Annotated in this window: 50 protein-coding genes (2 of these 50 cut by a window edge); 20 read left to right on the forward strand and 30 right to left on the reverse strand. The window is 68.6% G+C overall.

Features of this window, described 5'->3' with window-relative positions; translation table 11 throughout:
* The 5 genes from AC3A6R_RS13815 to AC3A6R_RS13835 form a co-directional block, all read right to left on the reverse strand.
* Nucleotides 1-669 carry the beginning of an AMP-binding protein gene (locus tag AC3A6R_RS13815; RefSeq protein WP_487860972.1) on the reverse strand. The gene continues 957 nt to the left of window position 1, outside the view, so the window shows 669 of its 1,626 coding nt (coding positions 1-669); its start codon is at nucleotides 667-669; the stop codon falls past the left edge of the window.
* Nucleotides 670-673: 4 nt separating this feature from the next.
* On the reverse strand, nucleotides 674-1,867 hold the full coding sequence (locus AC3A6R_RS13820) for an acyl-CoA dehydrogenase family protein (RefSeq protein WP_487860973.1): 1,194 nt from the start codon (nucleotides 1,865-1,867) through the stop codon (nucleotides 674-676).
* A 4-nt stretch (nucleotides 1,868-1,871) separates the two neighbouring features.
* Complete coding sequence (locus AC3A6R_RS13825) at nucleotides 1,872-2,726, reverse strand: enoyl-CoA hydratase family protein (protein ID WP_487860974.1); 855 nt, start codon at nucleotides 2,724-2,726, stop codon at nucleotides 1,872-1,874.
* Nucleotides 2,723-3,199, reverse strand: a complete 477-nt coding sequence (locus AC3A6R_RS13830; RefSeq protein WP_487860975.1) for a MarR family winged helix-turn-helix transcriptional regulator — start codon at nucleotides 3,197-3,199, stop codon at nucleotides 2,723-2,725. Before AC3A6R_RS13830 ends, AC3A6R_RS13825 begins: the two co-directional genes overlap by 4 nt.
* A gap of 86 nt (nucleotides 3,200-3,285) precedes the next feature.
* Complete coding sequence (locus tag AC3A6R_RS13835) at nucleotides 3,286-5,673, reverse strand: bifunctional salicylyl-CoA 5-hydroxylase/oxidoreductase (RefSeq protein WP_487864607.1); 2,388 nt, start codon at nucleotides 5,671-5,673, stop codon at nucleotides 3,286-3,288.
* Nucleotides 5,674-5,784: 111 nt separating this feature from the next.
* Between AC3A6R_RS13835 and AC3A6R_RS13840 the strand changes: the two genes are divergently transcribed.
* Nucleotides 5,785-7,053, forward strand: a complete 1,269-nt coding sequence (locus AC3A6R_RS13840) for a class I SAM-dependent methyltransferase (RefSeq protein WP_487864608.1) — start codon at nucleotides 5,785-5,787, stop codon at nucleotides 7,051-7,053.
* A 16-nt stretch (nucleotides 7,054-7,069) separates the two neighbouring features.
* A complete protein-coding gene (locus AC3A6R_RS13845) occupies nucleotides 7,070-7,393 on the forward strand; it encodes a DUF1840 domain-containing protein (RefSeq protein ID WP_487860978.1) in 324 nt (107 codons plus the stop codon).
* 136 nt (nucleotides 7,394-7,529) lie between these two features.
* Here AC3A6R_RS13845 and AC3A6R_RS13850 read toward each other — a convergent pair whose 3' ends face one another.
* Nucleotides 7,530-8,546, reverse strand: coding sequence for a Bug family tripartite tricarboxylate transporter substrate binding protein (locus AC3A6R_RS13850; protein ID WP_487860979.1), 1,017 nt, complete (start codon nucleotides 8,544-8,546; stop codon nucleotides 7,530-7,532).
* A gap of 72 nt (nucleotides 8,547-8,618) precedes the next feature.
* Nucleotides 8,619-9,548, reverse strand: a complete 930-nt coding sequence (locus AC3A6R_RS13855; RefSeq protein ID WP_487860980.1) for a LysR family transcriptional regulator — start codon at nucleotides 9,546-9,548, stop codon at nucleotides 8,619-8,621.
* Nucleotides 9,549-9,658: 110 nt separating this feature from the next.
* Here AC3A6R_RS13855 and AC3A6R_RS13860 point away from each other — a divergent pair, with 110 nt between their 5' ends.
* Complete coding sequence (locus AC3A6R_RS13860; RefSeq protein ID WP_487864609.1) at nucleotides 9,659-10,420, forward strand: SDR family oxidoreductase; 762 nt, start codon at nucleotides 9,659-9,661, stop codon at nucleotides 10,418-10,420.
* On the opposite strand, the gene AC3A6R_RS13865 is transcribed toward AC3A6R_RS13860, so the two are convergent.
* The 6 genes from AC3A6R_RS13865 to AC3A6R_RS13890 all read right to left on the reverse strand — a co-directional run bounded on the left by AC3A6R_RS13865 (nucleotide 10,421) and on the right by AC3A6R_RS13890 (nucleotide 16,009).
* Nucleotides 10,421-10,843 (reverse strand): MarR family winged helix-turn-helix transcriptional regulator, encoded by a 423-nt coding sequence (locus AC3A6R_RS13865; RefSeq protein ID WP_487864610.1) that lies wholly within the window; start codon nucleotides 10,841-10,843, stop codon nucleotides 10,421-10,423. It abuts the gene before it with no gap.
* A gap of 16 nt (nucleotides 10,844-10,859) precedes the next feature.
* Complete coding sequence (locus AC3A6R_RS13870) at nucleotides 10,860-11,843, reverse strand: alpha-ketoacid dehydrogenase subunit beta (RefSeq protein ID WP_487860983.1); 984 nt, start codon at nucleotides 11,841-11,843, stop codon at nucleotides 10,860-10,862.
* Entirely contained in the window at nucleotides 11,834-12,859 is a 1,026-nt protein-coding gene (locus tag AC3A6R_RS13875) for a thiamine pyrophosphate-dependent dehydrogenase E1 component subunit alpha (protein WP_487864611.1), read from the reverse strand. The genes AC3A6R_RS13870 and AC3A6R_RS13875 overlap by 10 nt, the downstream gene beginning before the upstream one ends.
* A 116-nt stretch (nucleotides 12,860-12,975) precedes the next feature.
* On the reverse strand, nucleotides 12,976-14,580 hold the full coding sequence (locus AC3A6R_RS13880; protein WP_487864612.1) for a GGDEF domain-containing protein: 1,605 nt from the start codon (nucleotides 14,578-14,580) through the stop codon (nucleotides 12,976-12,978).
* Nucleotides 14,581-14,666: 86 nt separating this feature from the next.
* On the reverse strand, nucleotides 14,667-15,557 hold the full coding sequence (locus tag AC3A6R_RS13885) for a LysR family transcriptional regulator (RefSeq protein ID WP_487864613.1): 891 nt from the start codon (nucleotides 15,555-15,557) through the stop codon (nucleotides 14,667-14,669).
* A 65-nt stretch (nucleotides 15,558-15,622) separates the two neighbouring features.
* Nucleotides 15,623-16,009: a VOC family protein gene (locus AC3A6R_RS13890; protein ID WP_487864686.1), complete on the reverse strand. Its 387-nt coding sequence runs from the start codon at nucleotides 16,007-16,009 to the stop codon at nucleotides 15,623-15,625.
* Nucleotides 16,010-16,303: 294 nt separating this feature from the next.
* Between AC3A6R_RS13890 and xylF the strand changes: the two genes are divergently transcribed.
* The 5 genes from xylF to AC3A6R_RS13915 all read left to right on the forward strand — a co-directional run bounded on the left by xylF (nucleotide 16,304) and on the right by AC3A6R_RS13915 (nucleotide 23,131).
* Nucleotides 16,304-17,326 carry a D-xylose ABC transporter substrate-binding protein gene (xylF, locus tag AC3A6R_RS13895; protein ID WP_487860987.1) on the forward strand — a complete coding sequence of 341 codons (1,023 nt, stop codon included), beginning with the start codon at nucleotides 16,304-16,306 and terminating at the stop codon, nucleotides 17,324-17,326.
* Between the two features lie 8 nt (nucleotides 17,327-17,334).
* Entirely contained in the window at nucleotides 17,335-18,528 is a 1,194-nt protein-coding gene (locus AC3A6R_RS13900; protein ID WP_487860988.1) for a sugar ABC transporter permease, read from the forward strand.
* Between the two features lies 1 nt (nucleotide 18,529).
* Nucleotides 18,530-19,306 (forward strand): ATP-binding cassette domain-containing protein, encoded by a 777-nt coding sequence (locus tag AC3A6R_RS13905; protein WP_487860989.1) that lies wholly within the window; start codon nucleotides 18,530-18,532, stop codon nucleotides 19,304-19,306.
* Nucleotides 19,307-19,334: 28 nt separating this feature from the next.
* Nucleotides 19,335-20,501 (forward strand): ROK family transcriptional regulator, encoded by a 1,167-nt coding sequence (locus AC3A6R_RS13910; RefSeq protein ID WP_487864614.1) that lies wholly within the window; start codon nucleotides 19,335-19,337, stop codon nucleotides 20,499-20,501.
* A gap of 167 nt (nucleotides 20,502-20,668) precedes the next feature.
* Nucleotides 20,669-23,131 (forward strand): membrane-bound PQQ-dependent dehydrogenase, glucose/quinate/shikimate family, encoded by a 2,463-nt coding sequence (locus tag AC3A6R_RS13915; protein WP_487864615.1) that lies wholly within the window; start codon nucleotides 20,669-20,671, stop codon nucleotides 23,129-23,131.
* A 98-nt stretch (nucleotides 23,132-23,229) separates the two neighbouring features.
* Here AC3A6R_RS13915 and AC3A6R_RS13920 read toward each other — a convergent pair whose 3' ends face one another.
* Complete coding sequence (locus tag AC3A6R_RS13920; protein WP_487864616.1) at nucleotides 23,230-24,474, reverse strand: helix-turn-helix domain-containing protein; 1,245 nt, start codon at nucleotides 24,472-24,474, stop codon at nucleotides 23,230-23,232.
* Between the two features lie 142 nt (nucleotides 24,475-24,616).
* Between AC3A6R_RS13920 and AC3A6R_RS13925 the strand changes: the two genes are divergently transcribed.
* Nucleotides 24,617-26,761: a PQQ-dependent dehydrogenase, methanol/ethanol family gene (locus tag AC3A6R_RS13925; protein ID WP_487864617.1), complete on the forward strand. Its 2,145-nt coding sequence runs from the start codon at nucleotides 24,617-24,619 to the stop codon at nucleotides 26,759-26,761.
* Between the two features lie 79 nt (nucleotides 26,762-26,840).
* On the opposite strand, the gene AC3A6R_RS13930 is transcribed toward AC3A6R_RS13925, so the two are convergent.
* Nucleotides 26,841-27,815, reverse strand: coding sequence for a tripartite tricarboxylate transporter substrate-binding protein (locus AC3A6R_RS13930; RefSeq protein WP_487860994.1), 975 nt, complete (start codon nucleotides 27,813-27,815; stop codon nucleotides 26,841-26,843).
* 163 nt (nucleotides 27,816-27,978) lie between these two features.
* Between AC3A6R_RS13930 and AC3A6R_RS13935 the strand changes: the two genes are divergently transcribed.
* Both AC3A6R_RS13935 and AC3A6R_RS13940 read left to right on the forward strand, forming a co-directional pair.
* Nucleotides 27,979-29,442: an NAD-dependent succinate-semialdehyde dehydrogenase gene (locus AC3A6R_RS13935; RefSeq protein ID WP_487860995.1), complete on the forward strand. Its 1,464-nt coding sequence runs from the start codon at nucleotides 27,979-27,981 to the stop codon at nucleotides 29,440-29,442.
* Between the two features lie 168 nt (nucleotides 29,443-29,610).
* On the forward strand, nucleotides 29,611-30,180 hold the full coding sequence (locus tag AC3A6R_RS13940) for a type 1 glutamine amidotransferase domain-containing protein (protein ID WP_487864618.1): 570 nt from the start codon (nucleotides 29,611-29,613) through the stop codon (nucleotides 30,178-30,180).
* Here AC3A6R_RS13940 and AC3A6R_RS13945 read toward each other — a convergent pair.
* Nucleotides 30,125-31,381 carry a citrate synthase gene (locus AC3A6R_RS13945; protein ID WP_487864619.1) on the reverse strand — a complete coding sequence of 419 codons (1,257 nt, stop codon included), beginning with the start codon at nucleotides 31,379-31,381 and terminating at the stop codon, nucleotides 30,125-30,127. The two genes, AC3A6R_RS13940 and AC3A6R_RS13945, sit on opposite strands and share 56 nt — an antisense overlap.
* Before the next feature lie 81 nt (nucleotides 31,382-31,462).
* Here AC3A6R_RS13945 and AC3A6R_RS13950 point away from each other — a divergent pair, with 81 nt between their 5' ends.
* A complete protein-coding gene (locus AC3A6R_RS13950) occupies nucleotides 31,463-32,584 on the forward strand; it encodes a citrate synthase/methylcitrate synthase (protein WP_487864620.1) in 1,122 nt (373 codons plus the stop codon).
* Between the two features lie 91 nt (nucleotides 32,585-32,675).
* The gene (locus tag AC3A6R_RS13955) at nucleotides 32,676-33,722 is read left to right on the forward strand and encodes a hypothetical protein (RefSeq protein ID WP_487864621.1); all 1,047 of its coding nucleotides are present in this window, start codon (nucleotides 32,676-32,678) and stop codon (nucleotides 33,720-33,722) included.
* Here the strand turns inward: AC3A6R_RS13955 and AC3A6R_RS13960 are convergent.
* The 7 genes from AC3A6R_RS13960 to AC3A6R_RS13990 form a co-directional block, all read right to left on the reverse strand.
* Nucleotides 33,713-34,960, reverse strand: coding sequence for a phenylacetate--CoA ligase family protein (locus AC3A6R_RS13960; protein WP_487864622.1), 1,248 nt, complete (start codon nucleotides 34,958-34,960; stop codon nucleotides 33,713-33,715). The genes AC3A6R_RS13955 and AC3A6R_RS13960 overlap by 10 nt on opposite strands.
* A 17-nt stretch (nucleotides 34,961-34,977) precedes the next feature.
* Nucleotides 34,978-35,790, reverse strand: a complete 813-nt coding sequence (locus tag AC3A6R_RS13965) for an ABC transporter ATP-binding protein (RefSeq protein ID WP_487861001.1) — start codon at nucleotides 35,788-35,790, stop codon at nucleotides 34,978-34,980.
* 124 nt (nucleotides 35,791-35,914) lie between these two features.
* Entirely contained in the window at nucleotides 35,915-37,231 is a 1,317-nt protein-coding gene (locus tag AC3A6R_RS13970; RefSeq protein ID WP_487861002.1) for an ABC transporter substrate-binding protein, read from the reverse strand.
* Nucleotides 37,232-37,281: 50 nt separating this feature from the next.
* The gene (locus AC3A6R_RS13975) at nucleotides 37,282-38,346 is read right to left on the reverse strand and encodes a branched-chain amino acid ABC transporter permease (protein WP_487861003.1); all 1,065 of its coding nucleotides are present in this window, start codon (nucleotides 38,344-38,346) and stop codon (nucleotides 37,282-37,284) included.
* A gap of 10 nt (nucleotides 38,347-38,356) precedes the next feature.
* The gene (locus AC3A6R_RS13980) at nucleotides 38,357-39,286 is read right to left on the reverse strand and encodes a branched-chain amino acid ABC transporter permease (protein ID WP_487861004.1); all 930 of its coding nucleotides are present in this window, start codon (nucleotides 39,284-39,286) and stop codon (nucleotides 38,357-38,359) included.
* Between the two features lie 14 nt (nucleotides 39,287-39,300).
* Entirely contained in the window at nucleotides 39,301-40,083 is a 783-nt protein-coding gene (locus AC3A6R_RS13985; RefSeq protein ID WP_487864623.1) for an ABC transporter ATP-binding protein, read from the reverse strand.
* Nucleotides 40,084-40,103: 20 nt separating this feature from the next.
* Complete coding sequence (locus AC3A6R_RS13990; protein ID WP_487864624.1) at nucleotides 40,104-42,071, reverse strand: AMP-binding protein; 1,968 nt, start codon at nucleotides 42,069-42,071, stop codon at nucleotides 40,104-40,106.
* Between the two features lie 85 nt (nucleotides 42,072-42,156).
* Between AC3A6R_RS13990 and AC3A6R_RS13995 the strand changes: the two genes are divergently transcribed.
* The 4 genes from AC3A6R_RS13995 (at nucleotide 42,157) to AC3A6R_RS14010 (ending at nucleotide 46,077) form a co-directional block, all read left to right on the forward strand.
* A complete protein-coding gene (locus tag AC3A6R_RS13995) occupies nucleotides 42,157-42,960 on the forward strand; it encodes a Crp/Fnr family transcriptional regulator (RefSeq protein ID WP_487864625.1) in 804 nt (267 codons plus the stop codon).
* Nucleotides 42,957-43,439 (forward strand): hypothetical protein, encoded by a 483-nt coding sequence (locus AC3A6R_RS14000; RefSeq protein ID WP_487864626.1) that lies wholly within the window; start codon nucleotides 42,957-42,959, stop codon nucleotides 43,437-43,439. Before AC3A6R_RS13995 ends, AC3A6R_RS14000 begins: the two co-directional genes overlap by 4 nt.
* A gap of 69 nt (nucleotides 43,440-43,508) precedes the next feature.
* Nucleotides 43,509-45,575, forward strand: coding sequence for a BCCT family transporter (locus AC3A6R_RS14005; protein WP_487864627.1), 2,067 nt, complete (start codon nucleotides 43,509-43,511; stop codon nucleotides 45,573-45,575).
* A gap of 100 nt (nucleotides 45,576-45,675) precedes the next feature.
* Nucleotides 45,676-46,077 (forward strand): GFA family protein, encoded by a 402-nt coding sequence (locus AC3A6R_RS14010; protein ID WP_487864628.1) that lies wholly within the window; start codon nucleotides 45,676-45,678, stop codon nucleotides 46,075-46,077.
* 175 nt (nucleotides 46,078-46,252) lie between these two features.
* Here AC3A6R_RS14010 and AC3A6R_RS14015 read toward each other — a convergent pair whose 3' ends face one another.
* Nucleotides 46,253-47,119 carry a restriction endonuclease gene (locus AC3A6R_RS14015; RefSeq protein ID WP_487864629.1) on the reverse strand — a complete coding sequence of 289 codons (867 nt, stop codon included), beginning with the start codon at nucleotides 47,117-47,119 and terminating at the stop codon, nucleotides 46,253-46,255.
* Between the two features lie 217 nt (nucleotides 47,120-47,336).
* On the opposite strand from AC3A6R_RS14015, the gene AC3A6R_RS14020 reads away from it, so the two are divergent.
* Nucleotides 47,337-48,128 carry an SDR family NAD(P)-dependent oxidoreductase gene (locus AC3A6R_RS14020; protein ID WP_487864630.1) on the forward strand — a complete coding sequence of 264 codons (792 nt, stop codon included), beginning with the start codon at nucleotides 47,337-47,339 and terminating at the stop codon, nucleotides 48,126-48,128.
* A gap of 10 nt (nucleotides 48,129-48,138) precedes the next feature.
* A complete protein-coding gene (locus tag AC3A6R_RS14025; protein WP_487861016.1) occupies nucleotides 48,139-48,396 on the forward strand; it encodes a hypothetical protein in 258 nt (85 codons plus the stop codon).
* A gap of 87 nt (nucleotides 48,397-48,483) precedes the next feature.
* Here AC3A6R_RS14025 and AC3A6R_RS14030 read toward each other — a convergent pair whose 3' ends face one another.
* Nucleotides 48,484-49,542: an MBL fold metallo-hydrolase gene (locus tag AC3A6R_RS14030; RefSeq protein WP_487864631.1), complete on the reverse strand. Its 1,059-nt coding sequence runs from the start codon at nucleotides 49,540-49,542 to the stop codon at nucleotides 48,484-48,486.
* Between the two features lie 64 nt (nucleotides 49,543-49,606).
* On the reverse strand, nucleotides 49,607-50,593 hold the full coding sequence (locus AC3A6R_RS14035; protein WP_487864632.1) for a Bug family tripartite tricarboxylate transporter substrate binding protein: 987 nt from the start codon (nucleotides 50,591-50,593) through the stop codon (nucleotides 49,607-49,609).
* Between the two features lie 184 nt (nucleotides 50,594-50,777).
* Here AC3A6R_RS14035 and AC3A6R_RS14040 point away from each other — a divergent pair, with 184 nt between their 5' ends.
* Nucleotides 50,778-51,158, forward strand: a complete 381-nt coding sequence (locus tag AC3A6R_RS14040; RefSeq protein WP_487864633.1) for a VOC family protein — start codon at nucleotides 50,778-50,780, stop codon at nucleotides 51,156-51,158.
* A gap of 28 nt (nucleotides 51,159-51,186) precedes the next feature.
* Here AC3A6R_RS14040 and AC3A6R_RS14045 read toward each other — a convergent pair whose 3' ends face one another.
* The 4 genes in view from AC3A6R_RS14045 to AC3A6R_RS14060 are tightly spaced (at most 50 nt apart) and all read right to left on the reverse strand, a layout consistent with a single transcriptional unit that may run on beyond the window.
* Complete coding sequence (locus AC3A6R_RS14045; RefSeq protein WP_487861020.1) at nucleotides 51,187-51,768, reverse strand: superoxide dismutase; 582 nt, start codon at nucleotides 51,766-51,768, stop codon at nucleotides 51,187-51,189.
* Nucleotides 51,769-51,818: 50 nt separating this feature from the next.
* Complete coding sequence (locus AC3A6R_RS14050; protein ID WP_487864634.1) at nucleotides 51,819-52,493, reverse strand: helix-turn-helix transcriptional regulator; 675 nt, start codon at nucleotides 52,491-52,493, stop codon at nucleotides 51,819-51,821.
* 49 nt (nucleotides 52,494-52,542) lie between these two features.
* Nucleotides 52,543-53,985 (reverse strand): efflux transporter outer membrane subunit, encoded by a 1,443-nt coding sequence (locus AC3A6R_RS14055; RefSeq protein ID WP_487864635.1) that lies wholly within the window; start codon nucleotides 53,983-53,985, stop codon nucleotides 52,543-52,545.
* Nucleotides 53,982-55,220 carry the final stretch of a MexW/MexI family multidrug efflux RND transporter permease subunit gene (locus tag AC3A6R_RS14060; protein WP_487864636.1) on the reverse strand. Its footprint extends 1,842 nt past the window's final position, so only the last 1,239 of its 3,081 coding nucleotides appear in the window; its start codon lies beyond the right edge, outside the window; the stop codon is at nucleotides 53,982-53,984. Before AC3A6R_RS14060 ends, AC3A6R_RS14055 begins: the two co-directional genes overlap by 4 nt.

The raw sequence follows: 55,220 nt of genomic DNA on the forward strand, positions 1-55,220 counted from the left end.
ATTGCACATCGCGAGCACGTCGCGGTGCGTCGTTACCGGCGCTTTCGGCTTGCCCGTGGTGCCCGAGGTGAACGCCAGCAGCGCAATGTCGTCCGCCGCCGTGGGGCAGGCCGTGAACACGCCGCTCTTCTTGGCTGCACGCGCCGACAGCGAATCCGGCGCGTCGGGCTGGTTGAACGCGATCACCGACGCGAGCACCGGATGCTCGCGCTGAGCGAGCACCAGTTCGTCGAGCAGGCGCGCGTCGCACAGCGCAGCCACGGGCCGCGCCTTCTCGATGATCTCGCCCAGTTCCTTGGCGCGCAGCAGCGGCATGGTCGCGACCGCGATCAGGCCGGCCTTGACCACCGCCAGCCACGCGAGCGCCATGGCCACCGAATTGCCGCCGCGCAGCAGCACGCGGTTGCCGGGCACCAAACCCAGGTCGTCGGTGAGCACCTGCGCGATGCGGTTGACCTCGATGGCCGCCTGCGAATACGTCAGCACGCCCGCGGGCGAGCGCAGCATGGGCCGGTCGCCGAAGCCCTTGGCGGGCGCCTTGTCGAGCAGTTCTTCGACCAGGTTCAGCTGGTCGGGCAGCTGCAGCTCAGGCAGCTCGTAGCGAAAGACCGGCAACTGCCCGGCAGGCGGCAGGCGGTCATGAACGAAGCGGTCGACTTGGGCAGACACGGCATCACCCCCGCAGCACGGACTTGCCGATGATGAGTTGCTGGACCTCCGTCGCGCCTTCGTAGATGCGCAGCGAGCGGATGTCACGGTAGAGGCTTTCGATCTTCGTGCCCACCTTCACGCCGAGGCCGCCGTGCATCTGCAGCGCCATGTCTATCACGCGGCTCGCGTTTTCAGTGGCGCACATCTTGGCCATGGCCGCGGCGGCCGACACGTCGCCCACGGCCGGTGCGCCACGCTGCTCGGCGTCGTCGCGCATCCATGCCGCGCGGTAGGTCAGCAGTGCCGCACCGTCGATCAGCGCGGCCATCTCGCCGAGCTTGGCCTGCGTGAGCTGGAAGTCGGCGAGCGTCTGGCCGAACATGCGCCGGCCCTTGGCATGCGATACGGCTTCGGCGAGCGCGCGGCGCCCCATGCCGAGCGCAGCGCCCGCCACCGAGGCGCGAAAGATATCGAGCGTGCGCATCGCAAGCTTGAAGCCGCCATTGAGTTCACCCAACTGCGCACTGCGCGGCACGACGCAATCGTCGAAGCGCAGCGTGGCGAGCGGATGCGGCGCCATCACGTCGATGTGCGCCGACGTGTCCAGGCCCTTCGCCGTGGCATCGACGATGAACGCGGTGATGCCGCGCGTGCCCGCCGTCGGCTCGGTCTTCGCGAACACGCAATAGAAGTCGGCAATGCCGCCGTTGCTGATCCAGGTCTTCTCGCCGTGGAGGCGCCAGCCGTCCGCGGTAGCTTCGGCGCGCATTGCCATGGCAGCCACGTCGGAGCCCGCCTCGGGTTCGCTCAGCGCGAAGGCTGCGATCTTCTCGCCCTTGCCCACCGCGCCGAGGTACTGCGACTGCTGCTCGGGCGTGCCCGCGAGCGTGATCGCGCCGCTGCCCAGCCCCTGCATCGCGAACGCGAAGTCGGCCAGCGGCGAGTGGTAGCCGAGCGTCTCGCGCAGCAGCACGAGTGCACGCGAGTCGAGCCGGTCGAGCGCGCCGCCCGCGCTGCCGGGCACGGCATAGCGCAGCCAGCCGGCGTCGCCGAGGCGGCGCACCCATTCGCGACAGGCCGCGCGGTCGTCGCGCTCGTCGATCTCCTGTGCGGCGCACCAGGGCAGCAGGTCGCGTGCGAGCGCGCGATGGGCCTCGTCGAAGAAGGGCAGCGCGAGGTGCGTCGTCGAGGGCGGCGCGGGAATCTTGGTCATCATGGTTTCAGTCCCCACCGAACACCGGCTTCTGCTTGGCCGAGAAGGCCTCGTAGGCGCGCCGGAAGTCCTCGGTCTGCATGCAGATCGCCTGCGCCTGGGCCTCGGCCTCGATCGCCTGGTCGATCGTCATCGACCATTCCTGCGCGAGCATCGTCTTGGTCATGCCATGCGCGAAGGTCGGGCCTTCGGCAAGGTCGCGCGCCACCTTGGTGGCGGCCGCGAGCAGCGCATCGCTTTCGTGCAGCGCGTTGAAGAAGCCCCAGGCATGGCCCTCTTGCGCGGTCATCGCGCGGCCGGTGAACAGCAGCTCCGACGCGCGGCCCTGGCCGATCACGCGCGGCAGCAGCGCGCAGGCGCCCATGTCGGCACCCGCGAGGCCCACGCGCGTGAAGAGGAAGGCTGTGCGCGTGGCCGGCGAGCCGTAGCGCAGGTCGCAGGCCAGCGCGATCATCGCGCCGGCGCCGGCGCACACGCCGTCGATCGCGCCCACGATGGGTTGCGGGCAGGCGCGGATCGCCTTGACCAGGTCGCCCGTCATGCGCGTGAACTCGAGCAGCTCGGGCATGCGCATGCCGGTGAGCGGGCCGATGATCTCGTGCACGTCGCCGCCCGAGCAGAAGTTGCCGCCTGCGCCGGTGACCACGATCGCCTTCACGTCGGTGGCGTAGGCCAGCGCGCGGAACAGGTCGCGCAGTTCGGCGTACGAGTCGAAGGTCAGCGGGTTCTTGCGCTCGGGGCGGTTCAGCGTGACGGTGCCAACGCCGTTCTCGCAGTGCCAGGCGAAGTGCTTCGCGGTATAGGCCGCCTTGGCCTCGAATTGCGCGCGCATGGGATTGCCTGCGCCGATGTAGTGCTTCATTCGGTCTCCACCAATGGGTTCTGTGAGTGTTGCTTGACCTTGCCGAGCAGCTTGTGAAGCTGCGCGATCTCCTTGCCGCTGAGGCCCGCGAAGGCATCGACGATCCAGTCCTCGTGCTGTTCGGCCATCTCGTTGAAGAGCTTGCGTCCGCGCGGCGTGAGCCGCACGCGCCAGGCACGGCGGTCGCCCTCGACGTCGACGCGCTCCACCAGCCCTTCGGTCACGAGCTGGTCGGTGATGCCGGTGACGTTGCCGCCCGTCACCATCATGCGGCGCGAGAGCTCGTTCATCTTCAGGCCATCGGGCGCGCGCTCGAGCTGCGCCATCAGGTCGAAGCGCGGCAGCGTGGTCGCGAACTGCGCGCGCAGGCCGTTGCGCACCTGCTTCTCGACCAACTGGGTGCAGGTGAGAAGCCGCAGCCAGAGGCGCAGGGCCTCGGGGTGCTCGCTGTGGGCGCGTGCTTCGAGGTCCATGTCAGTGCCGCCCGGCCGCCCGTAGGCACTGACGCGCCCCCTCGGGGGGAAGCGATACGCGAAGCGATGAGCGTGGGGGCGTCATATCAGAGGGTCTCTTCGGCGTTCTGCGCGGCGATCGCGGCATTCGCTGCCGCAGCCATCTGCTGCTGCTTGGCGATCTCGCGGTACATCTGGTCGCGCCCGCTCAGGTACTGCTTCGGCCAGTCGACGTCGCGGCTCTGCAGCTTGGCGGCCTCGTGCAGCGTCCAGGCCGGGTCGGCCAGGTGCGGCCGCGCGATCGCGCAGAGGTCGGCGCGCCCGGCCGCGATGATGCTGTTGGCCTGGTCGGCCTCGGTGATCGCGCCGACGGCGATGGTCGCGATGCCGACCTCGTTGCGGATGCGGTCGGCGAATGGCGTCTGGTACATGCGGCCGTACACCGGCTGGGCGGCGCGCGTGGTCTGTCCCGACGACACATCGATGAAGTCGGCGCCGGCTTCCTTGAAGAGCCGGGCCACCGCCACTGCCTCGGCATCGGTGTTGCCGCCCGGCGCCCAGTCGTGCGCCGAGATCCGCACGCTCATCGGCTTGTCCTCGGGCCAGGCGGCGCGCATGGCGCGGAACACCTCGAGCGGATAGCGGCAACGCGCCTCGATGCCGCCGTTGTATTCGTCGGTGCGCAGGTTGGTGAGCGGGCTGATGAAGGACGACAGCAGGTAGCCGTGCGCGCAGTGCAGTTCGAGCCAGTCGAAGCCGCATTCGACCGCGCGGCGGGTGGAGGCGACGAACTGCTCGCGCATCTCGTCCATCTGCGCGCGGGTCATTTCGGCCGGCAGCTGGTTCTGGTCGCCGTAGGCCACGGCGCTGGCGGACAGCAGCGGCCAGTTGCCGCTCTCGAGCGGCTCGTCGGTGCCTTCCCAGCCCACGCGCGTCGAGCCCTTGGCGCCGCTATGGCCGATCTGGATCGCGATCTTCGCACTCGATTGCGCGTGCACGAAGTCGACGATGCGCCGGAACGCCGCCTGCTGTGCGTCGTTGTAGAGGCCGGTGCAACCGGGCGTGATGCGGCCTTCGGGTGTCGGGCTGGTCATTTCGACGAACACCATCGCGGCACCGCCGAGCGCGCGTGCGCCCAGGTGCACCAGCAAGAAGTCTTGCGGCACGCCGTCGACCGCGCTGTAGGTGGCCATCGGCGAGACCAGGATGCGGTTCTTCAGCGTGAGGCCGCGCACCTTGTAGGGCAACAGCATCGGCAGCGTCGGCTTGCCGCCCGCCAGCCACTGCTCGTAGCCGCCGAGCCAGGCGGTGTCGCGCAGTCGCAGGTTCTCGTGGCTGATGCGCTGCGAGCGCGTGAGAAGCGAATAGGCGAACTGCTCGATCTGCATGCCGGTGTAGCGCGGCACATTCTCGAACCACTCGGTCGAGTTGCGTGCGGCATTCTGGATCTTGAGCACCTCGACGCTGCGACGCGCCTCGTAGCCTTCGAGCACATGGTCGACCGTGCCGCCCGCGGCAAACTCATCGGCCAGGTCGATGGCGTCCTCGAGCGCGAGCTTGGTGCCCGAGCCGATCGAGAAATGCGCCGTATGCGCCGCGTCGCCCATCAGCACCACGGGCACCGAGCGGCCTTCGACGTCGATGCGGTGCGTCCAGCGCTCGCACACCACGCGCGGAAAGCGGATCCAGTTGGCCGAGCCGCGCAGGTGCGTGGCGTTGCTGATGAGCGCATGGCCGCCGAGGTATTTGGCAAACAGCTTCTCGCAGAAGGCGACGGCCTCGGGCTGCTCCATCTGGTCGAGCCCATGGGCCTTCCATACGGCCTCGGGCGTCTCGACGATGAAGGTCGATGTCTTGTCGTCGAACTGGTAGGCGTGCGCCTGGAACCAGCCGTGCTCGGTTTCTTCGAAGGCGAAGGTGAAAGCGTCGAAGGTCTGGTGCGTGCCGAGCCACACGAAGCGGCAGTTGCGCAGGTCGACGTCGGGCTTGAACACATCGGCATAGCGCTGGCGGATGCGGCTGTTGAGGCCATCGCTCGCGATCACCAGGTCGGCGTTGTATTTGGCGGCCATGGCCTGGTCGTCGGCCACGTCGGTCTCGAAGACCAGCTGCACGCCAAGCGCGAGGCAGCGCTCCTGCAGGATGTTCAAGAGCCGCTTGCGCCCGATGCCGCAGAAGCCGTGGCCGCCCGAGCGCACCTGGCCGCCCTTGAAGAACACCTGGATGTCGTCCCAGTGGTGGAACTCGTTGCCGATGAGCTCCGCGGTGTCCGTGTCGGCGGCGGCCAGGTTGGCGAGCGTCTGGTCGCTGAGCACCACGCCCCAGCCGAAAGTGTCGAAGGGCCGGTTGCGTTCGACCACGGTGATCTCGAGTGCGGGGTTGCGTGCCTTCATCAGCAGCGCGAAGTACAGGCCGGCGGGGCCGCCGCCGATGCACAGGATGCGTTGGAGGTCCATGGCGGGGGCGGCAGAGGCGCCGGGGGCAAGGCTGTTCATGGTTGAATAGTTTAGGCATAAACAATCTGCTGTCAATCGGTGCACTCATCCGTGATGCTGGCGCGGGCAACTGCATGCAAAAGAATCAAAAAATCAATACCATGGCGCACCATGCAAAGCTTGATACCCAAGATCGAGTCGCAGCTTGCGTCGCTGCCGGTGCCTATCGCACTTGAATTGCCTGACGGGCGCAGGGTTTCCAAACCGGGGTCGCGTGTGACCCTGGCATTCAGGGAGTGGTCGGCCCTGGCCCAGCTCGCCGCGCGCCAGGTGGGCGCCATCGGCGAGGCCTATGTGGAGGGCAAGGTCCAGATCGAAGGCGCGATGCGCGACATCATCGATGCGACGGTCGGCATGCTGCCGGGCAACCCGGCCGAAACAGACACCATCTGGTGGACCCGCCTGCTGCGGCTCGCCAAGTCCCGCGGCTCGCATTCGCTCCACAAGGACGCGGAGCAGATCCAGTTCCACTACGACGTCTCCGACGATTTCTACGCGCTGTGGCTCGACCCGCGCCGGGTCTATTCGTGCGCCTACTTCCGAACGCCCGACCTCACGCTGGCCCAGGCGCAGGAGGCCAAGCTCGACCACATCTGCCGCAAGCTGATGCTGCAGCCGGGCGAGCGCTTCCTCGACATCGGCTCGGGCTGGGGCGGGTTGCTGCTCTGGGCGGCCGAGCACTACGGCGTGGACGCGACCGGCATCACCCTGTCGAAGAACCAGCATGCGCACGTGCAGCGGCTGATCGAAGAAAAAGGCCTGCAGCATCGCGTGCGCGTCGAACTGCGCGACTACCGCGAGCTTCCGCTCGACGCGCCCTTCGACAAGATCTCATCGGTTGGCATGTTCGAGCACGTGGGTTCGGCCAACATGCCGACCTATTTTCGCCAGGTCTACGCACTGCTCAAGCCGGGCGGCCTGGTGCTGAACCACGGCATCACCTCGGGCCAGCTCGACTACCGCCAGCTCGGGGCGGGCATGGGCAACTTCATCGAGAAGTACATCTTCCCGGGCGGCGAGCTGCTGCACGTGACGCACGTGCTGCGCGAAACGGTTGCCGCGGGCCTCGAGATGGTCGACACCGAAAGCCTGCGTCCGCACTATGCGCGCACGCTCTGGGCCTGGTCGGATGCGCTCGAGGCGCAGCTCGACACCGCGCTCGAGGTGCTCAGGCGAACCGGTGGGCGCCAGGGCGAGAATGCCGAGCGCATCGTGCGCGCCTACCGGCTCTATCTCGCGGGTTCGGCGATGAGCTTCGAGCAGGGCTGGATCTCGCTGCACCAGATGCTTTCCACCCGGCCCGACGGCAAGGTCGACCGCGGCGCGCTGCGCGGCGCGCAATCGGTGTACCCTTTTGCCCGTGACTACATCTACAAGTGATCAAGGAAGGACCTGCATGCTCTATCGATTCCAGTCCCGCGCCACGCCGGAGTTCGTGATGCTCGAGGCGCACGCGCGCCAACTGCTCGACGTCGTCGGCAAGCCGGCTGCGCCCCAGGGCGTCATCACTGTCGAACAGATCCCGGCCGCCATTGCCGCACTGGAGTCCGCTGTGGCCCGCGAGTCCGGCAATGCGCACAACCACGACGACCACGTCGTCGAAGGCCATGACGACGATGCCGAAAAGCAGCATGTCGGCCTGCACCAGCGCGCGGCCCCGCTGCTTCACATGCTCAAGGATTCACTCGCCGAGCAAAAGGACGTCACCTGGACGACCTGACACGGGAAAAAGGCCCTCGCGCCGCGCAAGCCGCGGCCTGAGCCAGGGCACCCGTGGAACCGGCTTTGCCGGGCCACCGGGTGCGCCCCCCAGTGGGGGAGGCGGCTACACGAAGTGAGCCGCTTCGGGGGCGTCCTTAGTCCACTTTCGCGCCGGAGTCCTTCACGACCTTTGCCCACTTCACGTGCTCGCTGGCGATCAGCTTCGTGAAGTCGGCCGGCGTGTTGCCGCTCGGGATTGCGCCCTGGGCGAGCATCTTCTCCTTGATGGCCGGCGTGGCGAGCGACTTCGCCACTTCCTGCTGAATGCGGTTCACGATCTCGGGCGACGTGCCGGCCGGTGCGAGCAGGCCGAACCACGAACTCGCCTCGAAGCCCTTGAGTGCCGGTCCGCCCGCCTCTTCGACGGTCGGAACGTCGGGCAGGGCCGGTGAGCGCTGCGCGCTGGTCACGGCCAGGGCGGTGAGCTTGCCGCCCTTGATCTGCGCCATCGACGAAGGCAGGTTGTCGAACATCACGTCGGCGTTGCCGGCCACCATGTCGAGCAGCGCCGGGCCCGAGCCCTTGTACGGGATGTGCGCCATGAAGGTGCCCGTCATGCTCTTGAAGAGTTCGCCCGCCAGGTGGATCGAGGTGCCGTTGCCGCTCGACGCCATGTTGAGCTTGCCCGGGTTCGCCTTTGCGTACTTGATGAAATCCTGCACGTTGCGGATGTTCAGTTCCTTCGCCTTCTCGGCATTCATCTCCATCACGTTCGGCACCGCGGCCACCAGCGTGACGGGCGCGAAGTCCTTGATCGGGTCGAACGCCAGCTTCGGATAGAGCGCCCGGTTGATGCCGTGCGTGCCCACGGTGCCCATCAACAGCGTGTAGCCGTCGTTCTGCGAACGAGCCACGATCTCGGCGCCCACGTTGCCGCCGGCGCCGGCACGGTTGTCGACGATGAACTGCTGGCCGAAGGCCTTCGAGAGCTCGGGCGCCACGGCGCGCGCGAGGATGTCGGTGGTGCCGCCGGCCGCAAAGGGCACGACGATGCGCACCGGCTTGGTGGGCCAGGTGCCCTGGGCCCACGAGGGCATGGCCACGAGGGCTGCTACGGCTGCGGCGGAGGCTGCAAGTGCAGCGCGGCGGGTCGGTTTGAATGAAAAAGTCATACGGCGTTTGTACAGGCTAACGATGGCAGGCGCCGCAGGTAAAACCCCGGGCGTCCGGTGGGAAATTCTTCTTCAGGCCGCGTGCATGCGCGCGGCGAAGCCTTCGCTTCGAAAGCGTTCCAGGATGAAGTCGATGAACACGCGCGTCTTGGCGGGCAGCAGCTTTTTGCTGGGGTAGTAGAGCCACAGCGCGCCCGCGTCGAAGTGCCAGGCGGGCAGCAGGCGCACCAGCGCGCCGCTTCGCAGGCCGCGCTCGACGAAGGGCATCGGCAGCATCGCCACGCCCAGGCCCATGAGCGCGGCATGCGCGATCGCCTCCGGGTCGTTGAAGATCGCGCGCGGGCGCGGCTGCTCGACCGTGGCCCGGCGGCCATCGGCATGCTGCAGCGTCCAGCTGCGCAGGCGGCCCGTCGGCGAGGAGCGGCGCACCAGCGCATCGAGCTGGGCAAGATCGGCCGGCTCCGCGGGCAGGGCGCGGTTCGCGAAGTAGGCGGGCGCGGCCACCGCGACCACATGGATGCGCGCCAGCTCGCGCGCCACCAGCCCGGGCGGGAGCTCGATGCCGCCGCCGATCGCCGCGTCGAAGCCTTCGCCCACGAGGTCCACCTGCCGGTTGTCGAAATGCCAGTCGGGCAGGATCGCCGGATAGCGTGCCAGGAAGTCGCCCATCATCGGCAGCACATGCTCGCGGCCGAAGGCCTGGCCCATGCTGACCTTGAGCGTGCCGGCGGGCTGGCCGTCCTGGTGCGTGATGCCGGCCACCGCGTCCTGCAGCGTCGCGAGCGCCCCGCCGATCTGCCGCAGGAAGCGCTCGCCGCCTTCGGTCAGCGTGAGGCGTCGCGTGCTGCGCTGGAACAGCCGCACGCCGAGACTGGCCTCGAGCCGTGCCACGTTCTTGCTGACGGCGGCCGGCGTGAGCCCGAGCCGCCGCGCCGCGGCCGAGAAGCTGCCGCTATCGGCACTCTGCACAAAGGATTCGAGGTGGTTGAGAGGGGGCGCCATCACGCTATTTTTCAACCCTTGGTTGAATCTGATTGCGCTGATTATGGGCTACCGCAAAGGTAATCGAATGCCCAAACTGAGCCTGTCCATTCACAAAACAAGGAATCCACATGGCTCCCACTTCGACCCTTCCCCGGCCCCTTTCGGGCAAAACCGCCTTCGTGACCGGCGGCTCGCGCGGCATCGGTGCCGCCATCGTGCGCCGGCTCGTCCAGGACGGCGCGGCCGTCGCCTTCAGCTATGCCAGCTCGGCCGGTCCCGCCGAGGCGCTCGTGCGCAGCATCGAGGCCGAGGGCGGCCGCGCGGTGGCGCTCAGGATCGACAGCGCCGACGCCGCCGCGCTCACCGCGGGCATCGACGATGCCGCGCGCCGGCTCGGCCGCATCGACGTGCTGGTCAACAATGCCGGCGTCTTCCTGCCCGGCACCGTCGACGACATGCCGCTCGCCGATTTCGACCGCACCTGGCAGGTCAACGTGCGCGCGGTGTTCGTCGCGGCCCAGGCCGCCGTGCGCCACATGGGCGAGGGCGGCCGCATCATCAACATCGGCAGCACCAATGCCGAGCGCGCGCCCTGGCCCGGCTTCAGTGCCTATGCCATGAGCAAGTCGGCACTCAAGGGCCTGGTGCAGGGCCTCTCGCGCGATCTGGGACCGCGAGGCATCACGGTCAACAACGTGCAGCCAGGTCCGGTCGACACCGACATGAACCCGGTCGATGGCCCCAACGCCGCCGCGATGCACGGATTGATGGCCGTGGCGCGCCATGCGCGGCCCGAAGAGATCGCCGCGATGGTGGCCTACCTCGCAGGGCCCGAGGCGGGCTTCGTGACCGGCGCCAGCCTCAACATCGACGGCGGCTTCGCGGCCTGATCAACCGGCGCGCTGCACGGCCGAGACGAGCTTGTCGAGCGTGGCGTCGAGCCGCGCCAGCTCGTCGCCCGACACGCCCGCGAACAGCTCGGCCTCGCGCTCGCGCCCCAGCGCACTCACGATGGCATGCAGCGCCTTGCCGGCCGCCGTGAGGTGAAGCCGCGCGCGGCGCTGGTCGGTCGGGTCGTGGTGGCGCTGCATGCGCTTGTGGCGCCGGAGGCCCGCGAGCGCGCGGCTCACGGCCATCTTGTCGAGCCCCGTCAGTTCGGCCACCTGCGTGGCGGTGAGCCCGGGCTGCGCGCCGAGCACTGCCATCGCGCGCCATTCGTTGAGCGTGAGCTGGTGCTCGCGCCCCACGCGCTCATGAAACGGCCGCGCGGTCAGGTTGACCACCCGCACCAGCTTGAAGAACAGCGGGTCCATGGCGCCACGGGCCTGTTCAGCGCCCCTGGCCGACCAGCTTCCTCGCCGCCGCCGCGATGGCTTCGGCGCCGACGCGCGACGCGGCCTCGAGCACCGGCGCATAGCCGACCGGGATGCGCGGCGCACCGAGCCGCGCCACGCGGCAGCCCGTCGCCTCGGCGGCGCTCGCGGCGATCTCGGCGCCGAAGCCAGCCACCTGCACCGCCTCGTGCACCACCAGCAGGCGCCCGGTGCGCGTGCACGAACCGAGCACCGTCTCGCGGTCCCAGGGCCAGAGGGTGCGCAGGTCGATCAGGTCGACCGCGATGCCTTCGGCCGCCAGCGTTTCGCAGGCGGCGGCGCAGGCCTGCATCTGGCGGCTCCAGCTCACGAGCGTGAGCGCATCGCCTTCGCGCACGCGGCGCGCCAGGCCGAGCGGCACGGCCAGATCTTCGTCGACCTCGCCGCGCAGGCCCCAGAGCGTCTTGTGCTCGATGTAGGCCACCGGATCGCCGCACTGCATCGCCGCGCGCAGCAGGCTGTAGTTGTCTTGCGGCGTCGAGGGGCACACCACCACCAGCCCCGGCAGGTGGGCGAACCAGGCTTCGAGCGATTGCGAATGCTGCGCGGCCGACGCATCCCAGATGCCGCCCGGCATGCGCGCCACCAGCGGCACGCGGCCCTGGCCGCCGAACATGAAGCGGTTCTTGGCGGCCTGGTTCACGAGTTCGTCCATGCCGCAGAGCGCGAAGTCGACCACGCGCATCTCGACCACCGGGCGCAGGCCCGCGAGCGCCATGCCGACGCCGGCGCCCATGATCGCGGCCTCGCTGATCGGCGTGTCGATCACGCGGCCTTCGCCGAAGCGCTGCTGCAGCCCCTTGTACTGGCCGAAGATGCCGCCGCGGCCCACGTCCTCGCCGAGCACCACCACGCGGGCGTCGGCCTGCATCTCGCGCGCCACCGCGCGCACCGCGGCCTCCGAATAGCTGAGTTCCTGCTTGTCGATCGTCAATGCCATTGCCCGGCTCCGGTGGTCTGCACGTCGGTGAATGCGGCGCCGGGCTCGGGCCAGGGCGCCGCGTCGGCCGCGGCCAGCGCGGCGGCGACCTCGTCGCGCGCCGCGTTCTCGATCGCGTCGAGCACGGCCGCATCGACGCCGGCCGCGAGCAGCCGGCCGCGGGCGCGCGCGATGGGATCGGTCTCGAGCGCCGCGGCCAGCTCGGCAGGGTCGCGGTACGCCGCCACATCGACCGACACGTGCCCTTTCACGCGGTAGGTCAGCGCATGCAGCAGGCGCGGCCCGCCGCCGCCGCGCACCTCGGCCACCAGCGCCGCGGCGGCCTCGTGTACCGCGAACACGTCGTTGCCGTCGACCTGCGTGGCCGCGATGTCCATCGACGCCGCGCGCGCCGAGGCACCGTCGCCGGCCGTCATCGGCCCGCTTGCCGTGGTGGCGCTCCAGCGGTTGTCCTCGCAGACGAAGAGCACGGGCAGCGCATACACCCGCGCCCAGTTCAGGGCTTCGAGGAACGGGCCGCGGTTGATCGCGCCGTCGCCGAAGAAGCAGGCGGTGATGCCGCCGTCCACCGCGCCCAGCAGCTTCTGCGCATGCGCCGCGCCCACCGCAATCGGCAGGCCCGCGGCCACCACGCCGTTGGCGCCGAGCATGCCGACCGAGAAGTCGGCGATGTGCATCGAGCCGCCCTTGCCGCCGTTGAAGCCCGACGCCTTGCCGAACAGCTCGCACATCATGCGCGGGAGGTCCGCGCCCTTGGCGAGCGTGTGGCCGTGGCCGCGGTGCGTGGAGGTGAGATAGTCGCTCGTGCGCAGGTGCGCGCACACGCCCGCGGGCACCGCCTCCTGGCCGGTCGACAGGTGCAGCGGCCCGCGCACATGCGCGCTGCCGGCGGCTTCCTGGCCATAGGCGCTCACGCCGCCCTGGCTGGCCGCCTCGGCGGCATTCTCGAACGCGCGGATGCGCACCATCGTTCGGTAGAGCGCCTCGCCGGCGGGGTTGTCGTTGCGCTTGTCCATCTTGTCTCCAGCGCCTGTGGGATCGGCGTTGCGGCAAAAATCGTATCAAGCGTGACGGGATGGCGGAACCGGGCTTACCCCGTGCCTTTGCTGCTTCAGCGCACCGCGCAACCGGGTCAACCGTGCACCCGGACCGTGTTGCGGCCCTCTTCCTTGGCGAGGTAGAGCGCTGCGTCCGCTGCGCGCAGCAGCTCAGACGGCGTGCCGCCGGGCTGCGGGGTCCAGGCAGCCACCCCAAGGCTGATGGACACGGTGCCCAGTGCCGAGGCTGCATGGGGGATCTGCAGGTCGAGCACGGCAAGCCGCGCCCTTTGGGCAACTTCGAGCGCACCTTCGGGGTCGGTCGTCGACAGCAGCAGAACCATCTCTTCACCGCCATAGCGTGCCGCAAGGTCACCCGTGCGCCACGCCGCCGAGCGCAGCGCATGGGCAACCTGCCGCAGGCATTCATCGCCTTCGAGGTGGCCGTACAGGTCGTTGTATTTCTTGAACTCATCGACGTCCACCATGACGATCGCCAGCGGCGTACGGCTCTGTTGAGCTTGCTCGAAGGCGAGCAGCAGCCGGGCATCGAAATAGCGGCGATTGGCCAGGCCCGTCAGTCCATCTTCTTGTGCCAGATGTTTCAGCCGTTCGTTGGCCTGCGCCAGGGCGTCTCTTGCGCTGCGCAAATGCTGTTCGGCGACCACTCGCCTGCGCAGAGACTGGGTCAGGTGCCGGCCCGACACGCCAACGATCATGCACAGGAGGACGGCCCAGGCGCTCTGGTAGATCGACGCGGACTTCCATTCCTGCAATGCCTCGGTCTTGCTCACCGCGACCGTCACGATGAGCGGGTGGTCAGGCAGGTGCTCGAAGCTGATGATCCGGGTGACGCCGTCGATGGTCGACCTTCCCTCCACGGTGCCCGAACGCGAGGCCTGGAAACGCTGCTGCAGCGCAGAGCCCGCATTGCGCCTCCCCATTTCGGCTTCCACGAAAGGCCTGCGAAGCAACAGCTGGTCGCTGCGGAGCAGTGCGATCGCGCCCTGCTTGCCGATCTGGAAACGATCGAGCAGCGTCAGCAGGTGCTTGACGCTGAGCGTGACCAGCACCACCCCGGCAAAGTCGCCCTCCGGATCGTTGAGCCTTCGCGACACCGGGATGATCCACTCGCCGGACGAGCGGCTCACGATGGGCCCGCCGATCAGCGTCCGCACGCTCGGGTTGTCACGGTGATAGACGAAATACGCGCGGTCCGAATTGTTGCGCGAGGCGTCCATCGAAGGCTCGGAGTGGACCAGCCAGCGGCCTTGAACGTCGTAGATGAACAGGCCCTTGACCGCCTCGACCTGGGCGGCATGGTTCACCAGAACCGGCTGAAGACGCTGCAAGGTGTCGGGGGTGATGTCGTCGCGCTCGAGCTCGAACACGATGCCCGAGATGATGTGCTCGGCCAGCACCAGCGTACTTCCGATCTGCTGGCTGACCGCGCGCGCCAGGTTGGTGTTCGCCCGCGTGATCTGCTCGACTTCCGCAGCTCGGCCGCGGATGACCAGCCATGCGTTCATCACCAGCAGCGCGACGCACACGAAGGCGATGAACAGGGTGGTGCCGACGACGACGCGGTTGCTTTCCTTGTCCGTCTTGCGGGCGAGACCGGCTGCATTCTCCGCCGGGCCCGGGCCAATGGCTGCGTCCGGCGTCGACTTGTGCAGATCGGTAGAGGAAGTTTGTCGCATCGAAAGGACCAGTCTCCACCGTCTCAGGCGCCGACCGCCTCCTTGAATGTGGGTCCGCGACGATGTTAAGCCAACAACAACTGCAATCAGCCCTGTGCTGCCGAACCCTTGCGCACTGCCTCCTGCAGGCATTGCGCAAGCCGGCCCACCACGGCCGGGCTGGATTGCGGCGCGCGCTGCAGCAGGCCGACCTCGCGGTGGAAGGTGGCCTGGCCCAGCGAGACCGCGCGCACGCCGGCGGGCAAAGGCAGGTGCGCCTCGACCATCGGCACGAGCGCCACGCCCAACCCCTTGGCTGCCATGTGGATGAGCCCCGGGATCTCGTCGACCTCGATCGACTCGTTGACGGCGATGCCCTCGCGCCGCAGGAACCGCTCGACCATGCGCCCGCCGAAAGAGGCGCGGTCGTAGCGCAGGAAGGGCTGTTCCTGCAGCAGGCGTCGCCAGTCCCTTCCCGGCAGTGCCTCCGGTGCGGCGAGCACGTAGCGCTCGCGCACCAGCGTCTGCCAGCGCAACTCCGGCGGCATGCCGAAGGGCGGCCGGATGATCAGCGCCGCGTCGATCGTGCCCGCGTCGAGGTCGTCCATCAACCGCATCGACACGCCCGGCGACACGTGCACGCGCAGCGACGGCGCAGCCTTGCGCAGCTTCGCGAGTGCGCGCGCAAGGAGCGTCGACTGGGTCGAGGCAATGGCGCCGATCCGCAGCAGCCCGCCTTCTGCACCATCGCCCGCCGGAGGCTCGCCGAGCCGGTCGTACAGGGCACAGATCTCCACCGCACGCGCCAGCGTGGTCTCCCCGGCCGCATTCAGCGTGGCGGAGCGGCCGGTCCGGTCGAAGAGCGCGAAGCCGAGCGAGTCTTCGAGCCGCTTGATCTGGCTGCTGACGGCCGACTGCGTCAGCCCGATCCGCTCGCCCGCCGCGACGAAGGTGCCGTGGCGGCAGACGGCGATGAAGGTCTTGAGTTCACTGATCATCCACCGAGCATCGCAAGGATCGATGCCCAACTCAAGGATCGATCGACATGCATGATCGATGCGCCTCAGGTCGCGAACAGCGCATCGAGGTTGGCGAACGATTTCATCTCGATCGCATTGCCCGAGGGATCGAGAAAGAACATCGTGGCCTGTTCCCCGGGCTCGCCCTTGAAGCGGATGTAGGGCTCGATGATGAATTCGACGTGGCGTGCCGCGAGCCTGTCGGCCAGGGCCTGCCACTGGTCCATCGGGAGGATGGCGCCGAAGTGCCGCACCGGCACGGCGTGTCCGTCGACCGCGCCATGCGCCTTGTGGCCGCATTCGTCGGGCGCGAGGTGCGCCACGATCTGGTGGCCGTGAAAGTCGAAGTCCACCCATTCCGGCGCGCTGCGGCCTTCGGGGCAGCCGAGCAGCCCGCCGTAGAAGGCGCGGGCTTCGGCGATGTCGCGCACGGGAAATGCCAGGTGAAACGGGATGCGCGCGGGGGATGTCTGCATGGGTCGGCTCCTGTGTGGAATGCGGAAACCCGGAACTCTAAGCAGCGCAAGGCATGAATGAAAACGATATGTTTCGTTGCTGAGCATCATGCATTTCGATGAAACGGAAGTCTGCGTTGGGCCACGCACTGAGCATCTCCGCCCCGGGATTTCCCGGGTGCCCAGCACTTCCGCACGATGGGATAGTTAATTCGCCGGTCGAACTAACTAATTTCTTACATTGTTGGGCGCGCGCCCAAGGAGACACCGATGCACCTCAAGCACTCCCTGGCCGCCATGGCCTTCGGCCTCACTGCGGCGAGCGCGCTGGCGCAGACCGTGGTCGGCGTGAGCTGGTCCAACTTTCAGGAAGAGCGCTGGAAGACCGACGAGGCCGCGATCAAGGCCCAGCTCGAGAAGCTCGGCGCCAAGTACATCAGCGCCGACGCGGGCGGCTCGCCCGAGAAGCAGCTCGGCGACATCGAGGGCCTGATGGCCAAGGGCGCCAAGGCGCTGATCGTGCTGGCGATGGACAAGGACGCGATCCTGCCCGCCGTCACCAAGGCCACGCGGCAGAAGGTGCCGGTGGTGGCGTACGACCGGCTGATCGAGGCGCCCGGCGTCTTCTACATCACCTTCGACAACGTCGAGGTCGGGCGCATGGAGGCGCGCGAGGTGTTCAAGGTCAAGCCCAAGGGCAACTACGTGATCATCAAAGGCTCGCCGAGCGACCCGAACGCCGACTTCCTGCGCGCAGGCCAGCAGGAGGTGCTCGATGCCGCGGTGAAGAAGGGCGACATCAAGATCGTGGGCGACGAATACACCGAGGGCTGGAAGCCCGAGGTCGCGCAGAAGAACATGGAGCAGATCCTCACCAAGGTCGGCAACAAGGTCGATGCCGTGGTGGCGGCCAACGACGGCACCGCGGGCGGCGCCGTGGCGGCGCTCACGGCCAAGGGCCTGCGCGGCATTCCGGTGTCGGGCCAGGACGCCGACTTCGCGGCGCTCAACCGCATTGCGCTCGGCACCCAGACCGCGACCATCTTCAAGGACTCGCGCGAACTCGGCCGCGAGGCCGCCAATGCCGCGATCGCGCTGTCGCAGGGCAAGCCGGCCGAGAAGGCCGCGACCTGGAATGCCGGGCCGAAGAAGATCGCGCTGCAGTCGCGCCTGCTCACGCCGGTGCCGATCACGCGCGACAACCTCGACGTGGTGGTCAAGGCCGGCTGGATCAAGAAGGACGAACTCTGCAAGGGTGTGCCCGCGGCCAACGCGCCGGCCGCCTGCAAGTAAGCAGGCAGATGGGCGATCCAACGACGCCGGGCCTCTGGCGGCGCACCGGCATCGACCTGCGGCTGGCGCTGATGAGCGTGCTGCTGGTCGCGATGGGCGTGGTCTTCAACATGCTCTCGGGCGGCGTGTTCCTGTCGCCCGAGAACCTCTACAACGTGGCGCAGCAGACGGCGGTGGTGGGCATCGTGTCGACCGTGATGGTGCTGGTCATCGTGGCGCGCCACATCGACCTGTCGGTCGGCTCGGTGATGGGCTTCGTCGGCGTGCTGATCGCCTACCTGCAGTACACCTCGGGCTGGTCGTGGCCCGCGGCCTGCCTCGCGGGGCTCGCGGTGGCGCTCCTGGTGTCGATCTACCAGGGCTGGCTCACGGCGATGCTCGGCGTGCCCTCGTTCGTCGTCACGCTCGGCGGACTGATGTCGTTCCGCGGTGCTGCGTTCCTGGTGGCCGACGGCAAGACCCAGCCGGTGAACGACGAGTTCTTCCAGCGCCTGGGCGGCGGCTATGACGGCGGCATCGGCACCGCCGCCACATGGGCGCTTGCGGGCTTCGTGGCGCTGGTGCTGTTTGCGCGCATGCTGCAGAAGCGCCGCGCACGCGCGCACCACGGCATGCCCAACGAGCCGCTCTGGCTTGCGCTGCTGCTCACGGCCGTGCCGGCGGCGGTGGTGCTCGGGTTCGCGGCGGTCATGAACAGCTACCAGATCGCCTCCAAGGACGCGCCGCAGGGCCTGCCGATCCCGGTGCTGATCTGGGCCGTGGTCGCCGTGGTGCTGTCGTTCATCGTGCACCGCACGCGCTTCGGCCGCTACGTGTTCGCGATGGGCGGCAACCCCGATGCGGCGGCGCTGGTGGGCATTCCGGTCAAGCGCGTCACGCTGATGCTGTTCGCGTTGCTCGCGGTGCTGGTCACGGTGGCCGCGATCGTGTCGATCGCGCGGCTCAACGCGGGCACCAATTCGCTCGGCACCGGCATGGAGCTCTACGTGATCGCGGCGGCCGTGATCGGCGGCACGGCGCTCGCGGGCGGAACCGGCTCGATCTTCGGCTCGGTGCTCGGCGCGCTGATCATGCAGTCGCTCGACAGCGGCATGCTGCTGCTCGACGTGCCGATCGGCAAGCGCATGGTGATCATCGGGCAGGTGCTGATCGTGGCGGTGGTGTTCGACGTGCTGTACCGCCGCAGGTTCGGCGAGAACTGACATGATGGCCACCGATACATCCCGGCCGCTCGTCGAATTGCGCGAGATCCGCAAGGCCTTCGGCGGCGTGAAGGCCGTCGACGGCGTGAGCGTGAACCTGCATGCCGGCGAAGTGGTCGCGCTGCTCGGCCACAACGGCGCGGGCAAGTCCACGCTCATGAAGATGCTCGCGGGCGCCTACCCGGTCGACGCCGGCGAGACGCTGGTCGCGGGCGAGACGGTGCAGATCCGCACCCCCTCCGAAGCGCAGGCGCTCGGCATCGAAACCATCTACCAGACGCTGGCGCTGGCCGACAACCTCGACGCGGTGGCGAACCTGTTCCTCGGCCGCGAGAAGATGACGCGCTGGAACACGCTCGACGACCATTTCATGGAGGTCGAGGCGCGCAAGGTGTTCCAGCGCCTCAACCGCAACTTCAGCAACATCCGCACGCCCGTGCGGCGCCTCTCGGGCGGCCAGCGGCAGGTGGTGGCGATCTCGCGCGCGCTGTACTTCAACGCCCGCATCCTCATCATGGACGAGCCCTGCGCCGCGCTCGGCCCGGAAGAGACGGCGATGGTCGGCGGCCTCGTCAAGCAGCTCAAGGCCGATGGCGTGGGCATTTTCCTCATCACGCACGACATGCCCGACGTGTTCGCGCTCAGCGACCGCGTGGCGGTGATGAAGAACGGCCGGTTGGTCGGCACCTACTGCACCGCCGACGTCACCGAGGACGAGGTGCTCGGCATGATCATTGCCGGCAAGCGCCCCGAGGGAAAGGAACAGGCCCCGCGGTGAACCCTGGCCCTCCCGTGGAAGCGGCTCCGTGAACATCGGCGACCAGCAGCTGCTCAAGCGCATGAACCGCAGCGTGCTGCTGCGGTTGCTGCGCGCGCAGCCCGGCCTGTCGCGCGCGCGGCTGTCGGGTGCGAGCGGGCTCACCAAGTCCACCGTGAGCCTGCTGGTGCGCGAGCTGCTCGACGAAGGCTGGCTCAGCGAAGCCGGCGCCATCGCGGCCGACGGGCTCGGCCGGCCTTCGACGCCGCTGCGCATCAACACCGGCGTGCGCGCGCTGATGGGCGTGGAGATCGCGGTCGAGACGGTGCGCCTGGCCTGCGTGTCGCTGCAGGGCGAGGTGCTCCATGCCGAGCGCCAGGCGCTGGCCGACAGCGCGCCGGCCGGCGTGTGTGCGCAGGTTGCGCGCATGGCTGCCGCTGCGCACCGGCAACTGCGCCAGGCCGGACTGCAGCTGTCGAGCATCGGCGTGGGCGTGCCCGGCGCGGTCGACGACTGCACCGGCGTGGTCCGCTTCGCGCCCAACCTCGGCTGGCGCAACGTGAGCCTGCTGCCCGCGCTCGAGCAGGCGCTGGCCGAGGCGAAGCTGCCCGGCGTCACTGTGCAGCTGCAGAACGACGCCGACGCCGCAGCGCTCGGCGAGTACGAGTTCGGAAGCGATGGCAGCGGCGACGGCGGCGAGCCGCTGATCTTCGTCAGCTGCGACGTGGGCGTGGGCGCGGGCGTGGTGCTCAACGACCGGCTCTTCACCGGTGCGCAGGGCATGGCAGGCGAGATCGGTCACACCATCCTGCAGCGTGATGGGCCGCGCTGCTCGTGCGGGCGCAACGGCTGCGCCGAGGCGTTCTTCGGATCGCGCGCGCTCGAGCGCGAAGCGCCCGGCGTGGCGCAGGCGGGCGCCTTTCTCGGCGTGCTGCTGCAGAACCTGTGGGTCACCTTCGATCCGCGCGCGATCGTGCTCGGCGGCAAGTCGTGCACCGGCGACGCGCGTTTCGCGGAGGCCGCCTTCGCGCAGGTGCAGCGCCATGCCGAGGCGGCCGGCATGCCCGCGCCCGCGCTGCGCATTGCGCGCTACGGCGAGCTGGCCGCGGCCGTGGGCGCCGCGGCGCTCGCATTGCATGAGTACCTGCGGCCGCTCCAGCCCGATGCGCGTGCGCGCCGGGCCCGCGCCGCACGCATCGCTGCGCCGGCCTGCTGACGAATACCTTGGGCCTAAGCGCGCGGATGCACCGGCTGCAATGCGCGCTGCACCACACGGCCAGTTGCGCATTCGGCCTACGCACATGGCCCGGCGCTTTGGCCTAGCTTGGGTCTTCCGCCACCCCGGTGCCCATCCAGGGACCCTGCCACCGAAAGCGCCTCGCCATGACCGACTCTGCCGTACGCCCCCGTGCGCCTTCCTCGTCCTCATCTCCACACGCAACGCGCTCGGCACTGCTCGTCGCCACGGCCGTGGTCATCGGCCTGGCCGGCCTCGGCCTTGCAGCCGCCGGCGCTTGGCTCGTCATGCTCGGCGGCTCGTGGTACTACCTCGTCGCGGGGCTGGGGCTGCTCGTGGCGGCGCTGCTGCTGCCGCGCGGCGGCGGCGCCGGCCTCTGGGTCTACGCCATCGTGGTCGCGTTCACGCTCGGCTGGGCGCTGTGGGAAGTCGGCTTCGACTGGTGGCCGCTCGCGGCGCGCGGCGATGTGTTCTTCGTCATCGGCGCGTTCCTGCTCACGCCCTGGGTCGCGCGTGCGTTGGCACGGCGCAGCACCGCGAGCGTGGCGCCCGCGCGCGGCTTTCTCGGCGTCGTGCTGCTGGTCTTCCTGGCTGCCGCAGTGGTGGCCATGACGCGCCAGCCGCATCGCATCGAAGGCACGGCCACGCCGCCCGCAGCAACTACTGCCGCGCCGGCCGTTGCCGCAGCTGCCGGCAGCCCGGCCCCGCCCGCTGACGACTGGACCGCCTACGGCGGAACCGGCATGGGCCAGCGCTATTCGGCGCTCGACCAGATCACGCCGGCCAACGTCGGCCAGCTCGAGGAGGCGTGGCACTTTCGCACCGGCGACGTGCGCGGCCAGCCCGGCGATCCGGAGGAGACGACCTTCGAGGTCACGCCACTGAAGATCGGTGAGCGGCTCTTTCTCTGCACGCCGCACCAGTCGGTGGTGGCACTGAACGCCACCACGGGCGAGCAGCTCTGGCGCTACACGCCCGAGATCCGGCGTCCGCTCGCGCTGCAGCACCTGACCTGCCGCGGCCTGTCTTACGACCCCGGCAGCGCCGTGCGCCCTGACGCCACAGCCAGCGCGGGCGCCGACTGCGATGCCAAGCTCTTCATGCCCACGGCCGACGGCCGCGTCATTGCGCTGAACCCCGAAAGCGGCAAGCCCTGCATGCGCTTCGGCGGCGGCAGCGGGCAGATCGACCTGTGGAAGAACATGCCCAACGTGAAGCCCGGCGCGTACTACTCGACCTCGCCTGTGGTGGTGACGAAGTCGCTCCTCATCGTGGGCGGCACGGTGCTCGACAACGTCTCGACCAAGGAGACCTCGGGCGTGATTCGTGCCTTCGACATCGACACCGGCGCGCTGGTCTGGAACTGGGACGCGGGCAACCCCGACGAGACCGCGCCCATCGCACCCGACCGCAGCTACACCGCCAACTCGCCCAACAGCTGGTCGATCTCGAGCGTGGACGAAGCGCTCGGCATGGTCTATGTGCCCATCGGCAACCAGCCGCCCGACCAGTGGGGCGGCAACCGCACCGAAGGCGCCGAGCGCTATTCGTCGTCGGTGGTGGCGCTCGACCTGGCCACGGGCCGCGTGCGCTGGAGCTTCCAGACCGTGCACCACGACCTGTGGGACTACGACGTGCCCTCGCAGCCGACGCTCATCGACCTGCGCGTGGGCAACGACACCGTGCCCGCGCTGGTGCAGCCGACCAAGCAGGGCGAGCTGTTCGTGCTCGACCGGCGCAACGGCGAACCCGTGGTGAAGGTGCATGAGCGCCCCGCGCCGCAGGGTGCGGCCGAGGGCGACCACACCTCGCTCACGCAGCCCGTGTCGGGCCTGTCGTTCGATCCGCCCGCGCTCACGCCGGCCGACATGTGGGGCGGCACGGTGTTCGACCAGCTCGCCTGCCGCATCGCGTTCCACCGGCTGCGCTACGAAGGCCGCTACACGCCGCCGTCCACGCAGGGCTCGCTCATCTATCCGGGCAACTTCGGTGTCTTCAACTGGGGCGGCATCGCGGTCGATCCGCAGCGGCAGCTCGCTTTCACCACGCCGGCGTCGCTGGCCTTCGTGTCGAAGCTGATCCCGCGCGCCGACGACACCACGCTCTACGTGCAGGGCAAGGATCGGCCGAGCGACAGCCTGCCCGCGCTCAACGAGAACTTCGGCGCGCCCTTCGCGGTGCAGCTGCGCGCGTTCACCTCGGTGCTTGGCCTGCCCTGCCAGGCACCGCCCTGGGGCTATGTGGCGGGTGCCGACCTGCGCACCGGCCGCGTGGTGTGGATGCACAAGAACGGCACCGTGCGCGACAGTTCGCCGTTGCCGCTGCCTTTCGCGATGGGCGTGCCGAGCCTCGGCGGGCCGCTCATGACGGCCGGCGGCGTGGCCTTTCTATCGGGCACGCTCGACTACTACATGCGCGCCTACGACGTGACCAACGGCAAGGAGCTCTGGCGCAGCCGCCTGCCGGCGGGCGGACAGGCCACGCCCATGAGCTATCGCGGCAGCGACGGGCGGCAGTATGTGGTGGTGGCCGCGGGCGGCCACGGCTCGCTTGGAACGAAGACCGGGGACAGCGTCATTGCTTACGCGTTGCCGAAGCGCTCGAATTGATCGCCGTATTGAGCCAGCGCACCCGCGGAACCGGCTTCGCCGGGCCGCCGGGTGCGCCCCCCAGTGGGGGGAGGCGCCGAAGGCGCTTCGGGGGGCGTCTATCCTTCGCGCCAGCCGCGCAACCGCCGGTAGAGCGTGCCGCGCGACACGCGCAATTGGCGCGCGGCCTGCGACACGTTGCCGCCGTGCGCGGCGAGTGTTTCCTCGATGAGCTTGCGGCTGTGTTCGCGCAGCGTGCCGGCCTGGGTGGATGAGGCCGGTGCGTCCTGTTCGTCCTCTTCCATTGCCGCCGCCATGTCGCCGTGCGGCACGCTCGGCGTCACCAGCGCCGGCGCCGCCGCATCGCCCGGCACCGCGACCGCATGGCGGAAGTCGGCGCCGTCGGCGGCCTTCAGGCTAGCCTGCACCCACACGCCCAGGCCGCTCGCAAGCCGCAGCGGCTGCGCGGCGTCGCGCCGCTGCAGCCGCAGCAGGCTCGCCAGGTCGTGGCCCAGCATCGACTCGACGTCGCGCTCGCCCGCAGCCTCGGGCAGGCGGCCGATCAGGCGCGCGCCGGCGCCGTTGAGCCAGGCGATGGTGCCGTCGGGCGCCACGCCGGCCAGTGCCTCCATCGGGGTGCCGAGCAGGTTCGGGCTGGCCTGGAAGCGCAGGATCAGGTGGTCGCGCGACTGCGCCTGCAGCAGGCGGTTCTCGATGATCGTGGCATAGAGCGCGACCATCGACGCGGCGTCGAAGCCGAAGCGCCGCGCCTCCGCCGTGAGGTCGAGCACGCCCGCGAGCCGGCCGCTCACATCGCGGATCGGCGCCGCCGCGCACTGCATCTGCGACAGCACCTCGAAGTAGTGCTCCGCGCCGTCGACCGTGCAGGCCTGCCCCGTGGTCGCCACGATGCCGGGCGCCGTGGTGCCCACGATGCGTTCGGAGATGTTCACGCCCACGCGCGCCGTCTTGCGCAGCACCGGCTGGTGGGCCGCGGCGGGGTGCTGTGTCACATGGACCACCACGCCTTCGCGGTCGGTGAGGATCACGCGGCAGTCCGTGCCCGCCAGCGCGCCCTCCATGCTCGCGAGCTCCTGCCGCGCCACGTCGAGCAGCTCGCGGTTGCGCGCCAGCGTGGCATGCAGCCGGCTCGGCGTGACCGCGTCGAACGGCACGATGCGGCGGCGGTCGCTGTGGTTGCGGTTGCAGCGCAGCCACGACTGGATCACCGCCTCGCCGACCAGGCCCGAGGGGCGCACGCCTTCCTCGAAGAACTGCTGCCGCGCGAGCGCCACGCGCTGCGCCGGCGTGGTGGCGAAGAGTTGGCGCGGCGCATTCGCCGTGCCCAGCCTTTCGAATGCCATGGGGTTGCTGCTCCTCGTGGGGTTCTGCCTGCTGCTGCCCCTTCGAATGTGTTCCGCAATGGAACAGCGCCGGACTGGGGAAATCCCGAAGGTGAACGCGGACGCGACGCAAACGATCCTTGCGGCACAAAGGAGACCCACGATGACAAGAACGATCCACCCCGGGCTGCGTCTGCTCGCCGGCGCGCTGCTGTGCCTTGCCAATGCGGCGCCGGTTGCGGCGCAGCAGCAGCAACAACAGGGCACGGCCTCCGATCCGCAGGCGCGCGCCGCCGCCGCCGTGCAGCGCGTCGACGGCAACTTCATCCGCGCCAACGCCGCGCAGAAGAAGACGCCCGACTGGCCGAGCTACGGGCTGGACCACGCCGAGACGCGGTTCAGCCGGCTCGACCAGGTCAACGCCGGCAACGTCAAGCAGCTGGGCCTGGTCTGGTCGTACAACCTCGAATCCACGCGCGGCGTCGAGGCCACGCCGCTCGTGGTCGACGGCATCATGTACGTCACGGCCTCGTGGAGCGTGGTGCATGCGATCGACACGCGCACCGGGCAGCGCCTCTGGAGCTTCGACCCGCAGGTCGACCGCTCGAAGGGCTTTCGCGGCTGCTGCGACGTGGTCAACCGCGGCGTGGCGCTGCACCAGGGCAAGGTCTTCGTCGGCGCCTACGACGGCCGGCTCATCGCGCTCGACGCCGCCAGCGGCCGCAAGCTCTGGGAAAAGAACACCATCGAGGGCCAGAAGGGCAGCTACACCATCACCGGCGCGCCGCGCGTCATCAAGGGCAAGGTCATCATCGGCAACGGCGGCGCCGAGTACGGCGTGCGCGGCTATGTCACCGCCTACGACGCCGCCACGGGCGAACAGAAATGGCGCTGGTTCACCGTGCCGGGCGATCCCTCCAAGCCCTTCGAAGACGAGTCGATGGCGCGCGCCGCCAAGACCTGGGACCCGTCTGGCAAGTACTGGGAGGCTGGCGGCGGCGGCACCGCGTGGGACACCATGGCGTTCGACGCCGACCTCAACCTGATGTACATCGGCACCGGCAACGGCTCGCCGTGGGCGCACAAGAAGCGCAGCCCGCAGGGCGGCGACAACCTCTACCTGAGCTCGATCGTGGCGCTCGACCCCGACACCGGCAAGTACGTGTGGCACTACCAAGAGACGCCCGGCGACAACTGGGACTACACCGCCACGCAGCCCATGATCCTGGCCGACCTCAAGGTCAGCGGCAAGCTGCGCAAGGTGATCCTGCATGCGCCGAAGAACGGCTTCTTCTTCGTCATCGACCGCACCAACGGCAAGTTCATCTCGGCGAAGAACTTCGTCGAGGTGAACTGGGCCACCGGCTACGACGCCAACGGCCGTCCCATCGAGGTGGCCGCCGCGCGCCAGAACCAGAAGCCCGGCGACAGCATTCCCGGGCCGTTCGGCGCGCACAACTGGCACCCGATGTCGTTCAACCCGCAGACCGGGCTGGCCTACATCCCGGCGCAGCATGTGCCGCTGAACCTCATGGACGACAAGGACTGGTCCTTCGACCAGAACGCGCCCGGCCGGCCGCATGCCGCGCTCGGCTGGAACACCGCCATGTTCCTCAATGCGGAGGCGCCCAAGTCGAAGCCCTTCGGCCGCCTTGTCGCCTGGGACCCGGTGAAGCAGAAGGAAGCCTGGGGCGTCGACTACGCCTCGCCGTGGAACGGCGGCACGCTCACCACCGCGGGCAACCTCGTGTTCCAGGGCACGGCCGACGGGCGCCTGGTGGCCTACAACGCCAAGACCGGCGACAAGCTCTGGGAAACGCCCACCGGCACCGGCGTGGTCGCGGCACCGTCCACCTACATGGTCGACGGCAAGCAGTACGTGTCGGTGGCCGTGGGCTGGGGCGGCGTGTACGGCCTCGCGCAGCGCGCCAGCGACCGCCAGGGGCCGGGCACCGTCTACACCTTCGCGGTCGGCGGAAGCGCCAAGATGCCCGAGTTCGTGGAGTACCGGCTGGGCAAGCTGCTGCAGGGCGTCAAGTACGACCCCGCCAAGGTGCAGGCCGGCACCATGCTCTACGTGAGCAACTGCGTCTTCTGCCACGGCGTGCCCGGCGTGGACCGCGGCGGCAACATCCCGAACCTCGGCTACATGGACGCCGCCTACATCGAGAACCTCGACAAGTTCGTGCTCAAGGGCCCGGCCATGTCGCGCGGCATGCCCGACTTCACGGGCAAGCTCTCGGCCGACGACATCGAGAGCATCAAGGCGTTCATCCAGGGCACGGCCGACGCGATACGGCCGAAGTAGCAGGCGCCGTGCCAAAGAAAAAGCCGCCGGCCCGGGAGGGCGGCGGCTTTTTCGCCGAGGGGTCCTAGCTCAGAGGGCTTCAGTCTGCATAGACGCCGGCAGCCTTGATGATCGGGCCCCACTTGGCGATCTCGGCCGCGACGAACTTCTTGTGTTCGGCGGGGTCGGTGCGGTTGTCGGTGACGATCACGGCGCCGAGGCCTTCCTGGCGCTTGATGAAGCCTGGGTCCTTCATCGCGGCCTTGATGGCATCGTTGAGCTTCTTCAGCACCGGGGCCGGCGTGCCCTTGGGCGCATACACGCCGTGCCAGATCGACACTTCGAAGCCCTTCAGGCCGGCTTCGTCGAGCGTGGGCAGATCCTTCAGGGCCGGAGTCGTCAGGCGCTTGGCCGTGGTCACGGCATAGGCCTTGACCTTCTTGGCTTCGATCTGCGGCGTGGTGTTGGTGGTCTGGTCGCACAGCAGGTCGATCTGGCCGCCGAGCAGGTCGGCGATCGCCGGCGCGGTGCCCTTGTAGGGAACCGTGGTCATCTCGAGCTTGACCGCGCTCTGGAACAGCAGGCCGCACAGGTGCGAGGCGGCGCCCAGGCCGGCGTTGCCGAGGTTGATCTTGCCCTTGTTGGCGGCCATCCAGGCGGTCAGTTCCTTGTAGTTGTTGGCCGGCAGCGTGGGCTTGCCGATCAGCGTCATCGGAACTTCGTTGACCATGCCGAGGTATTCGAAGTCGCTCTCGACCTTGAACGGCAGCTTGCGATAGAGCGCGGGCATCGTCGACATGCCGATGTGGTTCAGCAGCAGGGTGTGGCCGTCGGCGTTGGCGCGCGCCACCTTGGCGGTGCCGATCGAGCTGCCGGCACCCGCGGTGTTGTCCACCACGATGGTCGTGCCGAGCGTCTTCTGCAGTGCTTCGGCCAGGTCGCGGGCGACGCGGTCGGTGGGGCCGCCGGCCGCGAACGGGACGACGAGCGTGACGGTCTTGCCTGCCGGGAAGTCCTGGGCAAAGGCGCCGACGGCGGCGGTGGCGATTGCCGTGAAGGCGATGAGTTTTTTCATGGGATCTCCCAAAACGGTTAGACAGTGAAAAGCGGGCGCGATCTTACTGGCTGGCGGGGGCTGGACTCATCCCCAATAGCCCTTAGTTCCACCATCAATGGCCCTTTTGTGGTGAATGCCACGCCAAATAGCGGTTCAATTCCTATTTTTTGGAGACGATCCCATGCCATTGAAGCTCAAGGACCCGACCCTGCTGCGCCAGCAAGCCTGCGTGGCGGGCGCTTGGGTGGACGCCGACGACGGCGCCACCGTGCCCGTGACCAACCCCGCCAATGGCGAGCAGATCGGCACCGTGCCGATGTGCGGCACCGCCGAGACCGAACGTGCCATCGCCGCGGCCGAGAAGGCGCAGAAACCCTGGGCCCGCCTGCCCGCGAAGGAACGCTCGGCCATCCTGCGCCGGCTCAACGACCTGATGCTCGCGAACGTGGACGACCTGGCGCTCATCATGACCACCGAGCAGGGCAAGCCGCTGGCCGAAAGCCGCGGCGAGATCGCCTATGCCGCCTCGTTCATCGAGTGGTTCGCCGAAGAGGCGCGCCGCGTCTACGGCGACACCATTCCCGCGCCGCAGGCCGATCGCCGCATCCTCGCGCTCAAGCAGCCCGTGGGCGTCACGGCCGCGATCACGCCGTGGAACTTTCCCGCCGCCATGCTCACGCGCAAGGCCGGCCCCGCGCTCGCGGCCGGCTGCTCGATGGTGGTGAAGCCCGCCACCCAGACGCCGTTCTCGGCGCTGGCCTTCGCCGAGCTCGCGCAGCGCGCGGGCGTGCCCGACGGGGTGCTGTCGGTGCTCACCGGTTCGGCCAGCAAGATCGGCGGAGAGATGACGCGCAGCCCCGTCGTGCGCAAGCTCAGCTTCACGGGCTCCACCGAGGTGGGCCGCACGCTCATGAAGCAGTCGGCCGACACCATCAAGAAGCTCTCGCTCGAGCTCGGCGGCAATGCGCCTTTCATCGTGTTCGACGATGCCGACATCGACGCCGCGGTCGAAGGCGCGATGGTCTCCAAGTACCGCAACACCGGCCAGACCTGCGTCTGCGCCAACCGCATCTACGTGCAGCGCGGCGTGCTCGAGACCTTCACGCAGAAGCTGGTCGAGCGCGTGCGTGCGCTCAAGGTCGGCGACGGCACCGAGCCCGGCGTCAACCAGGGTCCGTTGATCGATGACAAGGCGATCGAGAAGATCGAGCAGCATGTGGCCGATGCCGTGGCCAAGGGTGCCAAGGTGCTGGTCGGCGGCAAGCGCCATGCGCTCGGCGGCCTCTTCTACGAGCCCACCGTGATCGGCGGCGCCACGCCCGCGATGCTGTTCGCGCGCGAGGAGAGCTTCGGCCCGCTCGCGCCGGTGTTCGCCTTCGACACCGAGGACGAGGCCATCGCCGCCGCCAACGACACCGAGTTCGGCCTTGCCGCCTACTTCTACAGCCGCGACATCGGCCGCATCATGCGCGTGGCCGAAGCGCTCGAATCGGGCATCGTCGGCGTCAACACCGGCCTCGTCTCCACGGCCGAAGCGCCCTTCGGCGGCGTGAAGCAGTCGGGGCTCGGACGCGAGGGCTCGAAATACGGCCTCGACGACTTCCTCGAGGTGAAGTACGTCTGCCTCGCCGGGCTCGACAAGTAGCTGACCGCCTTGCAGTTCGTCTGAGCCGTTAATCTGCGTAAGCGGAAATTTCCGCCCGTCGAGCTGTCCGACAGGCAGCCCCGGCAACGGCCGATGGGTGGAGGACGGCAAGGGCATACGGTGGAACTTCGTTGTCTCGGAAAACCACCGGAAAAGGAGTTCTTCGCCATGCCCACCATCACCTCTTCGCTCGACGGAATGAAGGTTGCCATCCTTGTCGCGGACGGCTTCGAGCAGGCCGAGATGACCGAGCCGCGCAAGGTGCTCGAAAGCGCCGGCGCCGAGACGCTGATCGTCTCGCCGCTCGATGGCAGCGTGCGCGGCTGGAAGCAGCTTTCGCCGGCGGACACCTTCGAGGTCGATGTGCCGCTGCAGGGCGCGAACCCCGACGATTTCGACGCGCTGCTCTTGCCCGGTGGCGTGGCCAACCCCGATGCGCTTCGCACCGACGCCCAGGCCGTGGCCTTCGTGCGCGCCTTCGTCGAGAGCGGCAAGCCGATCGCCGCGATCTGCCATGGCCCGTGGACGCTGATCGACGCGGGCGGTGCCAGGGGCCGCAGGATGACCTCGTGGCCCTCGCTGCGCGCCGACCTGGAGAACGCCGGTGCGCAATGGACCGACAAGGAGGTCGTGGTCGACCATGCGCTGGTCACCAGCCGCAAGCCCGACGACCTGCCCGCCTTCAACCGCGAGATGGTGAAGCTCTTCGAACTCGCGAACGAGCCGGCGATCCATTGACAGCGGCCGACGCGGCCGACGCGGCCGGTGACTCGCGCGGGCCGGTGTAGCGCGCCCGCGGCCGTATCAGTTGCCCCGAGGCCTGCTGCTCGAGCACGTGCGCGGTCCAGCCCACGCTGCGTGCCAGCGCAAACAGCGTCAGCGGCGCATCGGCCGGCAGCTTGTGCGCAGCCGCGAGCGCGGCCAGGGCGAAGTCGATGTTCACCGGCTCGCCGAGCAGCTTCTCGCCTGCGGCGCGCAGTGAGGCGAACGCGGGCGGAAGGTCGAACGTGCCCGCCAGCAGCGCGGCGCAGCGCGCATCGCCGGCGGGGTAGAGCGGATGGCCGAAGGCCGCGAGCGGCCGGTCGTGCGCGAGCCATTCGCGCAGCGTCGCTTCGCTGCCGATGTAGTCGGCGCTGCGCACCATCGCCTGCACGGCCGCCGCCGCCGCACCGCCGTGCAGCGGACCGGTCAGCGTGGCCAGCCCCGTGAGCAGGCAGGCCGAGAGCGATGCGCCGGTCGATGCCGTCACGCGCGCGGCGAAGGTCGAGGCGTTGAGTTCGTGGTCGGCCAGCAGTACCAGCGCGCGGCGCAGCACGTCGGCCGCGCGCGGACGCCGCCAGGCCGCCGCCAGGCGCATGTGCAGCGGCACGGCGCGCGCAGCCCGCATGCCGAGCAGTGCATCGGCGAGCGTGCCGATCACTTCGGCCGCCTCCGCCTGCAGCACCGCGGGCGAACGGCCGCGCGTCGGTGCGTCGTTCGCGGCGCGGGCCGCGAGCGCGACCAGCCCGGCCTGCAGCGGCATCGCATGGCCCGGCTGCGGCGTTGCCGCAGCACCAGCACCGCCGTCGAAGTGCGGCGGCGCGCAGGCCCACAGCAGGCCGGCTGCTTCCTCGAGCGTCGCGTGCTGCGCGAGCGCGCAGGCATCGTGCCCGCGGTACAGCAGCCGGCCCTCGGCCACGGTCGACACGGCGGAGGGCAGCACCGGCTCGCCCCACTGGATCGCCTCGCTCGCCACCGCCTCGCTGCTGCGCCGGCCGCGCGTGCGGGCCGCGATGCGCTGCACGTCGTCGCGGTGGTAGAGGCTGCGCCGCGGATCGGCCACATCGGGGCGGGCGCGCACGCGGCCGCGGCTCACGTTGGCATAGAGCGTCTGCGGCCGCACCTGCATCAGCGCGAGTGCGTCAGCAGCGGGGAGCCAGAGCGGTGTCTTGGTGGTCATGTTGATGCAATAAATCAAGATTGACGTCAATGCCAGTGTGGCCAGAATCGTCTCATCGTGCAATCACAAGGAGCAAGAACGATGAACCAGGACGATGGCAGCCTCGAAGGCGTGGTGGCCGCCCACACCGTGTTGTCCGAGGTCGACGGCGCGGCGGGGCGGCTGGTGATCCGCGGCCACGAACTCGGCGAGATCGCGGGCCGCTGGCAGTTCGAAGATGCGGTGGCGCTGCTGTTCGAAGGCTTCTTCGACGCACTGCCCAAGGCAGCGGCCCTGCGCACCGCGCTGGGCCGTGCGCGCCGCGATGCCTTCGAGCGGCTGCAGCCCGGCGACGACGCCATGCTGCGCAGGCTGCCGCCCATAGAGGCGGTGCGCGCGCTGCTTGCGCGCCTGCCCGATGGCGACGACCTGGCCACCGCGCTGCGCCTCGTGGCCGCGCCCGCCGTATACACGGCTGCCGTCATGCGCTGGCGCCTCGGCGTGCCGGCGCTCGCGCCCGACGAAGCGCTGCCGCAGGCCGCCGACATGCTGCGCATGCTGCACGGCCGCCTGCCGACCCAGGCGCAGGCTGCGGCGCTCGACGCCTACCTCGTCACCGTCAGCGACCACGGCCTCAATGCCTCGACCTTCGCCGCACGCGTGGTCGCATCGACCGGCGCGGGGCTCGCCTCGGCCGTGCTCGCGGGCATCAGCGCGCTCAAGGGGCCGCTGCATGGCGGCGCGCCCGGGCCGGTGCTCGATGCGCTCGATGCGATCGGCAGTGCCGAGCGTGCGCGCGCATGGCTCGAGGCCGCCGTGGCCGACGGCCAGCGCCTGATGGGCTTTGGCCATCGCATCTACCGCGTGCGCGATCCGCGCGCCGATGCGCTCAAGGCCGCGCTGCAGCGGCTCAGTGCCGAAGGCGGCGTGGACGCCGCGCGCTTTGCGCTGGCCGAGGCGGCGGAGCAGGCAGCGCTCGCGATCCTGCGCGAGAAGAAGCCCGGCCGCGCGCTCGAGACCAACGTCGAGTTCTATACCGCGCTGCTGCTCGAGGCGCTGGGCTTCGGCCGCGAGAGCTTCACTTGCGTGTTCGCCGCGGGCCGCGTGAGCGGATGGCTCGCGCATGCGCGCGAGCAGGTGAAGAAAGGGCGGCTGATCCGGCCGCAGTCGGTGTACATCGGCCCCGCGCCCGAGCCGGCCGCCGAAGCCGCGCTCGCCGACTGACCGGCCCGTCGCCCCCGCTGCGGGGGTGGGCCGCGGTGTTCCGGTACGCTTCGCCGGTCGATCCGCAACGCGAAAGCACCGTTCCAACACCATGGCGGCCTCACCAGTTCCTTCTTCTTCCTCCTTCGATCGCGCGCAGCGCCTGCCCGTCCGCTTCGCGTGGACCGTGATCGCCGTCCACGCCGCGCTGTTCGTGCTGGGCATGGTGCTACAGCTGCTGCCGACCTCGCCGAACAGCGAGCAGATGCGCGGCGTCTATGCGCAGCCGGGCGTGTGGATTCCGCTGCTGTCGCGCACCGTGACGGTGTGGCTGCTGGCCGCCACGCTCGCCTGGTGCCATGCGCGCCAGGCGCTCGATCTGCGCGGTTCGGCGCGCGTGTCGCAGCTGCGCGGCCCCGGCCGCCGCTTTGCGGCCATGTACCTGGCCGCGATGGTCGTCAACTACGTGGCGCTGAGCCCGCTGCTTTACCAGGTGCAGGTGCTCTTCATGCCAGGCGGTGCGCTGCATGAGCATGTGGCGATGTACGGCCTGCGCTCGATCCTCGCAGCCTCGATGCTGGTGCAGTCGGTGCTGCAGATGCTGCTGCTCGTCGCCATCGTGTGGCTCGCGGCCTGGTTTGCGCTGCGCGAGCGTGGCGCCGCTGCGCCGGCTGCGGCCCCAGCGGATGCTGCCGCACCGCGGGCCAACATCGGCGCATCGCCGCGCCGTGCCATCGCACTCGTGGTGGGCACCACCTTCGTCGCGCTGCAGATGTGGGTCGGCAACATCGCGAGCGCCTGGGTCGACACCTCGCGCGACACGAACCTGCTGCCGCTGCTGCTCGGCTGGTTCGGGGTGCCGCTGCTGGTCTGGGCGCTGGCCGCCTGGGGCGGCTGGCTCGGCGCTGCGCCGGGGCCGGCACGGGCCCGCCCGTTCCGCGCCGTGGCGGCGGCTTCGGCGACCTTCGTGCTGCTGCAGGTGATCTGCGCCGCGGTCGCGCTCGGCGGGCTGTTGTGGGTCGCGAGCATGGGCTATTCGAGCACCAGCAGCGATGCGCGCGCGCTCGGCCTGGCGATCGTGCTGGTGGTGGTCTACCTCGTGCTGCTGGTGGTGCTGGCGCGCGCGATGGTGCGCGGTTTCTACCGCCGCTACTTGTAGCTGCGCGCGTCCTCGATCACCTTGCCGTCGTTCGGCAGTGTGCCTGGCGCCACCAGTTCGATGGTGCCGCGCAGCTTGGTCACCTCGCGCACCGCATCGGCAACGCGCGCCGCCATGCCTTCGGGCGCGGCCGCGCATTCGAGCCGGAGCGTCATCTGGTCGTCGCCCATCTCGCCCGACACCACGAGCCGCGCGCGCACGATCTCGGGAAAGCGGCGCGCGACGTCGGCCACCTGCGAGGGGTGCACGAACATGCCGCGCACCTTGGTGGTCTGGTCGGCGCGCCCGAGCCAGCCCTTGATGCGCTTGTTGGTGCGGCCCGTGGGGCAGGTGCCCGCCAGCACGGCCGACAGGTCGCCGGTGCCGAAGCGCACCAGCGGGTAGTCGGGGTTGAAGGTGGTCACCACGATCTCGCCCACCTCGCCGTCGGGCACCGGGTCGCCGGTGCCGGGGCGCACGATCTCCAGCAGCACGCCCTCGTCGACCACCAGGCCTTCGCGCGCGCTCGTCTCGTAGGCGATGAGCCCGAGGTCGGCCGTGGCATAGCACTGCGTGCCCCGCACGCCGCGCGCGGCGATCCAGTCGTGCAGGCTCGGCGGAAAGGCCTCGCCCGAGACCATGGCCTTGGTCAGCGAGGGCAGCTTCTGCGACTTTTCTTCGGCCTTCTCGAGCAGGATCTTCAAAAAGCTCGGCGTGCCCACGTAGCCGGTTGGCTTCAGGTCGACGATGGCCTCGAGCTGCTGCTCGGTCTGGCCGGTGCCGCCCGCAAACACGGTGCAGCCCAGCGCGAGCGCGCCGCTTTCCATGATCGCGCCCGCAGGCGTCATGTGGTAGCTGAAGCTGTTGTGGATGAGCTCGCCGCCGCGAAAGCCCGCCGCATGCAGCGCACGCGCCGTGCGCCAGTAGTCGCGCGCCTCGCCTTCGGGCTCGTAGATGGTGCCCGGGCTCGCGAACACGCGCGGCATGCGCGCGCCCCGCCCGATGGCCGAGAAGCCGCCGAAGGGGTCGCTTTCGCGGTGCTGCTTCTGGCGTTCGAGCAGTTCCGACTTGCGCGTCACGGGCAGCTTCGCGAGCGCCTCGCGCGTCGTGATGTCCGCAGGCTTCACCCCGTCGAGGATCTGCACGAAGGCCGGCGCCGCGGTCTGCGCCTGCGTGAGCTGCTTCGGCAGCGCCGCCAGCAGGTCGCGCTCGCGTTCGGCCGGGTCGCGGATTTCGAGGGCGTCGTAGAAATCAGTCATGGATCGAGTGCCCTTCTTCAAGCCAGCCACCGCTTGCGGCGCTTGTAGCTCTTCACGTCGCGAAAGCTTTTGCGGTCCGTGCCGCCCATGCCGAGGTAGAACTCCTTCACGTCCTCGTTCTCGCGCAAGCTCTTTGCGGCGTCGTCCATCACGATGCGGCCGTTCTCGAGGATGTAGCCGTAGTCGGCATAGCGCAGCGCCATGTTGGTGTTCTGCTCGGCCAGCAGGAAGGTCACGCGTTCCTTGGTGTTGAGGTCTTTGACGATCTCGAACACCTCCTCGACGATCTGCGGCGCCAGGCCCATCGAGGGCTCGTCGAGCAGCACCATCGTCGGGTTGGCCATGAGCGCGCGGCCGATGGCGCACATCTGCTGCTCGCCGCCCGAGGTGTAGGCCGCCTGCGAAGTGCGCCGCGTCTTCAGGCGCGGAAAGTACGCGTACACCTTCTCGAGCGTCTGCTGCACCGCGGCCTTGCCGTCGCTGCGCGTGTAGGCGCCGGTCATCAGGTTCTCTTCGATGGTCAGGTGCGCGAAGCAGTGGCGCCCCTCCATCACCTGGATCAGCCCGCGCTGCACCAGCGCGGCCGGCGACAGCGCCTCGATGCGCTCGCCGCGCAGTTCGATCGTGCCCTTGGTCACCGCGCCACGCTCGCCCGCGAGCAGGTTGCTCACCGCGCGCAGCGTGGTGGTCTTGCCCGCGCCGTTGCCGCCGAGCAGCGCCACGATGCCGCCTTCGGGCACCGTGAGCGACACGCCCTTGAGCACGAGGATCACGTGGTTGTAGATGACCTCGATGCCGTTGACGTTGAGGAGGATGTTGGGTTCGCTCATGGTGTGGTCCGAAGCATGTGAAAGGCTTGGCGTGCGTTGGTGCGTGCCTGCCTTTCAGATGCCGGCTCCCGGGGAGCCGACGAAAGAGGGGCGCCGCGCTGTGCGCAGGCCGCCCTCGACGCGATCAGCAGGCGCGTGGCTTGACGTTCTTTTCCTTCGCGTACTTCTCCGCGTATTCCTTGATCAGCGGATCGATGTAGGTCTTCTCGGACTGGTACCAGTCGGACTTAATCTGCCACTTGGCGCCGTCCCATTGGATGATGCGTGCCCAGTCGTCGCCCATGTGGTTGCTGCACGAGGTCTTGACCGGCCGCATGATCTCGCCGAAGCCCAGCGCCTTGAGCTTGTCGGCCGTGAGGTTCAGGTTCTCGAAGCCCCAGCGAACCTGCTCGGGCGTCAGCGCCTTGCCCTTGCCGTACTTCTCCTGTGCGGCGCGGATCGCTTCGACCTGCAGCATCGAGATCATCATGCCGCGGGTGTGCGCGATCGAGCCGATGCCTTCGGCCGAGCCCGTGCCCTGGCCCTTGTCGTACACCATCTTCTTCAGGTCGTCGTGGACCTTGTCCTTGGCCGCGCTGTTGTGCAGCGTGATCGCGTTGTAGCCCTTGGCGCCGGCGCCGATGTCCTTCACGTCATGGTCCGAGCCGGCCCACCAGATCGCGTAGATCTTCTCGCGCGGATAGCCGCTGGCCTGCGCCTCGCGGATGCCGGCGGGCGTCATCACGCCGGCCGACCAGAACAGCACGTAGTCGGGCTTCTGCTGGCGGATCTGCAGCCAGGTCGACTTCTGCTCCACGCCGGGCGGCGTGACCGGGAACAGCGACACCTCGAAGCCCTGCGCCGCGGCACGCTTCTGCAGCAGCGGGATCGGCTCCTTGCCGTAGGGCGAGTCGTGATAGACCAGCGCGATCTTCTTGCCCTTGAGGTTGCCCTTCTCCTTCTTGGCGATGTCCTGGATCATCACGTCGGTGGCGGTCCAGTAGGTGCCCAGGAGCGGAAAGTTCCACTCGAACACCGTGCCGTCGGCCGACTGCGACAGGCCATAGCCCGGCGTCTCGACCGGCACCTTGTCGACGAAGGCCTTGTCGGTCACGGCAAAGGTGATGCCGGTCGACTGCGTGTCGAAGCCCGAGGCGCCCGAGCCCTTGCCCTTCAGGCGCTCGTAGCACTCCACGCCCTTGGCCGCGTCGTAGGCGGTTTCGCATTCTTCGTACGTCAGCTTGACGCCGTTGACGCCGCCGTCGCGCGCGTTCACCAGCTTCAGGTAGTCCTGCTTGCCGTCGGCCCATGGAATGCCCAGCGGTGCGAACTGGCCGGTGCGGTACACCAGCAGCGGCACGAACTGCTCGGCCGACTGGGCCTGCGCGAGCGAGCCCGCGACGACCATCGAAAGCCCCGCAGCGGCAAGTGCCGCGGTGCGTGCGAGATTCCTGAATTGCATGGCTTGTCTCCTTGTAATGAGCACGGGTGTGCGTAGTGAAACGGGTTCGGTCAGTGAGGGAAGGGCCACAGCCGCAGCTTCTGCCGCGCGGTGGACCACAGGCGCGCGAGGCCGTGCGGCTCGACGATCAAAAAGAACACGATCAGCGCGCCGAAGATCATGTGCTCCAGGTGCGATGCCGTGGCCGTGGAGATCGACAGCCCGAGCCAGTGCGGCACGTAGTTCAAGAAGAGGGGCAGCAGCACGATGAAGGCCGCGCCGAAGAAGCTGCCGGCAATGGAGCCCAGTCCGCCGATGATGATCATGAACAGCAGCTGCAGCGACTTGTCGATGCCGAAGGCCGCCGGCTCCCAGGCGCCCAGGTGCACGAAGCCCCATAGCGCGCCGGCCACGCCGACGATGAAGCTGCTCACCGCGAAGGCCGTCAGCTTGGCGTACACCGGCCGGATGCCGATCACCGCGGCCGCCACGTCCATGTCGCGCATCGCCATCCATTCGCGGCCGATCGCGCCGCGCACCAGGTTCTTGGCCAAGAGCGCGAACACCACCACCAGGCTCAGGCACAGCAGGTACTTCTGCATCGGCGTGCTCAGCTCGTAGCCGAACATCTGCAGCGTGTTGACGCTCACCGAGCCCGACGACGAATCGTTGGTGACCCACTTCACCCGGTTGGTGAACCAGTCCATGAAGAACTGCGCCGCCAGCGTGGCCACCGCCAGGTACAGCCCGCGGATGCGCAGGCTCGGAATGCCGAACAGCACGCCCACCAGCGTGGCGGCCAGCCCGCCGCCGATCAGCGCCACCAAAAGCGGCATGCCCTCGATGCGCACCTGCAGGTTGTAGGCCGCATAGGCGCCCACCGCCATGAAGGCGCCGGTGCCCAGCGAGATCTGCCCGCAGTAGCCGACCAGGATGTTGAGGCCGATGGCCGCCAGCGCCAGGATCAGGAAGGGGATCAGCACCGCGCGGAAGCTGTAGTCGCTCGCCAGCATCGGCACCGCGATGAAGGCGATGGCCGCGAAGGCCAGCATGGCCCATCGGTCCTGCGCGATCGGGAACAGCGCGAGGTCGGCGCGGTAGCTGCTCTTGAATTGGCCGTTTTCTCTGTAGAACATGCCTATACCTTCAGACGCGGTCGATGATCTTGTCGCCGAACAGCCCCTGGGGCCGGATCAGCAGCACCGCCAGTGCCAGGACGTAGGCGAACCAGTTCTCGATGCCGCCGCCGAGGAAGGGGCCGAGGTAGATCTCGGAGAGCTTCTCGCCCATGCCGATGATCAGGCCGCCGATGATGGCGCCGGGCACCGAAGTGAGCCCGCCGAGGATCACCACCGGAAAGGCCTTGAGCGCCACCAGCGAGATCGAGAACTGCACGCCCAGCTTGCTGCCCCAGATCATGCCGGCCACCAGCGCGACAATGCCGCCGATCGACCACACGATCACCCAGATGCGCGCCAGCGGAATGCCGATCGACTGCGCGGCCTGGTGGTCGTCGGCCACCGCGCGCAGCGCGCGGCCGGTGCTCGTCTTCTGGAAGAACAGCGTCAGCGCCACCACCAGCGCAGCCGCGATCACGGCCGCGTAGAGGTCTTCCTTGCTCAGCAGAAGGCCGCCTTCGAACATGCTCTCGAGCACCAGCAGCGGCTCCTTCGGCATGCCGATGTCGATCTTGTAGGTGGCGCTGCCGAAGATCAGCTGGCCCGCGCCGTCGAGCACGTGCGAGATGCCCAGCGTGGCCATCAGCAGCGTGATGCCTTCCTGGTTGACCAGCCGGCGCAGCGCCAGGCGCTCGATCAGCCAGGCCACGATCACCATGCACAGCGCCGCGGCGATGAAGCCGAGCACCGCGCCGAGCACCGCGTTGTCGAAGCCGAGCCAGGACGGAATCCATTCGGCGAAGCGCGCCATGGCGAGCGCCGCGAACAGCACCATCGCACCCTGCGCAAAGTTGAAGACACCCGACGCCTTGAAGATCAGCACGAAGCCCAGCGCCACCAGCGCGTAGAGCATGCCGGCCATCAAGCCGCCGAAAACCGTTTCGATGAAGAAACCCATGGGGCCCGCCGTTCCTAGTGTTCCGCGCCGAGGTATGCCCGGATCACGTCTTCGTTGCTGCGCACTTCGTCGGGCGTGCCGTCACCGATCTTCTTGCCGTAGTCGAGCACCACCACGCGGTCGGAAATGTCCATCACCACGCCCATGTCGTGCTCGATCAGCACGATGGTGGTGTTGAACTCGTCGTTCACGTCGAGGATGAAGCGGCTCATGTCCTGCTTCTCTTCCACGTTCATGCCGGCCATCGGCTCGTCGAGCAGCAGCACCTGCGGCTCCATCGCGAGCGCGCGGCCCAGGTCGACGCGCTTCTGCAGGCCGTAGGGCAGCTGGCCCACCGGCGTCTTGCGGTACGACTGGATCTCCAGGAAGTCGATGATCTGCTCGACGAACGCGCGGTGCTTGAGCTCTTCGCGCTCGGCCGGCCCCCAGCGCAGCGCCTGCGCCAGCAGGCCGCTCTTCATCTTGAGGTTGCGCCCCGTCATGATGTTGTCGAGCACGCTCATGCCCTTGAAGAGCGCCAGGTTCTGGAACGTGCGCGCCACGCCCATCTCGGCCACCTGGCGCGAGTTCATGTGCTTGAAGGTCTGCCCGCGAAAGGTGATGGAGCCCTGCTGCGGCCAGTACACGCCGTTGATGCAGTTGAGCATCGAGCTCTTGCCCGCGCCGTTCGGCCCGATGATGGCGCGCACCTCGTGCTCGCGCACGTCGAAGCTGATGTCCGTCAGCGCCTTCACGCCGCCGAAGCTCAGCGAGATGTTCTGCACGTCGAGGATGACGTCGCCGGTTTTTCTAGCCATGGAGTTGCCCCAGATTCATCTCACGCTGCCTTCGCCATGACGGGAAACCGATTCGCATCGACGATCGACAGCGTGGCGCTCACCATGCCCGTGCGGCCGTCCTCGAACTTCACCTGCGTCTCGATGAACTGCTCGGCCTTGCCGCCGTACAGCGCATCGACCAGCACCGCGTACTTCTCGGCGATGAAGCCGCGCCGCACCTTGCGCGTGCGCGTCAGCTCGTCGTCGTCGGGGTCCAGCTCCTTGTGCAGCACCAGGAAGCGCGCGATCTGCGTCTCGCCCATGCCGGGTTCGGCGGCCAGGTCGGCATTCACCTTGCCGAGGCATTCGGCAATCAGCGCCAGCACCTCGGGCTTGCCGGCCAGGTCGACGTAGCCGCCATAGGCCAGTCCGCGGCGCTCGGCCCAGTTGCCCACCGCTTCGTAGTCGATGTTGATGAAGGCGCAGACCTCGTTGCGCGCGTGGCCGAAGCACACCGCCTCCTTGATCTGCGGAAAGAACTTGAGCTTGTTCTCGATGTAGTTGGGCGCAAACATCGCGCCGTTCGACAGCCGGCCCACGTCCTTGGCGCGGTCGATGATGCGCAGGTGCCCCTCGGCGTCGAGCACGCCGGCGTCGCCGGTGTGGAAGTAGCCTTCGGCGTCGAGCACCTCGGCCGTGGCGTCGGGGCGCTTGTAGTACTCCTTGAGCACCGACACCCCGCGCACCAGCACTTCGCCGTCGTGCGCGATCTTCAGCTCGATGCCGGGCGCGGCCGTGCCCACCGTCTGCAGCTTCACCTTGCCGTCCTGCTGCAGGCACACATACGCGCAGGTCTCGGTCTGGCCGTAGAACTGCTTCAGGTTCACGCCGATCGAGCGGTAGAAGCGGAACAGGTCGGGCCCGATGGCCGCGCCCGCCGTGTAGGCCACGCGGATGCGGCTCATGCCCAGCACGTTGCGCAGCGGCCCGTAGATCATCACGTCGCCCAACGCGTACTTGAAGCGGTCCCACACGCCCACTGGCTGGCCGTTCAGGATGTCGGCGCCCACGCGTTGCGCAAGGCCCATGAACCTGGCATAGAGCCAGCGCTTGGGCGCGGCCGCGTCTTCCATGCGGATCGACACCGCGGTGAGCAGTCCCTCGAAGGTGCGCGGCGGGCCGAAGTAGTAGCTCGGGCCGACCTCGCGCATGTCGTTCATCACCGTGGCCGCCGACTCCGGGCAGTTGAGCGTGAAGCCGCCCACCAGCCACTGCGCCACCGAGAACAGGTGGTCGCCCACCCACGCCATCGGCAGGTAGCTCATGATGTTGTCGCCGGGCCCGAGCCGGTCGGTCTCGACCCCGCCGCGGCCCGCCGCGATGAAGCTCGCATGCGTCTGGCACACGCCCTTGGGCCGCCCCGTGGTGCCCGAGGTGTAGAGGATCACGCCCACGTCGCCCGGCGCGCCGCTGGCCACCGCGGCGTCGTACACGCCGGGGTTGGCCGCATCGAATGCACGGCCCAGTTCGCGCAATTGTTCGTAGCTCATCAGGCCCGGCTGGTCGTAGTGCCGCAGGCCCTTGGGATCGTCGTAGACGATGTGGCGCAGGCGGTCGGGCCGGCCCGCTGCGGCCTGCAGCTCGCGGCATTCGAGCAGCTTGTCGACCTGCTCCTGGTCTTCGACGATCACGAAGTCGATCGACGCGTCGTCGAGCATGAACACCATCTCGTTGGCCACCGCGTCCTGGTAGAGCGGCACCGGCACGCCGCGCAGGCTTTGCGCGCCCACCACCGCCATGTACAGGTGTGGGCGGTTGGCGCCAACGATCGCCAGGTTGTCGAAGGCCTTGAAGCCCAGGCTCGCGAGGCCGCAGGCGATCTCGCGCACCTCCTGCGCCACGTCGCGCCAGGTCCAGGTCTGCCAGATGCCGAGGTCCTTCTCGCGGATCGCGGGCGATGCGGGCTGCGCCTGCGCATGCGCCAGCAGCAGCCGGGGAAACGTGGGGGCGTTAGACGGTTTGTTCACAGTGCGCGGATCGTAGGCTTGCACTTTGACGTCATGTTGTCGTTCCGACGACAATCCTAGGGACAACACTCCCCGGAGTTTCCCGATGCAAAGCGCCCCACCCAGCGCCCTGACCCTGAGCGGGTCGAACTCCCTGCGCGACCGCGTGCGCCCGGCCGGCCCGTCTGAGCTCGAAGGCATTCCGTGGCTGCCCGCGCTCACCCCCGCCGAGCGCCGCCGCGCCGAGGCCGCGCTGGTGGTGGGCGATGCCGAGGTCGGCGACCTGGTCTGCCGCATCGGCCGTTCGCCCACCTACTGGTTCGGCGTGGTCGAGGGCCTGCTCAAGATGAGCAACGACAACGCCGACGGCGGCTCCGTCACTTACACCGGCGTGCCGCCCGGCGGCTGGTTCGGCGAAGGCACCGTCATGAAGCGCGAGCCCTACCGCTACAACATCCAGGCCCTGCGGCGCAGCGTGGTCGCAGGCCTGCCGATCGAGAGCTTTCATTGGCTGCTCGACCATTCGATCGGCTTCAACCGCTTCGTGATGAACCAGCTCAACGAGCGGCTCGGCCAGTTCATTGCCGCGCTCGAGATCGACCGGCTCAACAACCCCGACGCGCGCGTGGCGCGCAACCTCGTCTCGCTGTTCAACCCCGTGCTGTACCCCGGCGTGGGCGAGGTGCTGCGCATCACCCAGCAAGAACTCGCCTACCTGGTCGGCCTTTCGCGCCAGCGCGTGAACGAGGCGCTCAACATGCTGGCCGCGCAGGGCCTCATCCGCGTGGAGTACGGTGGCCTGCGCGTGCTCGACCTGCCCGGCCTGCGCGCCACCGCCATGAGCAGCCGCAAGGCCGCGCCCAGCGACGACCATCACCCCGACGACACACAGGACCACACCACGCCATGAGCCTCAAGGACCAGATCCAGATCGTGCCGGCCGATGCCGACGTGTCGCGCCTCGTGCCGCCGCCTGCAACCTCTTCAGCGCCGGCACCGAAGGCCGAAGACGCCGGCCCGACGCCCGAGCAGCTCGCCGAGCACAACGACGCGCTCAGCGAGCGGCTCGCCGCCATGGACGAGCTGCTCGCCAAGCCACTGAAGGACATCCTCGCCGAGCACGAAAAGGCTGGCGAATCCGCCCTCGCGTGGGACCGCTACGGCGCCATGTGGATGCTGTCGCAGCGCGCCATGCGGCGCGTGGCGATGGACCTGGCCGCGCAGCTCGGCGTGAGCGAGCAGGAGATCGTCGCGCGCGCCATGGCGCATGCCAACGCGGTGCTCAACGGTGCGGACGAAGAAGACCTGGGCGGCAGCATCGCGCCGGCGCAGATGGCGCATATCGCGCGGCACAAGGCCTTCTTGCGCAGCCAGTTCCGGGGCGGCTGAGCGGTTGACATCGACGCTCGCGCAGGTAGGGTGTACCCCGCCGTCGCCGACAACGAACCGATCACAGCCATGACAAACGCCAACCCCGCGCAAGAACAACAACAACAGCCGCCGCGCCCCAAGATCACCTTCGCCGCACCCGTCGTCATTCCCGCATTGCTGGTCCTTGGCGCTCTGCTGGTCTTCTGCGGCGTCTACCCCGAACGCGCCGACGTTCTCTTTCCGAGTGCGCAGGCCTGGGTGGTGCAGCACTTCGACTGGTTCTACACCGTCGCCGTCACGATCTTTCTCGTGTTCCTGCTCGGGCTGGCCGTCAGCAGCTTCGGCGACATCCGGCTCGGGCCCGACGACTCGGTGCCCGACTTCAACTTCGTCTCGTGGGCCGCCATGCTCTTTGCCGCGGGCATGGGCATCGGCCTCATGTACTTCGGCGTGGCCGAGCCGCTGCAGCACTTTCTGAAGCCGCCCACCGCCGCGGGCGGCACCCCCGCCGCCGCCAGGGAGGCGCTGCAGTCCACCTTCTTCCACTGGGGCTTTCATGCGTGGGCGGTCTACGGAACCATGGGCCTCGTGCTTGCGTACTTCGGTTTTCGCTTCAACCTGCCGCTCACCATGCGCTCGGGCCTCTACCCGCTGCTGAAAGACCGTATCAACGGACCCATCGGCCATGTCGTCGATGCCTTCGCGCTCGTCGCCACCATCGCCGGCATTGCCACCACGCTCGGCTACGGTGCGCTGCAGCTGGCCGCCGGCCTGCAGCTGCTGACCGGCTGGGACACCTCGGGCGCCGCCTTCCGCCTGGGCATCATCGTCGTCGTGGTCGGCCTTGCCGGCATCTCGGCCGTGACGGGCCTCGACAAGGGCGTGCGCCGGCTCAGCGAACTCAATCTTTCGCTCTCGTTCCTGCTGCTCGGCTTTGTCATCATTGCCGGGCCCACCGTCTTTCTGCTGCAGGTCCTGAGCGAGAACATCGGCGGGTATCTGTCGAACCTGGTCAGCCTCTCGCTGCGCACCTTTGCCTATGAGCCCTCGACCGAGCCCGGCTGGTTCGGCGGCTGGACCATCCTTTACTGGGCCTGGTGGATCTCGTGGTCGCCCTTCGTCGGCATGTTCATTGCGCGCATCTCTCGCGGGCGCACCATCCGCGAGTTCATCGTCGGCGTGCTGCTCGTGCCCACCGCCTTCAACCTGCTGTGGATGACCGCCTTCGGCAACGGCGCCATCTGGATCGACCTCAACGTTGCGCAGGGCGCCCTTTCGCAGACAGCGGGCAACGTCGACGCGCTGCTGTTCCGCTTCTTCGAATACCTGCCCGCCACCGCCGCCGTCTCGTGGCTCGCCGTGGTGCTGATCGCCGTGTTCTTCGTCACCTCGGCCGACTCGGGCTCGTATGTTGTCGACGCCATCGCCTCGCGCGGCCATCCGCGCTCGCCCGTGTGGCAGCGCCTGTTCTGGGCCGGCGTGCTCGGCGTCACCGCCATGGTGCTGCTGCTCGTCGGCGGCCTGAAGGCGCTGCAGGCCATGACCCTGCTGGCCGCGCTGCCCGTCACCCTCATCATGCTGATGCTCTGCTACGGCCTGTGGCGCGGCCTTGCGGCCGACCGCGTGCATTCGATGCAAGACCTGGCGCCCGCCACCAACTTCTGGAGCGGCCAGCACTGGCGCCGCCGCCTCGAGCAGATGGTGCAGGACTCCACGCGCGACGACGTGCTGCGCTACCTGCGCGGCACCGTGCTGCCCGCGATGAACGAGGTGTCGGAAGAGTTCAGGAAGCGCGACGTGCTCGCCCACGTGCATGACGACCTGGACAACGGAGACGGCGATGGGGCGAGCACCGTGCGCATCAACATTCCCGACCCCGACCTGCGCGACTTCACCTATGGCGTGCGCATTGCGCACCGCATGCTGCCCGTGTTTACCGTGCACGAGGCCGCGGCGCAGACCGAGCCCGCGCAGGTTTACGAACCCACCACCTTCTTCGAGGACGGGCGCCAGGGCTACGACATTCAGTACCTGCGGAAGGAAGAGGTCATCGCCGACATCTTGCGGCAGTACGAGCGGTATCGGTCGTTGAGTGCGAACCGGCGGACGCACCTGCTGAGCAGGGCGCCGGGGCATGCGGATCCGGTGCCTTGAGGATGCTGCCCGCGGAGGGAGTTTTTCGGCTTAGTTGGCGTGGCTAAAGTCGGTGGTCGGTTGCGGCGAGACGCCTGAACCCTTACCAAAAGGAAGATAAATGAAAGGCTCCTGCCTCTGCGAGTCAGTCAGCTACAAGGCGACGCGCCTTGCCGGACCGATCGTTCACTGCCACTGCACCACCTGCAGGAAGGCGCATGCCGCTGCGTTCACCTCGACTGCGCGTGTTGATCGGGAGGATTTCGAGTGGCTTTCGGGTGAGGAGGTGATTGGCTCGTTCGAGTCGTCACCCGGGAAGCTGCGGCATTTCTGCACTCGGTGCGGCACGCACTTGATGGCTGAATGGGTTGCGCAGCCGCAGGTGATCTTGCGGGTGGCGACATTGGATGAAGATCCTGGGGCTAAGCCGACTGCGCATATCTGGATGTCGCATGAGACGCCTTGGTTGGAACATCAAAGCGCGATTCCGTCGTTTGACGAGGCGCCTCCGCACAAGGGCTGAAATCTAGCCCCCACTGGCGGGTCACAGGCACAACGGACATCCGGTTCCGCTGCATAGCAGCCGTTCGCTTGAACTGTATGCCGTAAAGATCCATGCCTTACCTTATGTCGCCGAGCCATCCCTCGACCTCGTGCGGGGACGGTGAACGTTCTTCAGATCAACGCGGTAGTCACATTCAAACCGTCCCACGGCAACGCGGATAGTCCGAGCACCCCCAGAATTCCTGCCGTGCGTTGGGGCCCTTTCTCGCGGTACGTCGCACCATCGGCTGTGTGCATCTGGGGCAGGTCGGAGCGGCAGCCTTCACGGCTTGCGGTGCTGTGTTGCTCGCTTGCCCGACCTTGTGATCAGCGCTGGGCTTGGCCGGAGCGCTGCCCCGCGCCTGCTTCAACAAGCGGTGCAATTGCGGCCCATCGAGTAAGCGAAGATTGCGGCCACTCGCGAACGCTTCGGCCTCGGCCGTGAACCGCCCCGACGTAACCACGAATCCACCGGCGGCGCCCTTCGCCGCCATGGCGCCATAGAGCTCGCGCACCACCGGCACGCCGACTTTGTGGGCCCGCCATTGCTTGCACTGCACCAGATACTTCTCGCCGTTCTTTCGAAGCGTGAGGTCGATGCCGTCGTCCGGCCCAGGCTCGAAGTTCTCCGTGACCTGGTAGCCCTGCAGGCGAAAGCCCTCGCCCACGAGCATCTCGAACTCCTGCCAGCTCATGTTCTCGAGGATGTCGGGCGCATCGGAGCGGGTCACGTTGTCCATCAACGTTCGGCGCTTGTGCCGCCGCCAAGCGGAGATCGCTGCGCCAGCAAGGCAGAGGATCGGCACGATGTACTGCCCGGCGGTGGCAAGGCCGCGTCCCACGGCGCCGACCATGACGTTGCCCATTTCGGCGGCACTCACGGCAGTGGCAAGGGGCGCAATCGCTATGCGGTGAAGCACCAGGTAGCCGGCAATCGCCAGGATGACGCCGACGTACCAAGGCAATAGCGCGATCAGGTCGATGGTGTCTTCGGCGGGGCTGGTCTTTTTGCGGCGGGCCATCGGTGAATGCTTCCTTTTGGGGGATTCTGCCGAATAGCGATCAGTTTTGATACAGGGTGTTACGGCATAGCGCATGCCTTGGTTGCTGGAGAGTGCTTGGCAACCGCACCTGTGAACCAATCGGCACGCCGCCTTATATTTGCCAACCCGGGCAAGGCTTCTTTATCAAGCCGCCGCCCTCCGGCCCCACCGCCTTTCGACGACAGACCCCCACCCCATGCCCACCACCCACCTCCACCTCATCACCGGCGCCTCCCGCGGCCTCGGCCGCGCCATGGCCGAGCAACTGCTCGAACAACCCGGCAACCACGTCCTCCTCTGCATCTCCCGCCGTCAGAGCCCCGAACTTGCCGAGCACGCCAAGAAGAAGGCCGACAACGGAAACAGCATCGAGTTCATCCAATGGGAGCAAGACCTCTCCGACCCCATCGCCGCCGCCGCCCGCGTGCGCGAATGGCTCGCGGCGCAAGACCCGCAGCGCTTCGACACGGCCACGCTCATCAACAACGCGGGCACGGTCGGCAACCCGGCGCCGTTGTCGGCTTCGGACGATGCCGATCTGTCCCAAGCGCTGCGCATCGGGCTCGAAGCGCCGATGCTGCTGACGGCGGCGTTCCTCGGCGGCACGCGCGAATGGCGCGGGGCGCGGAAGGTGCTCAACATCTCGTCGGGCCTGGGCCGCAACGCAATGGGCAGCCAGGCGCCGTACTGCGCGGCGAAGGCGGGCATGGACCACTACTCGCGCGCGGTGGCGCTCGAAGAAGCAGCCAATGCGTCCAACAACGGCGCGCGCATCGTGTCGCTGGCGCCGGGCGTGATCGACACCGACATGCAGGTGCAGTTGCGCGGCACGTCGGCCGAGAAGTTTCCGGACCGCGGTCGTTTTGAAAAGCTCAAGAGCGAAGGCCTGCTCGACAGCCCGGCCTCGGCGGCGGCGAAGGTGCTCAAGTACTTGGCGCGTGCGGACTTCGGCAGCAAGCCGGTGGCCGATGTGCGCGACACGGACTGATCGTTACACCATGGCCACTGCACAAGGCATCGATACCGGCGAGTACAAGCTCTTTCCCTCGCCGCGCAATATTCACCGCATCGTCTTCGCGCACCAGGTGTTCGTGCCTTACCCGTACGCGTTGATCGTGATGAACGAGTTCGGGTTCAAGGGGCGCCACAGCCTGTTTGCTGCTTACCGGTTGAAGGACGGGAAGATGGGACAGGTGGCCAGCTTTGAGCTGGAGGCGGATGTGGAGATTTTTAATCGGAAGTTTGTGCCGGATTGAATGAGGGCGCTGGCGGTGGTGGCGCTGCCTGCCCCCATCCCTGCCTTCCCCCGGAGGGGGAAGGAGTAAAGCCAAAGGCCGACGGAGTTATGACTGCATGGCGAAGCGGTCGCGTTGGGCTTGGGCGCATGCGCCCATCACGGCGAGGGCGCGCTCGACTGTGGGGGTGCCTAGAACGAAGGGGTTGGGCGCCTGCGCGGTCTGCGGTTGCCGCAGCGCGGTCAGCTTGTCCTGCGAGCCGTCGATGTTCGAGTGGTTCGACAGCAGCACGTCGACGCGCTGGCTCTGCACGATGCCGCCCATGCGCTGCGTGGCGCCGATGTAGGCGTCGAGCCGCGGAATGTCGTTGCCGAAGTTGAAGCCGGTGCCGCCCCACAGCATGGCGCGGTGCTTCTGGCCGTTGGCGGCTGTCACGTCGAACACGGGCGACAGGGTGCCGCGCGTGTGGCCGGGCGTGAGGTACAGCGTCACGCTGGTGTCGCCCAGGCGGATGCGGTCGCCGTCTTTCACGGAGATGTCACGCTTGGGCGGCGCACCCCAGAGCGGGGTCGCAAACTCGAGCCGGGTCTCGGTCATGGTCCAGTCGGCGTCGCTCATCACCACGCGCGCGCGGTACTTCCTGGCCAGGTAGCTGGCGCCGCCGTAGTGGTCGCCGTGGCCGTGCGTGACGATCACGTACTTGATCTGCGCAGGGTCGAGGCCCAGCTTGCGCATGCCGCCCTCGATGAGCGTGGCGGCCTCGGCCTGGGTGTTGAGCGCATCGATGAGGATGATGCCCTGCGAGGTCTTGATGGCCCAGGCGCTGACCCAGTCGGCACCGACGAAGTAGAGGTTGTCGAAAGCCTTGCCCGGCGGCGGTGCGGGCCGGGCGATGAAGCCGGCCAGGCTCTTGTCGAGCGCGTCCTGCGGCGGCCGCGCGGCGGGCGCGGGCTTGCACAGCGTCAGCAGTGCGGTGAGGTCGGTGCCCGCGGCGCGCGTGGCGGCAGCCACATGCGAGTCGACAGATTCCTTCGACGGGCCAAGGGCCGCGTGGTCTGGGGGGCGGGTGGGGATCTGCGCGCAACCCTGCACCAGGGCCACCACCGCCGCCGCGAGGGCGGTGGTGATGGTCAGCTGGCGGGTGGCCTTCGCTTTCTGTGATGCCATCGGTGGTGTCTCCGTGCCGGCGGTGCGGCCTGTGGTGGAGACACCATTCTGCGACGGCGCGCGCTTATTCGAGGGTCGCGCCCGAGGCTTTGACGATGCCTTCCCACTGCGTGTAGTCGGTCTTCAGCAGGGTGCCGAACTGCTCGGGCGTCATGCTCTGCGGCTCGGCGCCCTGGGCGATGATGGCGGCCTTCATTTCGGGCGTGGCGAGCAGCTTGTTGACTTCCGTATTCAACGTGGCGATCACGTCCTTGGGCGTCTTGGCGGGCACGAAGATGCCGTACCAGGTGCTCACGTCGAAGCCCTTGTAGCCGAGCTCGGCCACGGTGGGCGTGTCGGGCAGCGAGCTGCTGCGCTTGGCGCTGGTCACGGCCAGCGGGCGAAGCTTGCCGGCCTTGATCTGGCCGAGCGCCGAAGGCACCGACGAGACCATCAGGTCGACGTTGCCCGCGAGCACGTCCATCATGGCGGGGTTCGATCCCTTGTAGGGCACGTGGCGCATCTTGATCTTGGCGGCGCCGTTGAAGATCTCGCCGGCCAGGTGGATGGTGGTGCCGTTGCCGGGCGATCCATAGGTCACGGTGTCGGGCGCGGCGCGCGCAGCGGTCACCACGTCGGCGAGCGACTTGAACTTGGAGTCGGCGCGCGTGACGATCACCACGGGCGTGTAGGCGACGTGGGCCACGGCCGCAAAGTCGTTCACGGAGTTGTAGCTCAGGTTCTTGTAGAGCCAGGGCGCGACGACCATGTTGTCCTTCTGGCCCATCACGATGTCGTAGCCGGTGGGCGCGGCGCGCGCGGCCTCGGCAATGCCGATGGTGCCGCCGGCGCCGCCGCGGTTGTCGGGCACCACGGTCCAGCCCTTGGCCTCGGTGAGCTTCTGCGCCACCAGGCGCGAAAGAATGTCGGTGCCGCCGCCGGGCGGGAACGGCACGATCATGCGCACCGACTTGGCGGGATAGGGCGCGGTCTGCGCCTGAGCGGGTGCGGTGGCAAAGGCCAGGGGGAGTGCCAGCGAAAGCGCCAGCGTGCCGAAGTTTCTGCGGATCATGGAATGTTGGTTGTCTCTGTCTGGAGGATCGGGGAATGCAGCCGATGCACGGCTGGCGTGGGTATTTTCCGCCGGATTGACATCGCCGCTCGAAGCGCAAATACTTCACCGTATGGTTGAGTATTTTTGGCTCGCCCGCCGCAGCGCCAGATCGGTGCCGCGCCGGGCTCAACAGGAGAAGCGCATGCTCGGAAACATCGACGCGACGGCCAACCTGGCGGTGAAAGACCTCGCCACGGCCCGCCGCTTCTACGAAGACACATTGGGCCTCGCGCAGGTCGACGCCGAGGGCGACGAGGTGATCGTCTACCGCAGCGGCGGCACGCGCATCAACGTGTACCGCTCGGCCTTCGCCGGCACCAACCAGGCCACGGCCGTGACCTGGGGCGTCGGCAACGACATCGAAAGCCTCGTGGCCGCGCTCAAGGCCAAGGGCGTCAAGTTCGAGCACTACAAAGACATGCCCGACACGCGCCTCGAAGGCGACCTCCACGTGATGGGCGACATGAAGGTCGCGTGGTTCAAGGACCCGGACGGCAACATCCTGAACCTCATCAACATGTGAGGATGCCCGCCGGGCCGAACCCGGCGCTTCAGCCGAAGTTCTTGGCCGCGAAGTCCCAGTTGACCAGCTTCGCCAGGAAGGTCTCGACGAACTTCGGGCGCAGGTTGCGGTAGTCGATGTAGTAGGCGTGCTCCCAGACGTCGACCGTGAGCACCGGCGTGTCGCCCGTGGTCAGCGGCGTGCCTGCGGCGCCCATGTTCACGATGTCGAGCGAGCCGTCGCCCTTCTTCACCAGCCAGGTCCAGCCAGAGCCGAAATTGCCCACGGCCGACTTGACGAAGGCTTCCTTGAACGCGTCGTAGCTGCCCCACTTGGCGTCGATCGCCTTGGCCAGCGCGCCCGTGGGCGTGCCGCCGCCCTGGGGCTTCATGCAGTTCCAGAAGAAGGTGTGGTTCCAGATCTGCGCGGCATTGTTGTAGATGCCGCCGCTCGACTTCTTGACGATCTCCTCGAGCGGCATCGACTCGAACTCGGTGCCCTTCTGCAGGTTGTTGAGGTTCACCACGTAGGCGTTGTGGTGCTTGCCGTAGTGGTACTCGAGGGTTTCCTTCGAGTACTCGGGTGCCAGCGCGTCGAGGGCGTAGGGCAGGGGCGGGAGGGTGTGTTCCATGGTGGGTCCTTCTGGGTTGTCGAAAAGAAAAAAGCGAAAGTCTTCGCTGCTCAGGCGAGCGGCTTGTTCGGCGTCACGCGGTAGGCGCAGCGCCGGGCGCCCGCCAGCACATGCTCGACGCGGCTCACGCTCACGTCGGGCCCGAGCACTTCGTCGAAGAGCTGCAGTTCGCTGCGGCAAAAGCCGGTGCAGGCGCGCGCCGCGGTGCAGATCGGGCAGTGGTTCTCGATGAAGAGAAAGCCGCCGTCGTCCTCGGGCCGAAACTCGGCCATGTAACCCTCGCGAGTGCGGATCTCGGCCAGCCGCTCGAGCCGCGTCTTCAGGCTGCGCGCGCCGCGCAGGGCCTCGGTGTAGGTGGCGCGCATGGCGTTCTCGCGCGCGCCGATCAGCTGGTCCATGCCCTTCTCGCCGAACACGCTGATGACGGCGCTGATCATCTGCACGGTCATCTCGGCATGCGTGTCGGGAAAGCGTGCATGGCCCGCGCCCGTGAGCCGCCAGATCTGCGTCGGCCGGCCGCGGCCCGCCGGGCGGCTCTCGGCGTCGACCAGGCCCTCGGCCTGCAGCTTGGCCATCTGCTGGCGCACCGCCTCGACCGTGACGTCGAGCACCTTGGCGATGTCGGGAATGCCGAGCGCGCCGCGCCGCTTGAGCGTGGAGAGGATGCGGTCGGCCGGCTGGTGCGGCGTCCAGGCGGGCTTGGCGTCGGCGGCGGGAGCGGGCATGGGCGGGGTCTCGGGCAATGCGGTGGGGCCTATTGTCGGCAGCGGCAGCTCATGATTGTCGTGCGCCGGCTTCGCCCCTCGCCTGCGCAGGTGCTTGCCACCCGCCGCCCAGCGCCTTGTAGAGCGCGACCAGGCTGGTGAACGAGGCGGCTTCGGCCTGGGCCACGGCGTCCTGCGCGCGCAGCCAGGTGCGCTGCGCGTCGAGCACGCTCAGGTAGGGGGCGGCGCCTTCGCGGTAGCGCACCTCGGCCAGCTCGGCGGCACGGCCGCTGCGCGCGGCGGCCTGCACCAGCGACTGCAGGCGCTGCTGGTTCTGGCCGTAGCCGGCGAGCGCGCTTTCCACGTCCTCGATGGCGCGCAGCACGGTCTGCTCGTACTGCGCGCGCTCGCCTTCGGCACGCGCCTCGGCACCGCGCAGGCGGGCCCTGGCCGAGCCGAGCCGCAGCGCGGGCCAGCTCAAACCCGGCGTCACGCTGAAGGCGCGGCTCGCCGAGCTGCCGAGGTCCGAGCCGCGCAGCGCGACGAACCCGAGGAACCCGCCGATGTCGATGCGCGGGTACAGCTCGGCCGTGGCGGCGCCGATGTCGGCCGTGCCTGCGGCCAGGGTGCGCTCGGCACGCAGCACGTCGGGCCGGCGCCGCAGCAGGTCGCCCACGTCGCCGATGGGCAGGCGCTTGTCGAGCACGCGCAGCGGCTGCGGCTGCAGCAGCATCGGCGCGAGCTCGGAGGGCTGCAGGCCCGCCAGCACGGCGACGCGGTGGGCGGCCTGGCGGCGCGAGGTCTCGAAGACGGGCAGGTCGCTTTCGGTGGCGGCCAGGTTGGCCTGCGCGCTTGCCAGGTCGCCTTCGAGCCCGCGGCCGGTCTGCACCTGCGCCTGGGTCACGCGCAGGCTGCGCTGCAGGCTGTCGAGCGTGCGGCGCGCCACGGCCAGGCGCTGCTCGGCGCCGCGCATCTCGTAGTAGTTGCGCGCCAGCTCGGCCACCGCCACGATGCGCACCTGCTCGAGGTCGGCGGCCGAGGCCTCCGCACGCGCGGTGGCGGCTTCGTCGAGCCGCTGCAGGCGGCCGAACAGGTCGATCTCCCATGCGGCATCGAAGCCCGCACGGCTGCTCTGGGCCAGCGTGCGTGCTTCAGGCGGCAGACCGTTGCCCTGCGCGATGCTGCGCGTGTGGCTGGCGCCCAGCGTCACCGCGGGCAGGCGGTCGAGCCCGGCCTCGGCCTGCAGGGCGCGGGCTTCGCGCAGCCGCGCCTCGGCGATGCGGATGTCGTGGTTGGCCGCGAGCGCGCGCTCGATCAGCGCATCGAGCTGCGGATCGTCGAACTGGCGCCACCAGTCGCGCTGCACCGCGTCGCTCGCGAACAGCGCGCGCTCGGGCGCGGCAATGGCGACGGGCGGCGTGGCCGGCGCGGTGTAGCGCGGGCCGACGGCGCAGCCCGCGAGCAGCAGCGGCAGCAGCAGTGCCGCAGGAAGAAGAGAACGGTTCATGGTCATGCTCCCGCAGCCAGTGCGTCGAGTTCGGCGGCCCGCTGCGAGCGGCCCACCGTGCGGTGGTCGCGCGCGAGCAGCGTGTACATCGTGGGCAGCACGAACAGCGTGAACAGCGTGCCCACCAGCATGCCGACCACGATCACCAGGCCGATGCTGAAGCGGCTGTTGGCGCCCGCGCCGCTCGCAAAAAGCAGCGGCACCAGGCCCATCACCATCGCGGCGGTGGTCATCAGAATGGGCCGCAGCCGGATGCGCGCGGCCTCCTCGATCGCCAGGCGTCGGTCGAGGTTCTTGTGCGCCTGGATCTCGTTGGCGAACTCCACCATCAGGATGCCGTGCTTGCTGATGAGCCCGATCAGCGTCACGAGCCCGATCTGCGTGTAGATGTTGATGGTGGCAAAGCCCATCGCCAGCGGCACCAGCGCGCCGCAGATCGACATCGGCACGCTCACCAGGATGATCAGCGGATCGCGCAGGCTTTCGTACTGCGCCGCCAGCACGAGGTAGATCACGATGATCGCGAACACGAAGGCCAGCACCAGCGCCGAGCCTTCCTGCGTGAACTGGCGCGCATCCGACTGCCAGTCGTGGCTGAAGCCGGCGGGCAGCTTCTTCGCCTCGTCGGCCAGAAAGGCCACCGCGTCGCCCATGCTCACGCCCGGCATCGGAATGGCCTGGAAGGTCGCGGCATTGAGCTGGTTGAACTGCGTGAGCGTGTTGGGCCCCACGCTGGTCGAGAGCTGCACCAGGTTGGCGAGCGGCACGGGCTCGCCGCTCGCGCTCTTCACGAAGTAGCCGGCCAGCGCCTCGGCCGTGAGCCGCTGCGCGCGCGGCGACTGCGGAATCACGTCGTACGAGCGGCCGTCCATGCCGAAGCGGTTGACGTAGTTCTCGCCCACCAGCACCGCGAGCGTGTCGCCGATGGCCTTCATGGTCACGCCCATGCTGTTGGCCTTGGCGCGGTCCACGCGCACCTCGGTCACGGGGTTGTTGAACTCCAGGTCGCTGTCGACCACGGCGAACTTGCCGCTGTCGCGCGCGGCGGCCTTGAGCGACTCCATCGCCTCGAACACCGTGCGGTGGTCGCCTGCGCTCTTGATCACCATCTGCACCGGCAGCCCGCCGGTCGAGCCCGGCAGCGACGGCAGCTGAAACGCGAAGATGTTGCTGCCTTCGACATCGCCCATGGTGCGCTGCACCTCGTGCTGGATCTCGTCGGCGCTGCGCGTGCGGTCCTT

The organism is Variovorax sp. Soil_C_19, assembly GCF_057657255.1.

Excerpts from the sequence above, each read along its gene's own strand:
- AC3A6R_RS13940 (WP_487864618.1), top strand. The coding sequence starts at position 29,611 with ATGCCCACCATCACCTCTTCGCTCGACGGAATGAAGGTTGCCATCCTT.
- AC3A6R_RS13920 (WP_487864616.1), bottom strand. The coding sequence starts at position 24,474 with ATGGCATTCGAAAGGCTGGGCACGGCGAATGCGCCGCGCCAACTCTTC.
- AC3A6R_RS13900 (WP_487860988.1), top strand. The coding sequence starts at position 17,335 with ATGGGCGATCCAACGACGCCGGGCCTCTGGCGGCGCACCGGCATCGAC.
- AC3A6R_RS14030 (WP_487864631.1), bottom strand. The coding sequence starts at position 49,542 with ATGGCATCACAGAAAGCGAAGGCCACCCGCCAGCTGACCATCACCACC.
- AC3A6R_RS14015 (WP_487864629.1), bottom strand. The coding sequence starts at position 47,119 with ATGGCCCGCCGCAAAAAGACCAGCCCCGCCGAAGACACCATCGACCTG.
- AC3A6R_RS14000 (WP_487864626.1), top strand. The coding sequence starts at position 42,957 with ATGAGCCTCAAGGACCAGATCCAGATCGTGCCGGCCGATGCCGACGTG.
- AC3A6R_RS14045 (WP_487861020.1), bottom strand. The coding sequence starts at position 51,768 with ATGGAACACACCCTCCCGCCCCTGCCCTACGCCCTCGACGCGCTGGCA.
- AC3A6R_RS13970 (WP_487861002.1), bottom strand. The coding sequence starts at position 37,231 with ATGCAATTCAGGAATCTCGCACGCACCGCGGCACTTGCCGCTGCGGGG.
- AC3A6R_RS13855 (WP_487860980.1), bottom strand. The coding sequence starts at position 9,548 with ATGGCGCCCCCTCTCAACCACCTCGAATCCTTTGTGCAGAGTGCCGAT.
- AC3A6R_RS13980 (WP_487861004.1), bottom strand. The coding sequence starts at position 39,286 with ATGGGTTTCTTCATCGAAACGGTTTTCGGCGGCTTGATGGCCGGCATG.
- AC3A6R_RS13950 (WP_487864620.1), top strand. The coding sequence starts at position 31,463 with ATGAACCAGGACGATGGCAGCCTCGAAGGCGTGGTGGCCGCCCACACC.
- AC3A6R_RS13825 (WP_487860974.1), bottom strand. The coding sequence starts at position 2,726 with ATGAAGCACTACATCGGCGCAGGCAATCCCATGCGCGCGCAATTCGAG.
- AC3A6R_RS14035 (WP_487864632.1), bottom strand. The coding sequence starts at position 50,593 with ATGATCCGCAGAAACTTCGGCACGCTGGCGCTTTCGCTGGCACTCCCC.
- xylF (WP_487860987.1), top strand. The coding sequence starts at position 16,304 with ATGCACCTCAAGCACTCCCTGGCCGCCATGGCCTTCGGCCTCACTGCG.
- AC3A6R_RS13955 (WP_487864621.1), top strand. The coding sequence starts at position 32,676 with ATGGCGGCCTCACCAGTTCCTTCTTCTTCCTCCTTCGATCGCGCGCAG.
- AC3A6R_RS13885 (WP_487864613.1), bottom strand. The coding sequence starts at position 15,557 with ATGATCAGTGAACTCAAGACCTTCATCGCCGTCTGCCGCCACGGCACC.
- AC3A6R_RS13870 (WP_487860983.1), bottom strand. The coding sequence starts at position 11,843 with ATGGCATTGACGATCGACAAGCAGGAACTCAGCTATTCGGAGGCCGCG.
- AC3A6R_RS13930 (WP_487860994.1), bottom strand. The coding sequence starts at position 27,815 with ATGAAAAAACTCATCGCCTTCACGGCAATCGCCACCGCCGCCGTCGGC.
- AC3A6R_RS13845 (WP_487860978.1), top strand. The coding sequence starts at position 7,070 with ATGCTCTATCGATTCCAGTCCCGCGCCACGCCGGAGTTCGTGATGCTC.
- AC3A6R_RS13965 (WP_487861001.1), bottom strand. The coding sequence starts at position 35,790 with ATGAGCGAACCCAACATCCTCCTCAACGTCAACGGCATCGAGGTCATC.
- AC3A6R_RS14010 (WP_487864628.1), top strand. The coding sequence starts at position 45,676 with ATGAAAGGCTCCTGCCTCTGCGAGTCAGTCAGCTACAAGGCGACGCGC.
- AC3A6R_RS14005 (WP_487864627.1), top strand. The coding sequence starts at position 43,509 with ATGACAAACGCCAACCCCGCGCAAGAACAACAACAACAGCCGCCGCGC.
- AC3A6R_RS13960 (WP_487864622.1), bottom strand. The coding sequence starts at position 34,960 with ATGACTGATTTCTACGACGCCCTCGAAATCCGCGACCCGGCCGAACGC.
- AC3A6R_RS14025 (WP_487861016.1), top strand. The coding sequence starts at position 48,139 with ATGGCCACTGCACAAGGCATCGATACCGGCGAGTACAAGCTCTTTCCC.
- AC3A6R_RS13995 (WP_487864625.1), top strand. The coding sequence starts at position 42,157 with ATGCAAAGCGCCCCACCCAGCGCCCTGACCCTGAGCGGGTCGAACTCC.
- AC3A6R_RS13850 (WP_487860979.1), bottom strand. The coding sequence starts at position 8,546 with ATGACTTTTTCATTCAAACCGACCCGCCGCGCTGCACTTGCAGCCTCC.
- AC3A6R_RS13905 (WP_487860989.1), top strand. The coding sequence starts at position 18,530 with ATGATGGCCACCGATACATCCCGGCCGCTCGTCGAATTGCGCGAGATC.
- AC3A6R_RS13985 (WP_487864623.1), bottom strand. The coding sequence starts at position 40,083 with ATGGCTAGAAAAACCGGCGACGTCATCCTCGACGTGCAGAACATCTCG.
- AC3A6R_RS13835 (WP_487864607.1), bottom strand. The coding sequence starts at position 5,673 with ATGAACAGCCTTGCCCCCGGCGCCTCTGCCGCCCCCGCCATGGACCTC.
- AC3A6R_RS13830 (WP_487860975.1), bottom strand. The coding sequence starts at position 3,199 with ATGGACCTCGAAGCACGCGCCCACAGCGAGCACCCCGAGGCCCTGCGC.
- AC3A6R_RS13945 (WP_487864619.1), bottom strand. The coding sequence starts at position 31,381 with ATGACCACCAAGACACCGCTCTGGCTCCCCGCTGCTGACGCACTCGCG.
- AC3A6R_RS13865 (WP_487864610.1), bottom strand. The coding sequence starts at position 10,843 with ATGGACCCGCTGTTCTTCAAGCTGGTGCGGGTGGTCAACCTGACCGCG.
- AC3A6R_RS13935 (WP_487860995.1), top strand. The coding sequence starts at position 27,979 with ATGCCATTGAAGCTCAAGGACCCGACCCTGCTGCGCCAGCAAGCCTGC.
- AC3A6R_RS13875 (WP_487864611.1), bottom strand. The coding sequence starts at position 12,859 with ATGGACAAGCGCAACGACAACCCCGCCGGCGAGGCGCTCTACCGAACG.
- AC3A6R_RS13880 (WP_487864612.1), bottom strand. The coding sequence starts at position 14,580 with ATGCGACAAACTTCCTCTACCGATCTGCACAAGTCGACGCCGGACGCA.
- AC3A6R_RS13975 (WP_487861003.1), bottom strand. The coding sequence starts at position 38,346 with ATGTTCTACAGAGAAAACGGCCAATTCAAGAGCAGCTACCGCGCCGAC.
- AC3A6R_RS14050 (WP_487864634.1), bottom strand. The coding sequence starts at position 52,493 with ATGCCCGCTCCCGCCGCCGACGCCAAGCCCGCCTGGACGCCGCACCAG.
- AC3A6R_RS13820 (WP_487860973.1), bottom strand. The coding sequence starts at position 1,867 with ATGATGACCAAGATTCCCGCGCCGCCCTCGACGACGCACCTCGCGCTG.
- AC3A6R_RS13840 (WP_487864608.1), top strand. The coding sequence starts at position 5,785 with ATGCAAAGCTTGATACCCAAGATCGAGTCGCAGCTTGCGTCGCTGCCG.
- AC3A6R_RS14055 (WP_487864635.1), bottom strand. The coding sequence starts at position 53,985 with ATGACCATGAACCGTTCTCTTCTTCCTGCGGCACTGCTGCTGCCGCTG.
- AC3A6R_RS13860 (WP_487864609.1), top strand. The coding sequence starts at position 9,659 with ATGGCTCCCACTTCGACCCTTCCCCGGCCCCTTTCGGGCAAAACCGCC.
- AC3A6R_RS13925 (WP_487864617.1), top strand. The coding sequence starts at position 24,617 with ATGACAAGAACGATCCACCCCGGGCTGCGTCTGCTCGCCGGCGCGCTG.
- AC3A6R_RS14040 (WP_487864633.1), top strand. The coding sequence starts at position 50,778 with ATGCTCGGAAACATCGACGCGACGGCCAACCTGGCGGTGAAAGACCTC.
- AC3A6R_RS13915 (WP_487864615.1), top strand. The coding sequence starts at position 20,669 with ATGACCGACTCTGCCGTACGCCCCCGTGCGCCTTCCTCGTCCTCATCT.
- AC3A6R_RS14020 (WP_487864630.1), top strand. The coding sequence starts at position 47,337 with ATGCCCACCACCCACCTCCACCTCATCACCGGCGCCTCCCGCGGCCTC.